Origin of the sequence: Lysinibacillus sp. NPDC093216, from assembly GCF_050280325.1 — a bacterium.
Lineage (GTDB): Bacteria > Bacillota > Bacilli > Bacillales_A > Planococcaceae > Lysinibacillus.
Genome location: NZ_JBNNVB010000005.1, coordinates 6,965 through 64,635, shown reverse-complemented (window position 1 = coordinate 64,635; position 57,671 = coordinate 6,965). Strand labels below are relative to the sequence as shown.

The following is a 57,671-nucleotide window of genomic DNA, read 5'->3' as shown; positions in this document are numbered from 1 at the left end:
AAGATGCCAGGCACATACGAAAAAACCCCTTTTAGCAAAACTGCTAAAAGGGGTTCCAACTATTTCTGCCAATTATTAAGTTCCTTTAACAACTCAGGTAGCTGCAATTTCTTAACATCAATCGGTGGTAACGCCTTGATAAATTCCTTACCATACGACTTTGTTGAAATGCGGCGGTCTAAAACGATAAAGGCTCCTTTATCCTTGGATGAACGGATTAAACGACCAAAGCCTTGTTTAAAACGCATGATGGCTTCTGGTAGTGATAGCTCATTGAAGGAGTTGCGACCTTGTGCTGTAATATGCTTTGCGCGCGCCTTAAATACAGGCTCTTCTGGTGAGGAGAACGGCAGACGTACAACGATAACCGACGCAAGTGCGTCACCCGGAACATCTACACCTTCCCAGAAGCTGTTTGTACCAAAAAGAACGGCATGGCTAAATTTTTGGAATGATTTCAGGATTCGCATACGACTACCACCCGTTACACCTTGTGCAAAGAGCATATAGTCATCAAGGAGTTCACTATCTTGAATAAGCTCCACTGTTTTTCGTAGCATGTCCTGAGCGGTAAATAGGACAAAACAACGTCCTTCTGTCATCCGCACTGTACGTGTAATGGCTTGGGCGACCGCTTCAATATATTCATCCTGTGACACATGTTGAATATCGGGCATATCTGTGACAATAAATGCCTTCGCTCCTGCATAATAGGATGGTGGCGCTTGTAGCTTTATTACTTTCACACTATCGGAAATACCGAGTTGACGCGTCACAAAGCGCTCATTGCCTGGTACAGTCAAAGTACCAGAAGTCCATACTATGCTTGCCTGCTTACGAAGTGGTGCAAGTACTTTTTCAATGATCGGCGTGACATTAACAGGCTTTTTAAAGACTTGTAAGCTCCCTGGAACACTCCGTAAATCAAATTCTAACCACACTGAATTATCATCCTGTGACGATAGGAAAATTTCCTCCCATTCAGCGATTTTTACTTTTAATTCACGGATCCAATAATGCCATTCTGATAATATATAGAGCTCATTTTTATCTAATTGCTCAATATTATTTTCAAAAGCCTGTCCTACTTCTGTCGCAAGATCAAGCCACTGCTGTGTGAGCTTACTTACTTGCAAAAGCGGTTCTTTTGCGAGCGATACATCCTCAAAAAATAAAGTGCATTTACTACTAGCTTGTTTCCCTTTTATTTGTTGCTGCATTTTTTGCACGGCTCGCTGAATAGTTTCATCGAATGTCCGTTGCAGGCGTATAAATTGTGCGTCTAGTCGTTGCAAGCTTTGCATAGAAACGCGTTGTTTTTTCTTAGCTGCCTGACTAAATTGCTGGAACAAAGCAGTTTCCTCCATCGTTCCTACTTGACCGAAAATATACTTCCACTGCGTATAGGAGAAGACTACTTCGTCCTGCTGCATGGCAGATTGTATAAATTGATGTGCTTCGTCAATGATCCAACCGTCAATTTGTGTAAAGATCGGTGTTTGACGGACTAAATCACTGAGTACCATAGAATGATTAGTTACAATACAATCCGCAAATTCACTATTTTTTAACGCTTGTTCATAGAAATCAAAGCCCTTCGAAGGTTTTTCATCAGGCATTTTGCGGATTTTCTCTAAAAATAGTTGTCCACCACCAGAAACATTGAGCTCACTTAACACACCTGTTTCTGTTTTAGTCAGCCAAACGAGAATCTGCAAAATCGTAAATGTATCATCATAAGTTTCATCAGCATAAGCCATACATTGCTCAAAGCGTGCAACGTCAATATAATGCTGCATGCCTTTAAGAACAGCAATATTTACTTTAGTGCCAAGGATTTTTTCAATCTTCGGTAGCTCTTCTTCAACAAGCTGCTCCTGCAAGTGTGACGTATATGTGCTAATCGCAATTTTTTTATCGACTGCTCGAGCATATAAAATCGCGGGAAGTAGATACCCCGCTGTTTTACCAATGCCTGTTGATGCCTCTATAACGCATTCCCTTTTGTCATTGAGCGCCTGCCAAATAGTATCCATCATTTCGAATTGTGCCGGTCGTTGCTCAAAATTTGGCATCACCTTTGTCATTAATGATGTTTTGTCAGCTGCTGTTTGTGGATATGATACAATTCCCGCATTATTTGGATGCTTTTTTCGTCCATCACAAATAGCCAAATTGCGATAGTAGGAGACATTCTCATTAGCCGTTACATGCTGTCTTTTAATTTGAAGAGCTTCAAAGAAAAGTTGGGATAAATTTGATTTCAATCTGAATGAACGTTTATGCATTTGTTCAAGAGTTAGCTGAGGGAGACAGAGTAGCTCCTTCCAGCAATGTTTAAAGAGTTCAGCAGTTGCTCGTGCATCGTCATCTGCCCGGTGTGCATTTGTTAGCTCTATATTTAAATCTGCCGCTAAATCACCTAGCTTAAAGCTCAGTGACATTGGGAACAATATTTTGGCAAGCTCAACTGTATCCATCTTTTTACCCTGCCATTTTGGTAAACCTGCACGCTTAAACTCTGCTTGTAAAAAGGATAAGTCAAAATCCGCATTATGCGCGACAAATACACAATCAGCAAGCAGTTCATATATGTAGTCGGCATGTGCCTCAAACGGCAAGGCATCCTTTACATCCTCATCCGTAATATGCGTTAAATCCTGAATGAACGTTGGGATAGCTTTACCTGGATAAATAAACTTCGTAAAGGTCTGCTCAATTTTCCAATCTTTCATAATAACAATTGCTATTTGAATCATTCGGTCCCCATTTGCTGGTGAATGACCAGTCGTCTCTAAATCAACAATTGCATATTTTTGACTTTCCATCATACATCTCAACTCACAGTTCACATTAGATAGATGAATTTTATCACATATTTGGCTCTACGGCATCCCTTCGCCTTTTAGTTTGGACACAAAAAAGAAGCATGTACAACTTGTACACGCTTCCTCTCTATTACATCACCGTTGCTTCTGGCTCATAGGTAATCATTTCTTTAATTGTATTGCCTTCGCCCATAATAGCTACTGTTGGCTTATGATCTTTTGCCTCTTCGTTATCTACGTACACATAAGAAATTATAATCACAATATCTCCACGTTGTACTAGGCGTGCTGCTGCACCGTTCACACAAATAACGCCTGATCCACGTTCCCCTGCAATAATATATGTTTCAAAGCGTGCGCCATTGTTGTTATTAACGATATGCACTTTTTCGTTTGGAAGCATCCCTACTGCATCTAAAATATCCTCATCAATCGTAATAGATCCAACATAGTTTAAATCTGCTTGTGTCACTGTAGCACGGTGGATTTTACTGTTCATCATCATTCGTAACATATTACAATCCTTCTTTCACATTAAAGATACAATTATCAATTAAACGAGTTTTACCAATATAAACGGCTACAGCTAAAAGCACTTGCTCCGTCTCAGCAGTTGCAGGTATTAAATCTGGATACGCTAATAGTTCAATATAGTCGATGTGGCCGTGTGTACGTGCTGCAATGTGTTCCTTTGCTTTAGCAAGCGCATTCGCAACATCACCATTCGCTAAAAAACTATCACGAGCAAGCTGGAGCGATTCATTAATTGCCGGTGCCTCAAGACGATCCACTTCACTTAAATAAACATTACGAGAGGATTTCGCTAAACCGTCCTCCTCCCGCACAATAGGTACTACTCGCATTTCCAAAGGGAAATTAAAATCGCGTACCATCGTAGCAATAATAGCAACCTGCTGCGCATCTTTTTGTCCAAAATAAGCTCGTGTCGGCTGTGCTAGGTGAAATAATTTTGATACGACCTGTAAAACGCCATCAAAATGTCCTGGACGGCTCGCCCCACAAAGAATGGTTGCCTGTTCACCCGCATGAATACGAATACCACCATCATGCGGATACATTTCTTCAACGCTCGGTGCGAAAATAATATCTACACCGACAGACTCTGCTAAAGCAGTATCCCGTGGCAAATCACGTGGATAGCTTTCAAAGTCTTCGGCTGGCCCAAATTGTGTTGGGTTAACAAAGATACTCATAACGACTAAATCATTTTCGGCATGAGCTGTTTTCGCTAGTGTTAAATGACCCTCATGTAAATAACCCATTGTTGGAACGAGTCCAATTGTTTTTTGAGCTTGCTTAGCTGCTTGAATTTCTACGGCTAATGCTTGGATTGTAGTGACGACTTTCATTACTTTACGCCCCCATATAGCTGATCCAATGCTTCCTCTTTCATTGTGAAGGAATGCTTCGGCGCAGGGAATGTACCTGTCTTTACCGCTTCTACGTAACTAGCAATTCCACTGCTTGCTTCTTGACCCATATTAGCAAACTGTTCCACAAATTTTGGTACATGATGTGAACCGTAGCTTAACATGTCATGATAAACCAACACTTGCCCATCAGCCTCAACACCAGCTCCAATACCGATCGTTGGAATAATAAGATTAGCAGATACCATCTCTGTTAGCTGATGCGGAATACATTCTAAGACGACTGCACATGCTCCAGCCTCTTGACATTTTTTTGCATCTTCAATGAGTTTCGTTGCCTGTTCAGCTGTTTTCCCCTGAACTTTGTAACCACCAAGCACTCCTGCTGATTGAGGTAGTAAACCTAAATGAGCTACCACCGGAATGCCAGCTGACGTTAATTTACGAATTGCTGGTAGAACATCGTCTGCACCCTCTAACTTTAGTGCATCTGCTCCTGTTTCTTGCATCATGGATACTGCCGTTTTTAACGTCTCATGTACATCACCATGGTATGAACCAAATGGCATATCCACAACAACAAACGTATCCTTTGCCCCTCGGCGCACTGCTTTTGCGTGGTGAACCATATCGGCTACTGTTACTGGCATTGTAGAATCATAGCCTAGTACGACCATACCTAGTGAATCTCCCACTAGAATCATGTCGACGCCTGCTTCCTCGGCAAATTTTGCAGCAGGATAATCATATGCAGTAAGCATAACGATTTTCTCACCTGCTGCCTTCATCTTTAAAAAATCTGAAGTTGTTTTCATCATGTAGTCCTCCTTTTTTAAGGAAAGAAAACAGAAAAACCCCTCTGTTCCTAAAATGGACAGAAGGGTAGTGTTTCGTTCGTCATCAAAAATCACCTCTCGTTGTTGTGTAGAGGCCATAACTTAATAAAGGGATACGGAAACAAATCTCTTTGAGAGAATTGCCCATTCCAATGAATCAAGTTATATTTTTGAACGCTTGTTTTCTTCCGTCCCTGTCATTAAAAGATCAAGGCAGATATTTATTGTAAATAGTTCTTACGTTTTTGAAGGTGCCGTTCACAAAAGGATACTGCCCTTCGCAAATACTATAACAGATTCCCCTAGTAATCTTCAAATATTATTTTCTAATAATTACGATCAATAAATATTACTAAATTCAAACCATTCGTTTCTGAAAGTTTGATTTTCGATAAACTTCATACACTGTAAATAGAAACAGGGCAAATAAAAATGTGAATAAACCAGATGTTACATTTGTAACTGGTACAAAGACGACATCCCAAAATGAATTAATTAAAGCGTGGAAAATAATACAGAGAAAAATACTTTTAGTGGAGAGGTAAATGATTGTCAATAAAAAGGATAGTGCTAAAGCTGTTAGAGAAAACCATAGGAAGTTCATGTTCATTTGGTTTGATCCAATGACGAACCATAATGGCAAATGCCAAACTGCCCAAATAACGCCCACAATAATTGTACTTGTGAAAGGAGACCATCTTTTTTGTAATGTAGGCTGTAAAAAACCACGCCAGCCAATTTCTTCTAGTCCTCCACCAATAATCATGATTGGCAATTCAAGTAACGCCAGATACATTGGATTCTCCATAGTCGCTCCACCCCATAGAGTTGGTAAAAAACACGCCGCAAATGCGAATCCGATTGCAAATAGGTACCATGAAACAGGAAGCTTAGGATTTTTCACATTATGGATAAATGATTTGAACTCTTCTTTAGTCGAATATTTCTTTTTCAACCAAATCTCACAAATTGCAGGAGTAATGCCGCCGAGAATAAATAATATCATTGATATTGCATTGCCAAACTCCAGTAAATTTAGCTGTGTTAACAAAGCTAAACTGCCCCATATTATCCAAGACGTAGCAAAGGTATAAAATAGAAATCTTCTTATCTCTACTCCCAACTTTAATCCTCTCCTTCTTTCGTACCCAATAGTAATAATACGGATTTGCAAAGTGTATTCATCAATCGAATCTCATCAAACTGCACTTGATCATTTGAGAACATTCCGTAACATTTTTGCAAGACAACGTCTCTCACAATGCCACCAATGGATGTCATCATAAAAGTAGATAAATCCTCTATCGATATCTCAAGCTGAAAACATCCTGAAGAAATACCCTTATGGATTGAATGAAAAATTTGTTGCATCAAATATTGCCCACTTTCATTTTCCACAATGTTCGATAAAATTTTCTTTTCTCTTTCTGGATTGTTAGCAAATAAAATCGTAAGCTCAAATTGAATTTTGCCAACTGTTGATACGTTTTCCTTCATGTACTCTCCAAGAAAACTAAATAATTTAATGATTGTTTTTGAGGGAGAGTTACTCGCACCCGTAATTCCATCGATAATATGTTTATAGTCTGCGTTAGCATTTACTTGATTAATAACATCAACAAGTATTTCATCCAAGTCTGAATAATAACGATAAATCCCACCTTGACTTACTCCTGACGCTTTAATAATATCCCTCATCGTAATGTCATAGAGCGGCTTCACTTTACATACTGCTATGGCTGCTTCTAAAATGCTGTTTTTCTTTTCCTGTACATATTCATGGCTTACCTTTGGCATTATCTTTACCTCCAAACATTTAAAATGACACCATTGTCATTTTATCGTAATTCATATACCTTTTATTGTCAATTTAAAAATGACACTACTATCATTTTTAATTTCCGTTTGAACTTTTTTAATAAAGTTTGACAATTCAATGTGATATGTAATATACTTCCACCATACTATACGACGTATAATATAAAATCTTGTATAGGTAATACATTGTGAGGTGAGAGAAGATGACATTTCAACTTGGCTCAGCTTTACTTGACGCTTGTGTACTCGCCATCGTCGATAAAGAGGATGCTTATGGTTACTCATTAACACAGCAAATACAATCCGTGATGGATATATCAGAATCTACGCTGTACCCAGTATTACGTCGTTTACAAAAAGCAAATTGCTTAACAACCTACGATCAGCCCTACCAAGGCAGAAATAGACGCTATTACCAAATTACTGATCAAGGTCGAATCCGATTACTGGAACTATTAAAAGAATGGCAACAGTATAAAGAAATGGTTGATTGTGTACTTATAGGAGGGAAATATGATGAATAGAGCAAGCTATTTGAAAAAGCTACGGGGGAAATTACAACGTCTTCCAGCGCATGAGATTGATGCTGCGCTTGCCTATTATGAGGAATATTTCGATGAAGCAGGAGAGGAAAACGAACAGCGGGTCATTCAACAACTAGGCTCCCCTTCTCATGTTGCATCACAAATAATGGCGGACTATGCATTAAAGGATTTAGAAGCAACTTCAAATTCAAATTCAACTTCAACTTCGACTTCGACTTCGACTAAGAAGAATATGTCTGCGATTTGGCTTATCATTCTAGCAATAATATCTGCCCCACTTTCTTTACCGCTACTTGTAGTTGCTATAGCACTTATTTTCTCATTTGGAGCAGTTATATTCAGCGTTATCATCGCAATTATCGCAACTGTACTTGGTATCTTTTTCGGTGGAATCGCTGCACTTATTTCAGGCTTCTTCATTTTAACTCAGGACTGGCCAACAGCATTACTCTTTATGGGTGTTGGCTTTATCGTAACAGGTTTGGGCATCCTACTTTTCCCAATCGTTACACGTTTGATCAAAACAATCGTTGTTGTTTGTGTTGAAGCATTAGGTAAACTATTCCATAAAATAACGAAGAAGCGGAAGGAGGGATACTAATGACGTCCCGACATACCCATATTGCCATTACTATGATCGCTTTAGGCGTACTGTTAGCTCTAGTTGGTTTTTTCTCCGGTGGGAAATGGAGTTTTGTCATAAATGATGAAGGTATCCAACTGCCTGAGAACAATAAACTAGTAAACAATTCCTATAAACTAGATGATTTCACTAATCTCAATATTATCAATCACTATGGAGATGTTGAAATTATTACTAGTGATCGTTATGCACTAGAAACAAATGTTATTAAAGATGATGATGTGACGTACAGTATTAAAGATAAGACATTAACTGTTGAAACAAAGAGTAAGAAGAAGAATGGTTTCGAATTCGGATTTTTCAGCTTCAGTACTCCTTCCATCAAAATCTATGTTCCTTCAGATGTAAAATTGAAAACCGTTGTCCTTGATAGTAATTTTGGAGATATAACCATTCGTGGTCTAAATTATCAAGAGTTAAATCTTATTGAAGATTTTGGAGACATACTATTGAAAGACACTACTGGTGATAAAACAGAAATTACACAATCATTTGGTGATATGAAGCTACAACAATTTTCAAGTAATGGCTTCGTTGCTGAAAGTGAACATGGTGATATTAACATAGATGGAACATTAAATGGTCAATCCACTATTACATCTGACTTCGGAGATACTACACTTCATTTACAAAATAAAAAAAGTGAACTTGGCTATGAATTAGAAACTGACTTCGGGGATCTTACAGTTGATAAGAAAGATCAAAACAGCAAGGTAACGCAATCTTATAACGGTGATAACCAGTTAAAAGTAACACTTTCTTACGGTGACTTACAATTAATGTTAAAGTAAAGGGCTTTGGCAAAACGAGGAGTTGATTTCCGTTCCGGCTAGGCGCTTTGTCGCTGACGCTTCGCTTTCGCACAGAAAACATTTGTCGCTGACGCTTCGCTTTCGCACAGAAAACATTTGTCGCTGACGCTTCGCTTTCGCACAGAGCAAAGCTTCCTGGGGCGTACGATGAGCCGCTTCTCTTTCGCTCCAAGAGCAGATAAATGATAATGATTAGAAATTTTCATCAGAGCAATCGATTCTTGTAAGTGAAGGCAATAACCGAGGTGAATCAGGTCAGTTACGCCGTCATCTTGGAGATAAAATTCGATTTATGAGGTGATCATTATGAAAATTAGAAAAGCAAACATTAAAGATGCTCAAGGTATCGGAAAAGTACATGTTGACAGTTGGCGAACGACTTATAAAGGCATTCTTCCAGATGATTTTTTGAATAACTTATCTTACGAGCAGCGAACAGAGTTATGGAAGAGGAATATTTCAGATGCTACGAATTATGTACTGGTAGCGGAAAATGAACAAGGTGAAATAATTGGCTTTGCAACTGGTGGCACACGAAAAACTAATTCAGTACCCAATGCAACTGATTTAACATCTATCTATCTTTTAGAAGAATATCAAGGAATGGGAATCGGGAAGCAACTACTCAAAGAAGTATTCGCCTATTTTAAACAAAAAGGATACGAAAAAGTATTTGTTGAAGTATTAGCAGAAAATAAAACACGTGATTTCTATGAATATTATGGTGCACAATATGTCAATAACTTAGAAATTAAAATTGGTGGAAAAATAGTAGAAGAGCTTATTTATGTATGGAATGATATTGATGGGGTTACAAATGGGGCTTTGAAATAAAGTCGTACCGTTTATGAAAATTGTACCATTTTAAGTAAATTAATACTGTTTATAAAAAAGTTGCACCGTTTAACTCCTTTGGATGTACTTTGTCTAAAGGAGATTTTCATGAAATAACGACCTCTCATAAAATTGACATTTTGCGAAAAATATAAACTCATATACAGAAATGGGAGAGGAATCATTAATGAAAAAGTTAATAAGTACAATTTTAAAAACAGTTATCTTTTTTATTGGATGGGCAATTTTAATTTCTTTTACGCCTGATATACAAACAAATAATCAGGCAGGTGGGAATTCGTACCACTTGCTTTAGTAGTTTTATTATCTATTATTTTTGTTTCAGTAATAGAAAAGGGTAAAATTAAGATCCCCATAGCTTCAAGATTCTTTAAAAATTCTCTAATAGGTGTTGTAATGGGTATCTTATGGTTGGGTAGCTTGGTAGCTGTCCTTTTACTTACAAAGACATTAAATATACATGGCAAAACAATATTGATTACATATGGATTTGGATTTTGGCATCATTATTGAATGTTGTAATGCAAGAATTGTTGATGAGAGGTTATCCATATCAATTATGGAAGCATAAATATAATGTAATTGTGGCAACCTTTTTAACTACTCTTTTATTTTCTGCGATGCACGGTGGAGCATTTGAAGCAGGTATTATCCCAGTGCTCAATGTTATTTCAATGAGTATACTTGTAACATTACTATTAGAATACACAGGCACAATTGTAGCACCTATAATTGCTCATTTCACTTGGAATACAATTGGAGCGATTATATTTGGCGGTGTTTCTTTGGCAAGTGATTATCCAAATCTCTTAAACAGTACGTTTCAAGGAAATCCATTACTATCAGGTGGCATCTATAAAATTGAAGGCAGTATTATTGTCTTAATTGTTAATTTAATTCTAATTACATACTTGTTCATATTAAATAAAAGAATGTCTAGCTAAAAATTAAATCATCAAATATATAAAAGAACGTATATTCTCTGATTGAAAATATACGTTCTTGTTTAATTAAAAACAGATAAGCAAGTACTCACGAGTATGCTAGTACTCTATGCTCTATGCTCTACAAAATTTTTATATCTCCAGAATAAATTGTTCGGACAGTGCCATCATCCTCTGTTAGCTGTAGTACACCTTCGTCCGTTATTCCACTGGCAATGCCTTCAAAGCGCCCGCGTAAAGTCGTTACTTCAATACGTTGTCCAATAGTACATGACATTTGTTCCCATAGCTTTTTAATGCTAGCAAAGCCCTCCTTCACGTATAAATCCGTGAATTGTTCTAAATATTGAAGAATAGATGCAACGAGGGCTGCACGATTAATTTCCTCACCCGCTTCTAAACGTAAAGATGTAGCTATATCAGCAATTTCTGGGGAGAAATCTGATTCGACTTGGTTTGCATTAATACCTATGCCTACTAGCAGTGCTTGTACACGGTCTGCCTCAGCCTGCATTTCTGTTAATATACCTGTACACTTTTTACCGTTAATGAGCAAATCATTTGGCCATTTAATGGCTGGTTCAATTTGTTTATATAATGTTTTAATAGCCATCGTAACCGCAACTGCTACGACAAGCGTATACGATGAAGCTTGCTGAGGCGTAACATCCGGTCTCACAATAACGGTCATCCAAATACCTGTACCTTTTGCAGATTCCCATGGACGCGCCATACGACCACGACCAGCAGTTTGCTCCTCCCCGATTATAATCGTGCCATGAGGAGCGCCTTCCTGTGCAAGCTTATGTGCGATGGTTTGTGTTGAATCTACAACATCAAAATAATGAATTTCACGTCCAAAACGCTCCGTATTTAAAAATAGTTCAATTTGTGTTGGACTTAAGCTATTTGGCACACCAGTCAGTACATAGCCCTTTTTCTTTACCGTTTCAAATGTATAGCCTTCCTCCTGTAACGATTGCATATGTTTCCATATAGCTGTACGTGATACTCCAAGGGAATCTGCTAGTTCCTGACCCGAAACCGCTTCACCATTAGCAGCTAATATTCTTTTTAAAATTTCATCCTTCATAGAAATACTCATGCTATCAATCCTTTATTAAACTCTGCTATATTTTTATGCTTACATAATTTTGATTCAATTGTATTAATCATACTGTAAATTATGACAATTGACCACAATCTATCATCAAATATCTTTTAGCTACTAGTTATTCATTATTTTTAACTCTCTTGGAATCACCGTCATAACAAATGGTTGATTTCCGTTCCGACTAAGCGCTTTCCTGGGACGTCTAAGCCGCTAATCCCTAAGGAGCTGCCCAGCCTCCACTACAATCGACTTATACTCATGGTAAGCATTTTAACAAATGCAACTTTTGGTGATAAGCTAAAAATATGATAGCACCAAAAATGGAGCCAAATTAATAAGGAGCCGTCTCATTCATTTTTTGAGACGGCTCCTCTTTTAAAAATCGATGTTGATTATTCTTTTTTGAAATAATCGTGTTCTATCCAATTCTTTATCTGTTGTCGGTCATTTTGAAGTTCGCCATTCACAACTGCTTCAAGCATTGCCTGCAACGCTTCTTTTACCCATGGTCCACCTTTTTTTCCGGACCATTTTAACAAATCTGTACCTTTTACAATAAGCTCCTGTTTATGTCTAATAGGAAGCTTTGTCTGTATTTCAAGTATACTTTGTTGTGGCATTTGAACATCAAGCTGTCTCAACTCCGCAAAATAACAAGCTGCCTCAAGTTCCTGTTGAGCATATACAAAGTAATCCATTTTCGTCCAGCCATTTTTTAAAGCTTTTAAAGCTTCTAAAACAGCTTTTACAAATGCCATCTCCTTATTCGATAAACGATAGTCACCCAGCACTTCTCGCCAATGATCACCCTGTAAAGCCGCAAAATATGCCCAGCCTAATAGCTTGTCCTGCGTGTTAAATTCAGACCAGTCATCAGTTTGAAAAGTACCATTCAAATAATTCACTAGGCTACTTTCCTCAAGCTTTTTTATACCGTTAAAAACATCTTTCCCTACCCATAGTTTATCGAGCTCCGCCTTTATACGCTCTTTCGCAATCCAAGAAATATTATCGGCCTTGTCCTGCATTGCTTTCATGGTTTCTGATTCAATTAAAAAACCGAGCTGAGCTGAAAAACGTACGGCCCGTAGCATTCGTAATGCATCTTCCGAAAAACGTTTCTGTGCATCACCAACAGCTCGAATTACACCAGCCTCAATATCTTGGCGTCCTCCGTAAAAATCAACAAAAGAACCATCACGACGCATCGCAATGGCATTCATCGTAAAGTCTCTGCGCTGTAAATCTTCTTTTAACGAACGTACAAATTGCACTTCCTCGGGTCTACGGTGATCCGTATATTCACCATCTGTACGATATGTCGTTACCTCCACCGATCCAACTGGGTCGATAACAAGTACCGTCCCATGCTGAATCCCTATATCAACCGTGCGATTAAAGACAAACTTTACTTCGTCTGGCATCGCATTTGTCGCAACATCTACATCGTGGGCAGTACGACCGAGTATAGCATCTCGTACCGCACCACCAACGATCACTGCTTCAAAGCCTGCGTTTTCTAGTTGTTCAATAACTGAATAGGCTGCTTGCCATTCTTTATTGTTTTGCATGATTTCTTTCAGCAACCTTTTCATACAAATTTTCATATTGTTCTACAATTTTAGATGAATGGAATTTTTCATCAACAGCACGGATAGCTGCTTCTCGGAAATGTTGTAATTTCTCTTCATCCTTCAATAGGTTCACTGCATACTCTGCCACTGCGTCCGTATCACCTAATTCTACTATATAGCCATCTACACCATGCTCAATGACTTCTGGAATACCGCCTACAGCTGATCCAATACAAGGTACACCACAAGCCATTGCTTCAAGTAAGACTAACCCGAATGATTCCTGCTGTGATAGTAATAATTTAAGGTCACTGATCGCATATAATTCAGCCAAATTTTCTTGTTTGCCTAAAAATAGAACGTCCTCCATATAAGAACTTTCCTTTACTTGATCCATTACACGATGCTTTTCTGGGCCATCTCCTACTAGCAACAGCTTTGCCTTCATGTTGGCACGAATCTTCATAAAAGCGTCTATAATATGGGGAAGATTCTTAATTTTACGGAAGTTAGATACGTGAATAATCACTTTTTCATCCTCTTGAATTCCAAATTGTTCCTTCAGGGTTCCTGAATTGCGCGGGAAGTATTCACGTTCATCAACAAAGTTGTAAATCGTATTAATTGGCTTTACTGTATCAATAAGCTCATAGGTTTGTTGCTTTAAGGCCTCTGACACTGTCGTAACAATATCAGATTTGTTAATGCCATACTTAATTGCCTGTGAAAGGGTGGAATCCTGCCCAAGCACTGAAATATCTGTACCATGTAGCGTTGTGACAATCCCTATGTCACGACCACTCATTTCACGTGCTAAGACAGCACAGACCGCATGTGGTATTGCATAATGCACATGAAGCACATCTAGTTCTTCATCCTTAATCACGTCCGCCATTTTACTCGCTAATGCTATATCATATGGCGAATATTGAAATACTGAATAATTATTAACTTCTACTTCATGGAAAAAGACGGTTGGATAAATTTTATTCAATCGAAATGGTACGCTTGAGGTGATGAAATGAATCTCGTGTCCTCTCTCTGCAAGCATTTTTCCTAATTCTGTTGCAATAACACCAGAGCCTCCAACAGTTGGATAACAGGTAATGCCAATTTTTAGCTTTTTCATTCGATTATCATCCTTTCTAAATCACGTCTTTTTTTAATTTCGTCTTTCTTGAATCAGTCTCCAATCCACAAAGCCTTCTTGTAGGCCTTTTAGTAATATTTCTGCAGTTCCCATATTTGTGGCCAGTGGCACTTGGTAAACATCACAAAGACGAATAAGTGCAGAAACATCTGGCTCATGTGGTTGTGCTGTTAAAGGATCACGGAAAAAAATGACCATGTCCATATCATTATTGGCAATCATTGCGCCAATTTGTTGATCGCCACCGAGTGGTCCAGAACGGAAACGTGTTACTTCTAAGCCTGTAGCTTCCATAACACGCTGTCCTGTTGTACCTGTAGCAAACAACGTATGCTCATTTAAAATATTTCGGTAAGCTATAGCAAACTGTACTAAATTATCTTTTTTACGATCATGTGCAATTAATGCGATTTTCATAATGCTTCCATCCCAATCTTTAGATGATGTTTTCTAAACCATATACAAGTTGATCCATTTTCATGACCTCTTCTACGCAGAATGCTACACCAGACATAAAAGAATTACGGTTTAACGAATCATGACGAATTGTTAATAGCTGCCCATCTCCGCCAAATAACACTTGCTGGTGTGCCACTAAACCTGGTAAACGAACAGAGTGAATACGCATACCATCAAATTCTCCACCTCTTGCACCCTCAATAGTTTCTTTTTCCTCTGGATGTCCTTGCATCTTTTGTGCTCGCACTCCTTGAATCAACTGTGCCGTTTTAACAGCTGTTCCTGATGGAGCATCCAGCTTTTGATCGTGGTGCATTTCAATAATTTCAACATCAGGTAAATATTTTGCCGCTTCCTTAGCAAATTTCATCATAAGGATTGCCCCTATAGCAAAGTTTGGAGCAATAATACAGCCTAGCTCTTTTTCTTTAGCCATTGCTGATAATTCCACTAGTTGTTCATCTGTAAAGCCTGTTGTACCAATTACAGGTCGTACATTTAAATTCAAGGCCTCTTTAGTATGTTTGTATACTGCATGCGGGCTTGTTAAATCTACTAATACGTCAGGTGCAGTCGCCTCTACAAGTTCAGACATATCTGTAAAGATTGGAGCCGTATAACTTGCCGGAAACATCTCCAAATCACCTAATGTTTTTCCAACTTCCTTATAATCTAGTACAGCTACTAATTCCATTTTGTCATGCTTCATGACCGTATGTACAGCCTCAGCTCCCATTTTTCCTCTAGGTCCTGCTATTGCTACACGAATTGACATCATTCTCCATCCTTTCTAGTCCAGCGATCTTTATCCCTTGTTTCAAATTTATGTATAACGCGTAAAAGTGCTTCATCTAATTTAATGCCCTGTGCATTTGCAAAGCACACTAAAACAAAGAAAAAGTCACCTAATTCTTCTTCAATACTGTTTGCTTCCTCTGTATTCTTTTTCTTCTTTTGCCCGTAAACGTCTTGCACTTCACGAGACAATTCACCAAGTTCCTCGGTTAGACGTGCCAGTAACTCGAATGGCGGGAAATAGCCTTCTTTAAATTGTCCTATATAATCATCTACACGCTGCTGTAAAGCTTGCATTGTCACTTGTTCAGTCATCTAAATCACACTCCTACTTACCATCGTATAAAATTTACACCATTGTTGTCAAAAACAATAAAATGTCAGATAATAGATAGCACTACTTCATTTGTTTGGAACTTCAGGAGGTCATATGCTAAAACAGATCAAAATCAGCAATATCATCGCAATAATGCTCGGAGCTGCGATTTTTAGCTTCGGCTTCGTCCACTTCAACATGCAAAATCAACTCGGTGAAGGTGGCCTAAGTGGGATTACACTCATACTTTATTTTACACTTGGCTGGGACCCTGCTTTAATGAATTTACTATTAAACATTCCTATGTTTATTATTGGGTATCGTTTACTTGGGAAAAAATCATTTATTTATACGCTTGTTGGAACTTTATCTGTTTCAGTTTTCCTTAAAGTTTTCCAAAAGTATCAATTTACTATTCATTTAGAGGACGATCTGTTACTTGTTGCTCTTTTTGCAGGGGTTTTTGTTGGACTAGGGCTCGGTATCGTCTTTCGCTTCGGTGGTACAACTGGCGGTGTAGATATTTTGGCTCGCCTTGGGCATAAATATTTTGGTTGGAGTATGGGTAAAACGATGTTCATCTTTGACGCAATTGTCATTATCCTATCATGGCTAACATTTTTAGATGCACGCTCTATGATGTATACCCTTGTTGCGGTATTTGTTGGTGCGCGCGTCATTGATTTTGTTCAAGAAGGAGCATATGCAGCACGTGGAGCACTTATTATATCTGAAAAATCTAGCGCCATTGCTGAGATGATCGCAATACGAATGGAACGCGGTATTACTATACTTGAAGGTCATGGCCATTTTACTAAGCAACAAAAAGAAGTTATTTATTGTGTCATCGGCCGCAATGAGGTTGTACGTTTAAAATCCATTGTTCATGAGGTGGATCCACACGCTTTCGTTTCTATAATAGAAGTACGTGATGTTGCAGGAGAAGGCTTCACGCTAGACGACCAAAAACAACCGCTCCATTAAAACGAACAAATTGCCTGCTCTTTCGAATAAAACATTCGTTGAGGTAGGCTTTTTTACATAGTAAAGTAACGGATTAAAAAACTTGCTATAGTGAATTACCACTACAACAAGTTTTTTATTAGTCGTCACTTCGCATATTTGTAAAGATTAATACTAAACGTAATAATTCTAATACAGCTACTGCTGCCGCGGCAACATATGTTAATGCTGCAGCACTTAACACTTTGCGTGCTGGGCGCTCTTCTTCATTTGTAATAATACCTAGAGAATTCATTTGCACTAACGCACGCTTGGATGCATCAAACTCTACTGGTAACGTTACTAATTGGAAAACCACGCCTGCTGCTAACAATACGATACCTAAAAGTAAAAATTTTGGATTCGTTGCAAAAATACCAATCATGACAAATATCCAAGACATATTTGATGAAATATTTGCAACTGGCACTAGCTTACTACGTAATGTCAGCATTGAATAAGCTTCTTTATGCTGGATGGCATGGCCAACCTCATGGGCAGCAACTGCAGCTCCAGCAATACTCGCCTCATAAAAGTTACTTTCCGATAAAGCAACTGTTTTTGTCGCCGGATTATAGTGATCAGACAACACACCTTGTGTTGGAACAACTCGTACATCATATAAGCCGTTTGCATCTAAAATCGCACGCGCTACCTCTGCACCTGTTTGTCCCTTCATTGTACGTTCTTTTGCAAACTTATTATACGTGCCCTTTACTTTCATCTGTGCGTAAAGCGGCAGTAGCATTATGATTGCAAAATAAACAATATACATACTTGTTGACAATTTTTTAACCCCTTTCTATCTCAATACTATAATTCTATAATCAATTACCTAATTCGGCAAATATTTGCGCCACCTAATTGAGAAGATGGCTAGAAAAATGCATGTAATGGATAACCAAAAAGTAAAATAACCAATATAACTTGTATAATCTGCTAAATCTCGGTACATCGGCATTTGGCCAAATACATAATCAATTACATCATTATGCAATGTCCATACGGCTGCCACGGCAATATGCCAATATGAAAAAACATATTTACCGAGATACAAAATTGCTTGAACAGCCATAGCAAAATGTGAGCCAACAAGCATCCAGCCTTGCCAGCCAATAGATCCCGTTTCAACCAACGTCCAAATATTCATCACATCGGCCCAGATTCCATATTTGACCAGCGTTATAAGTGCTAGCACTTCCATTAGCGGCCATTTTTTTTCCATAATCCATGCTAACAATACAAAGCAAAAGAATAGGCTGGCTGTCGGGCTGTCCGGCACAAAAATATAAAAGATGGGCTTCGTGATGGCAAGCTGCCCTCCATACCAATAATAACCGTAAATAGTTCCTAATAGATTGATAATAAGTAATAGTATTAAAAATGATTTATGTGTAAGGAGAAACCAGACGTTTGCACGTGTAATTTGCATAATTAAAACTCCTTTATCTTCTGTCTTTACTAAGATGCCTTTTTTATTTGTTATTATGTATAAATTAATCTTTAATTAGCCACATACTATCGATAATGAATATTGGCAGTATTTTTGTTGTCCAAAACCTTAACGTGGGGTTGATTTCCTTTCCGACTAGGCGCTTTCCCGGGGGCGTTCAGTCGGAAAGGAAATCAACTTATGTACATAGCTTACATTTTAACCAATGTCATGCCTATCTTTTATTGATGAGCTTTTTCTAACACTTCAAAATAGACCACATCAAATGTTTGGATAGCACAGGGTTAGTTCTACATAAATTCCGGGGACTGGCCTGCCACTTTCGAATATCTAAAATGTATCCTCATAAATATTATAGAACTAAAATACATTCTGGGGAACTTTTTTGAAGTTGTAACAGTCACATTATTATACTAGAAGAAAAAAAGAGCCAGTTTCCTGACTCTTTTAAACTATACTTATTTATCTTCTTTTAAGCTCGCAACAAATTCAGCTATTTGCTTCGCTTCTTCATCTGTACCCTTGAATACACCAGGTGGCATTTTGCCTCGACCGTTATGGATAATATCTTCAATTTCGTCAGCTGTTAGTGTGTTACCAAGTAATGTTGGAGCAGCTGGGCCACCTTTTAAGTCAGCCGCATGACAGCCGATACAAGATTGAGCTGCGTCACTTGTTTCACCAGTCCAAATTTTATAACCTGGTAGTGATTCATCAATAGTAACTTGAACTTCTGTTTCAATTGCGCCCATTGCTTTTTGAGCTTCCCAGTCATGGTTAGCAACTGCTTCCCATGTTAAGTAAAACATAGATGCCAGAGTCAATAACATAAACGCTGTTGGTAACGGACGTTTAGATGGACGACGTTCTGGACTTTTATCTAAAAATGGCATTAATAATAGCGCTCCAAATGCAAGACCTGGAATTACAACTGTTCCAATAACATTATATGGACCTGAAGCATATGTGTATTTTAATAATTGATATAAGAATAAGAAGTACCAGTCCGGTAATGGAATGTACGCTCTTGTCGGATCAGCTGGTCCTTCAAGTGGTGATGGATGTGCAACTGTTAATATTAAATAAGCAATTAAAAATACAGCACCAACCATCCATTCTTTTAGTAAGAAGTTCGGCCAGAAAGCTTCCGTCTTACCTGGATATTCGGAATAATCCTTTGGAACGTTCGGCATTCTGTGATTCGCTTTAATACGAGAATCACCAACAAATTTCATTCCTTTTCCGCGATGCATTATGTCCCCTCCTTTAAAAAATCATCGAACCGTCAAGAACTATTACAACGGCCCTGAAATTCCTTGACGACGAATCATGATAAAGTGTGCTGCAAGTAATGCAAACAATACTGCAGGTAAGAAGAATACATGAATCGCAAAGAATCGTGTTAACGTTTGAGCACCAAGAATAGTTGAGTCACCCGCTAATAAGATTTTAATCCATTCACCGATAAACGGTACAGATGCAGCAATTTGGATACCTACTTTTGTAGCGAATAATGCTTTCATATCCCAAGGCAATAAGTATCCTGTAAAACCAAGACCCATCATAACACCAAAAATACCTACACCAACCATCCAGTTTAATTCACGAGGTTTCTTATAAGAACCTGTAAAGAATACACGAAGTGTATGTAAGAACATCATAACGATTACTAATGAAGCTCCCCAGTGGTGCATACCGCGTACGATTTCACCAAATGCTACTTCGTTTTGTAAATAATAAACTGATTTCCAAGCATTCACTACGTCTGGTACATAGTACATTGTTAAGAACATACCTGATAGAATTTGAATTACTGTGATGAAGAAAGTTAATCCACCGAAACAGTAAACGAATGCTGAAAAATGATGTGCAGGGTTCACGTGCTCTGGCACTTCGTGGTCGGCAATATCACGCCAAATAGGTGTAATATCTAAGCGTTCATCGACCCAATCATAAATTTTATTTAGCACTGTTTTGTACCCCCTTACTTAACTAGAGTATTTGGATGAATTGGCCCAAGCGATAAATAACCATCATCTTCTTTAACTTCATATTCATCCAATGGACCTAATGGTGGTGTTCCTGCTACGTTATTACCATTCTTCTCATAGCGTCCACCATGACAAGCACAGAAGAATTGATCTGGGTGTGTTGAATCTGTTCCCCAGTCAACCATACATCCTAAATGCTTACAAACAGGAGATAATGCAACGATTTGATCGCCTTGTTTGAAAACCCATGCTACGTTTGTTACGTCTGATTTGTACCATGCATCAACTTGTTCAAATGTTAAGTCAACTTTAACAGGTTTGTCAGTAATATCAGCGATTTTATGCTCTGTTTTTACAAAGTTCCCACCAGCATGACTTTGTAGCACTGGGTCTATTGCAAAACGAAGCATTGGCATCAGCATACCTGCCGCCATAAAGCCACCTACACCAGTTAGTGTATAGCTTAGGAATTGACGACGTGAAACTCGATTATTACTCATTTTTTTCCCCCCTCTAACTTAAAGGTCAGTCCAACGGACATTCATTTACAAATAGTAATACTAGGACATATCTATGATATATCAACTCCATAGCTTGGTCAATATAGCATTCTGTGGAAAGCTGGAGAATGTGAACAATTATTGAAACTAATTGTTAAATCTGTGTCCATTTGGTCGAAAAGATCGGAATCACTTGTCGCAATTGATCTTCGAGAATGGAGCTTTTCACGCCTTTATCCATACTTTCTAACGGAATCGCTGGTAGCCAAATAACATTTACTTCATCTCCAATATTTGTCCAAAAATGGTCACAAGTAATGAAGAACACATGCTTAAAACCAGCATTATGTAATTGTGCCTCTAATTGCTTCGGCATATCTTCGTTTTTTAATGTTGCACTATACGTAAACGGTGGCATCAATAATAAACGACCTTTAAACTGTTGTTCGACAAAAGATGTAAGCGATAACAAAAAATCCACTTCTGTACCACTCTGTTTCATTTTTTCAGGAGTTAAATCGACGGTTACGAGTGGAACAATTGCTGTATCGATAAATTCCTTCTGTGCCATAAACAATGTCACATCACTTGCATTAAAATACATCTCACAAACCTCCTCTTGTTGCATAAATCAATTTCGCCTTGGCGTAATTGCGTCCGGATTTTGGGCACAATCCCGCCGGGGCTTTATCTTCATGCAGCAGGGTTTGGTACCCCCACTGCATGAAGATAAAAAAATGCCCTTCTCCACTCTTCAATAGGATAGCCAATAAAAAGTGAAAACAATCATTCACTTGTTATGTTATCATATTGAGGTAGATAAAGGACATTCCATTTTTACTTATAACTAACGTAAATTAGCCGTTTCCTTTAAAGCTTGTAACAAATTAGACAATTCATAAAAGCGATCTTCATCTCCCTGATCCAGGGCTTCATCAATTTGCGCGAGTAATTTTTCTTCTTGGAATACGAGTAAGCTGTTGGAAAGCAGCTCTTCAGCCAGTAAGCGATCTTTTTCACTAACAATCAGTGCTTCTGGCATATAAGGGTTTTCTTCAAGAACTGCTAAGTATTGTGCACTTGGTGGTACATTTGGAAAATTCAATTGTATATACATATCTTCATGCTCATGTAAACGTAAATCATGGAAGGATTTCTCAGCATCTGCTGTCATTACATTGCCTTTGTAAAAACGAAACGGCACTCCTGTTGAATCGACCGTTGACATTACCATTGCTCTAGGGCAATAGTGAGCTTCTTCAACAAATCGAATTCGTTTTAATAACTCATCGTTACTTAATAAGTAATTCAAAATCCATACACACTCACGACGTTTCAATTGATAATTTTTTAAAAACCATCTAACAAATGCTTTTTTATCGACAACTGATACAGAAGCAGTCATACCCACTCCCTCCTTTACTCAAATTCTAAGGTTTCTAACTTCTCTTGCCACTCCAGTTCACCCGGCTGAATAGTTATTAATTGACCGAGCACTTCTTTAGCTTCTGAACGTTTTCCTTCCTCTAACAAGAAATAAACATACTTTTCTAAAAATGCTGCGTCTTCCTTAAAATCATTATATGCCAAACGGTAAAATTCGTATGCACGGTCGTACAATTCTAAATTTTCATATGCAACCGCAGCAAATGGGTATAAGGTGCTCCATTCAAAATCATTTTTTTGCAACGTTTCAAATAATTCTATTACATCCTCATGACGCTCTTGCTGTGCCAACACGGAGATTAATGCTAATACTGCCTCCATGTATTCAGGATCTAAGGCAATGGCTTCACGTAGATGCTGCTCACCCTCAGCTGGCAAACCAGTTTTTAAAGCCATTTTACCGGCGAATAAAAATAAGGACTTATCGTATTCGTCACGCTTTAACCCTTCTAGAATGGCAGCGTATGCTTTTTTATTATCCTCCGTCATGGTATAGCTTTCAGCAAGCAATAAATAGGCAGAAAAATAATCAGGGTCTAATTCTTTTAATTCCTCTAATTGTTTAATGGCCATTTCATATTTTTGTGATTGAAAGGCTGAATACGCTGCACCAAATAAAACATCTGGCTTTACTTCAGCTTCCAGAGCTTTTAAATAGTAATCTAAGGCCGTTTCATAGGCAGCTCCTGCACGATACACCTCAGCAAGTCGTTCTGTAAGACTTACCCCAGCAAATTCAACTTGTTGTTCATACAATTCTTCATATAGTCTCGCAGCCTCTAAGAAGCGACCCGTTTCAAATAAAAGCTCCGCTTTAGCAAATTGTAGTAATGGCTCATCAGGTAATATAGATAGTGCCTCATTGATGCGCATTTCTGCTACTTCAAACAATCCTTGCATTTGATAATAATCCGCTAATACTAATAATGCTTGAGGATATTCTGGAGCTGTCTCCTCTACTTCTAATAAAAAATCTAACGCTTCATCTTCATCGCCAAGTTCCATTAAGACGTTTGCACGATCAATTTTCAACTGTGCTTCTTCTGGGAATAAAAATTGTAAATGCTCCAGTACACGGTCAGCTTCCTTCATATATCCATACTGCATAAAAACTTCAGCTAGCGCATAAATGTCCTCAGGTAGCTCTTTCGTTAAAAATGTTTCAAGTAGCTGTTCAATTAATGCTAAGTCCCCTTGTTCAAGTGCTTGCATCATTTCAGTCATCGCATTGTTCACAGTCATTCACCTATTCTTTCATTAATACCTTTATGCTACAAAACATTTTCTCTCGAAACAAGAAAAAACTCCCCAAAAGACTTGGAGAGTCAAGCATAGATTTATATTACTTCCTCTATATGCTCGAAAAACGATGGATAAGAAACCGCAATACATTCTGCGTCATCTAAAGTTACAGCCCCATCTGTTATTAGTGCTGCAACAGCACCCATCATCCCTATACGATGATCACCATAGGTTTTAAGGCTAGCACCACGTAATGGAGTTGGTCCTTCAATAATCATGCCATCCTCAGTAGCTTCAATATTAGCACCTAGTTTTTTCAATTCATCCACAACAGCCGTTATCCGGTCTGTTTCCTTCACTTTTAACTCCTCGGCATCCTTAATAATAGTTTTACCGTTTGCCTGCGTTGCTAATAAAGCAAGGATCGGGATTTCATCGATAAGACGAGGAATAATATCTCCCTCAATGGTAGTGCCTTTTAATGTTGACGTTTCAATTGTAACTGTTGCTGTCGGCTCTGACTGGCTATCTTCATCCGGTATAAGTGTTATAGATGCTCCCATATTATGAAGCACTTTGATAATACCATCTCGTGTTGGATTAATTCCGACATTTTCTAGCGTTATTTTACTATCCTCACAGATGGCCCCTGCTACTAAGAAAAAGGCCGCAGATGAAATATCACCTGGCACAGACACATGTGTCCCTGTTAAAGTTTGTCCTCCTTTTAACGAAATAACACCATCCACCTCATCAACCTGTGCACCAAATTGACGTAGCATTCTCTCAGTATGATCTCGAGATACTTCAATTTCTCGCACAATTGTAGTACCTTCAGCGCGTAAACCAGCAAGTAAAACAGCTGACTTCACCTGCGCACTTGCAACAGGCATGTGGTAATCAATAGCTTGTAATGCTGTACCTTGAATGGCTAATGGCGTATATTGTCCATCTGCCCTTCCAGTAATGTGTGCGCCCATTTGACGTAACGGATCAATAACACGGCGCATCGGTCGCTTTCCAATGGACGCATCCCCTGTCATTACTGAATGTACAGTAGATCCAGCTAAAATACCTAGCATTAAGCGTGTCGTTGTACCAGAATTTCCTGTGTATAGTACCTCTGTAGGCTCTTGCCACCCCTCTATACCTGGGCTGTCGATGGATACATTTGTTCCTTCTACGTCAATTTTCACACCGAGCTTACGGAAGCAATCAATTGTACTTAAACAATCCTCACCTAATAAAAAGCCGTCAACTGTTGTTTTTCCCGTTGCAATAGCTCCAAACATAACGGAACGGTGAGAGATAGATTTATCGCCAGGAATCGTTAAAGTTCCTTGTAAGGAAGGTTTATCATATTGTAATACTTTTTCACTCATCGTTTTCTTCCCTCCAATATGAAGATAGAAAGCGCCGTAATTTCGACGCTTTCTTTTAAATAGGCATTTCCTAGGATCCTATGAAATATATGTTTCATAATTAGCGCGCTTTTGTATACACGCTGCTGCACGTTCACGGTCACTTTCACTTTGTAAGCTAATAACAAGAATCCCGAAAACGTCTTCTCTTGACTCTACGATACGTAAATTTGTAATACTAATCGCTTCGTCTGCAAGTAAGCCTGTCACCTCAGAAATAACCCCCGGATAGTCAGGAACATCAACATATAAGTCAAATGATGTGAACATTGCTCCTGCACTAATCGGTAATTCATCTCTTAGCTCTTTAGCAACTGCAAAGTATGTTTCTATGTCATCCGAGCTACCATTGAAAAGCAGCTCCTTTACACGACTCATTTCCTTTTCCCAGCCTTCTAGCTGCGCAATAAGCTCTTCTCGATTTTGTAATGTAATATCTCGCCATAAAATCGGATTGGACGAGGCAATACGCGTTACATCACGGAAGCCACCTGCAGCAAGTGAACGTGTCATTGGATATTCCCCGTTTTCTCCGCCCAATTGATGCACAAGAGAAGCAGCTACGACATGCGGAAAATGACTAACTACAGCTGTCATATGATCATGCTCACGAGCAGATACACTAACAACTTTTGCATGTGTAAATTTTAATAAACTTTCAAGCTGTGCCATATTGACAATTTCTTCACCGGCGAGCGGTGTTAGCATATAATACGCATTTTCAAAAAGGTGAGCCTTAGCAGCTAAAACACCGCTTTTATGTGAGCCTGCCATTGGATGTCCTCCAATAAAGGTAATGCCTAACTCACGTAGTTCCCCAGCCTTTTGCATAATTTTCTTTTTTGTACTTCCTGTATCTGTTACGATTACTTTATTTTTTAACGGCCATGTTTTTAATTGTTCCATCCATTCAAGCGTTGCGTTGACGGGAGTTCCAAAAATGATTACATCCACGTCGGCCACCACTTCTTTTGGATCTGTCACAATATCATGAACAATATTTAATGTTTTCGCATGGTCACGAGTTTTCGCATCCATATCATAGCCAATAATTTTTGTTTCTGGTGCCTTTTGCAATGCCAAGGCAATCGAGCCTCCAATTAGGCCTAGCCCAATAACGAGCACATTGCGTATCATGCAAAAACTCCTAGCTCTTTTAGGACGTTTTCAAGGTGACCTAACAACGCTGTATTTTGAGCTTCTGTTCCGATTGTCACGCGGACAAACCCAGGTAATCCTAACGCATTTCCACTACGGATTATAAAGCCTCGTTTCATTAGCTCATTGAAGACAACATCACTATCAGCATTCGTATTAAAGAAAATAAAGTTCGTATCAGAAGGGAAGTATTTCAAATTATGTTTCTCACAAAATTCAATATATTGTTTTTTACCTTTTTCATTTGCTTCACGGCAAGCATTTATATATTCTTGATCACTTAAAGCGATTGTCGCAACTGCTTGACTTAAAATTGTATTATTAAATGGCGCTCTTACTGGATCAAGCTTTGCAATTACTTCTGGTTGCCCAATTGCATAACCAACTCGGAAAGAAGCAAGACCATATGCTTTGGAGAATGTACGCATTAATAGTACATTGGGAAACTCGTCTATTAAAGGTAGAGTATCTTTGTGACCAGGATGCGTTACGTATTCGATATATGCTTCATCTAATACTACTAGTACATCACTTGGAACTTTAGCTAAAAATGCACGCAATTCAACATCAGGTATCACCACACCTGTTGGGTTATTTGGGCTACAAACCCAAATGATCGATGTATTACCATCAATTGCTGCTGCCATTGCATCAAGATCATGTGCACCTTCGATACAAGGAACTTTGCGTACCTCTGCGCCTTCTATTTCAGCATTGTGCCAGTATTGGGAGAAGGATGGGTCTGCCATCACTGTGTTTACACCTGGATACAACAATGCACGCGTAATAATTGCAATGATATCGTCGGAGCCGTTACCAAAAAGAAGCTGTGTTTCTTTGACACCTAGATGATTTGCAACAGCTGTACGTAAATTTTGCGCATAGCCGTCTGGATAGATCGCATGATTTACTGAATTATTTTGTAAATAAGCAGTTACCTTAGGTGAGCACCCAAATGGGTTTTCATTAGATGCTAATTTTACGACTTCTTGTAAGCCATATTCACGTTGTACTTCTTCAATTGGTTTACCAGGCTTATATGCTTGCATACCGTCCAATTGTTGTTTCCATTTCATCTCAAACATCTCCTCTTTTTATTTAGCTTGGGCTAAATCTGGTCTTAATTTCACTGCATCATTGAGATACAAGTGTTTTACATCCTTTTGTGCTACTTCCACATTTGCATGGATTAACACACGAATACAAAGTGGCAATGCGTTTGGCACGTCCATTTCATGCGTACACATGACAGGTACATATTGCCACCCGTCCATTAACCGTACAGCACGTGCTGGAAATGCTGACGTAATATCAGGTGTTGTGGATATTAGTATAGAAGCAATATCATCTATTTCCACATTATTGGCTGCTACTACTTCACGCACTAATCTTGCTGTCTCTTCCCATACAAGCTCTGGCTTGTCAGATTCAATTGTAATTGCTCCTCTAAGTCCACGAATCATACAAGCACCTCCGCTAATAGCTGTCGGAATTCGGCATCTACTTCTCTGCACTCCGCTAAATCAATTGGTTGCATGAATGGTTTACCAATTTTATCCAGTATCACGAATTGTAAAATACCATACTCCGCTTTTTTATCTTTCATTAAATACTCTGTTAACTGTTCAAAGGAATATTCTTTTACAGCTTCAAATGGATAACCATTCTTCACTGCAAACTGCAAAAATGCTGTAGTGAAGGTACGATCTAATTCACCGTATCGTTCACTTAATAATAAACAATATACGAGTCCAATCATGACAGCCTCGCCATGCGCTACTTTTCCATAACCAGCGGCCGCTTCAATGGCATGCCCATAAGTATGACCTAAGTTTAAAAATTTCCGAACGGATTGCTCGGTTTCGTCTTCTGCAACGATTTGGGCCTTCACTTCAATACCTTTTCTTAGCTGCTTCGCTAATTCTTCAGTGGTGAAATGAATAACTGTCTCTGCAGCCATTAATTCCTCTAACCACGATGCATTAGAAATCATCGCGTGCTTGATCACTTCTGCTGTTCCTGAACGTACCTCGCGCTCAGGTAAGCTTTCGATAAAAACAGTATCATAAATAACTCCCTCAGGTTGATAAAATGCACCAATCATATTCTTACCTAGTGGATGGTTAATAGCTGTTTTACCGCCTACAGCTGAGTCATGTGCCAAAATCGTAGTTGGGATTTGAATAAACGGCACCCCACGCATATAAGTGGCTGCAACAAAACCTGTTAAATCACCTACAGCTCCCCCACCAAATGCAAAAATAAATGATTTACGCGAGCATTTTTGTTCAAGTAAAAATGTTTGCGCTGCATTGTATTGTTCAAATGTTTTACATGCCTCACCACCTGGTAAGATAAAAACCTCAAAATGATAAGGGAAATGAGCCTTGAAATAATCTCCTTGCGCTGCCCACACATTAGCATCCGTAAAAACAATGAGCTTATCCGCTTTTTGAAGCTTATCATCAAATGCTTTTACTGCTTCTGCTAAAAATTTATGACCAAGGACAACTTCATATTGATGGGATTTCGTCGCTACTGGTACTCGCATATTAGAACCCCTTTGTATAACGACGGTGTTCGTCGATTTGAGCTTTTAGTTGGGGTAATTGATCGCTATGGAATTGTTCCAATATTGCATTCGCTATTTCCCAGGCAATAACGTGCTCAGCAACAACTGACGCAGCTGGTACTGCACAGCTATCCGAGCGCTCTACACTTGCTTTAAATGGTTCTTTCGTTTCAATATCAACACTTTGCAACGGTTTATATAATGTAGGAATTGGTTTCATTACACCACGTACGACAATTGGCATTCCAGTAGACATTCCACCTTCTAAACCACCAAGTCGATTTGTTGCACGTGTATAGCCTTCTTCCTCTGACCAAATGATTTCATCATGTACTTCAGAGCCTTTACGGCGTGCCATTTCAAAGCCAATTCCAAATTCAACACCTTTAAATGCATTGATAGATAACATGGCAGCTGCTAATTTAGCATCTAGCTTACGGTCATAATGAACGTATGAACCTACACCAGCTGGCATTCCTTCAACAATGACTTCTACAACACCACCAATTGAGTCACCAGTTTTTTTCGCTTCATCAATTGCCTCCACCATTTTTGCCGAAGCCTCTGGGTCAACGCAATAGCAAGGATCTGCTTCAACAATGGCACGAATTTCATCTGCAGATTTTCCTTCGATTACGGAAGTGTCTGCCTTAATACCAACGATTTCTGTTACATGTGCCACTATAGAAATGCCTAATTCATTTAATAGCGCTTTGGCAACCGAACCTACTGCTACACGAACAGTTGTCTCACGCGCAGAGGAACGCTCTAACACATTGCGTAAATCACGGTGTCCGTATTTCATGCCGCCTACTAAATCTGCATGCCCTGGACGAGGGCGTGAAATTTGACGTTTGATATCGTCAGGATTCACATCTTCTGCTAACGGTTCTGCTCCCATAATTTTTGTCCAGTGCTTCCAGTCATCATTTGTGACTACGAGCGCTACGGGAGAACCAAGTGTTTGTCCGTGACGAACACCAGCGACTATTTCCACTGTATCTGTTTCGATTTGCATACGGCGGCCGCGTCCATGCCCTCCTTGACGACGTTTTAAATCATGGTTAATTTTTTCTGCTGTAATTGGTAAGAGCGACGGTAGGCCCTCAATAATTGTTGTTAATTGGGGTCCATGTGACTCTCCCGCTGTTAAGTAACGCATAAACACTTTCTCCCTTCAACTCGCTAAAGTATGTATTTTTCACTATAACATATATTCTCTAAAAAAACAGTCCTTTTGCAAATGTCTTTTAAGACTCGTTTTAATTATTCGTAAATTCCGAATTGTCCAAGTAACTCCTGTCGCTTTCGAAGTTACTTTAGGCATATCGTTAAATTAGAATATTCTGAACGATTCGCCCGAAAAAAATTTCTGCATATCCACTAATTGTTAGTCTTCAACAATCAGTTATCCCCTACCTAAGCTTTCATTAAAGTCTGAGGTTGGAGCCTTACTGCCCGAGATTCGAGATACGAGATAGCTAATAAAAAATACGCTTTTTGCTTACATCAAGCGAAAAGCGTACGATTCATCTATGTCTAAAGCTTTGAAAATATGTACATGACATTCATATTATCTATTGTACAAATGCTTTTCTCATATTATTAACTATTTTCGTTTATAGAAGAACGTATCCTCGACTTCAAACTCATAACGAGATGGATTAAAGATTTGCTCTGTTGATCCAACAAATAAAACCCCATCTTTACGCAATGCTTTACTAAAATTAGTATAAATCTGATCTTTCGCTTCTTCCGTAAAATAAATCATCACATTGCGGCAAACAATTAAATCATGATTAGAATCGTAATGATCATTAAGTAAATTATGCTTCTTAAACGTCACACAACGTTTAATCTCATCCTTGACCCTATAAAAGGAACCTTCTTGCTCAAAATACTTGGCTTTAATATCACTCGGCACTTCTGCTAATGAGCGCTCTGGATAAACACCTAATTTCGCCTTTTGAATGACATTCTCATCTAGATCAGTAGCAATGATTTGAATTTGAGATAATGGCAGTAATTGAGATAATACCATGACTAAAGAATAGGGTTCTTCACCCGTTGAACAAGCAGCACTCCAAATTTTTAAACGCTTATTAGATTGCAGTAATTTCGGAAATATTTTCTTCTGCAACACTTCCCAGCGCTTCCCATTGCGATAAAATTCGGAAACATTGATCGTCATGCGATCTAAAAACTCATTCATTAAATCACGATCTTGTTCAAGTGCCTTTAGAAAGTCCACAAAATTACGATATCCCTTTTTCTCATATAGAGATGTTAATCGTCTTTTCATTTGCGCTTCTTTATATAGCGCTAAATCTATTCCTGTTTTGCGCTTTATACCTTCTATAAATTGTTCATAATCAGACATGCGGTCTTCTTCCCCTCTAGCGTCGTATTTCCATTATAGCGGAAAAATGCCATTCCTGAAATAGTCTTTCACATGTAATCCAAGTTACTTGGTTGAATTTTGTTTTTCCTCTAATAATAACACTTTGGATTGCTCTAATTCTAGACGTAATTTTTCTGTTTCCATCGTATACGTTTCTAATCTCAGCTTCTCTAGCTCCAATTCCTTTTCGATAGACTTTAATTTAATCTTTTGCTTTCTTGTGTTTGCATCAGTAAGTATCCCTACTAGTGCGATTAATACGCCTCCGAGAATTGCAACCATTGGAATTGACAATACGTCCACTTCCTTTCATTAATAATGATTATACGGCAAAATGGAAAAAATAGTTTCATTTTTCTTTTCATTCTTTCATTAATTTAGCAAAAATATTCATTTTGATATTTGTTACGACGTAGCCATTTAGTAAATTGCATCACGTCGTCCTATGATAACTCCTTCGAGACAAAACATCCTTTTGGCCAATACTACTACGTCCAGTCAGAACGGAGATCAATCTCACGTTATTGTATTGATCCAGTATTGCATTGATCCAGCCTTTCACATAAAAAATGAAGGTAGTTTGACACCACCTTCAAGATTTTTAGTCCTTTAAACTTCTACTCGATAACCCTTTAAATCTTCTCGTAATTTTACCTTCATGAATTTTCCTACAGAAGTTTTCGGTATCTCATTTAAAAATACAACGTCATCAGGAATCCATGTTTTATGGAATTGCGATCGTAAATCTTCTAGTAGCTCGGATTTCGTAATAGCATCTTTAAATTCAGGCTTTGGTACAACACATGCTAGAGGTCGTTCAAGCCATTTTTCGTGGGGAATGGCTATAACAGCAGCCTCAAACACTTTAGGATGCGACATTAAAGCATTTTCAAGGTCTACCGAGGAAATCCATTCTCCACCACTTTTTATTAAATCTTTTGTTCGATCTGAAATTTTAATATAACCATCTACTGTCACTACAGCAATATCACCAGTGTAGAGCCAGCCATCTTTAAAGGCTTCCGTTGTTCGTTCATCATTATAATACTCGGCAGCAATCCACGGGCCCCTAATTGTCAATTCGCCCATTGTTTTGCCATCCCAAGGGACTTCACCGTTTTCATTGACTACGCGTGTTTCAATGAGCGGCACTGTTATTCCCTGTGTAATACGAACGTCCATTTTTTCATCCATCGTATAATCTTGCATATGTGTTAAATACGACGATATGCTAACAAGCGGCGATGTTTCGGTCATACCGTAGCCCGTCATGTAAGGAATTTTAAGCTCCTCCTCAAAGCCACGAGTTAGACCGAGCGGAGATGCTGAACCACCACATATAATTAATCGTATCGAAGACAAATCACGAGGATTTTTGCGTTGCTCCTGTAATACCCCAAGCCAAATTGTCGGTACTCCTGCAGTCAACGTGACCTTATATGTTTCAATTAAATCAAGTAATAGTTGTGGTGTAAACATTGGCCCTGGTAGCACCTGGGTAGCACCAAATAATACACCAGCAAACGGAAATCCCCACGCATTCGCATGAAACATTGGTACGACAGGTAGTAAAACATCAGCCTCGCCTATCGCAATACTATCGGAGAGTCCTGCTGCCATCGTATGGAGGACAATACTTCGATGAGTATACACCACACCCTTTGGCATTCCTGTAGTGGCACTTGTGTAGCACATGCCAGCAGGTGTATTTTCATCTAAATCATCTGGGAATCTAAAATTCTCATTCGCTTCTTCGAGTAATGCCTCATAAGATAGAGCATTCGGTAATGGGATGTTTTCTAGCTCGACAGCATCTCCCATTACGATAAAATGCTTTACCGTTTTAAGCTGTGAGACAATCGGTGCAATAAGCGGAACTAAGTTATCATCAATTAGTAATATTTCATCTTCTGCATGATTAATAACGTAAGCAATATGCTCAGGTGCTAATCGAATATTAATCATATGCAAGACAGCTCCCGCGCATGGTACTGCAAAATATGCTTCTAAATGACGGTGGTGATTCCAAGCAAAGGTACCTACCTTCATACCTCGCTCCATTCCCAACTTTGTAAGAGCATCAGCTAGTTTACGAGTTCTTTTTACATATTCTTTATAGGTAAATTCGTGAATTGTTGTAGGGCTTGTCCGCGAATATATTTTTTTCGCATGAAAAAATCGTTCTGCTCGATCCAAAAAACTAGTTAATAATAAAGGTGTATCCATCATATGCATAATAACGCTCCCCTTTGTTCATAAAATTTTTGAATCGTCCAAGGCTTACTGCTACTACCAATAAGTACATACGAAACAAGCTAACTTATTCAGCTTTTTATCCGCAGACAAGCCCCTTTTCACTTCAGAGCTTCACGAAGGCGCAATCACAAAAAAGGTGATATTAGCCTTCACTCAATCTTTCTAGCTTATTTTGCAGGAGTCGAGCACCTTCAAGTTTCCCCTATTTTGGCTGCATACGAATCGCGCCGTCCAAGCGAATTACTTCACCATTTAATAAACCATTTTTGATAATACTTTCGACTAGTAGCGCGTATTCCGATGGCTTCCCAAGTCGTTTAGGGAACGGTGTCATTTGGGCAAGTGCTGTTCTTGCTGGTTCTGGTAACGATGCAAACATTGGTGTCTCTACTAATCCTGGAGCAATCGTCATAACACGTACCCCAATTTCTGCAAGCTCCCTGGCAATCGGCAAGGTCATCGCTGCCACACCACCTTTTGACGCGCTATATGCCGCTTGTCCTATTTGTCCATCAAATGCTGCCACAGATGCAGTATTAATAATAACGCCACGTTGACCATCCTCGTTTGGTTCATTATGTTGCATCTGCTCAGCTGCTAGGCGAATAACATTGAAAGTACCAATTAAATTTACAGAAATCACTTTTTCGAATAAATCAAGGGCATGTACACCACGCTTTGAAAGTACTTTACTTGCATCAGCAATTCCAGCACAATTCACTGTGACATTAATGGACCCAAATCTCGCTACTGCTTGCTCAAGACCTGCCGCTACATCAGCTTCTTTTGTGACATTTACACGTGCATATTGGACATTCTCCCCTAACTCCTCTACTAGTGCATGTCCTCGCTCGTCATTAAGATCAAAAATTACTGCTTTGCCACCCTCTGCAACAATTTTACGAACAGTCGCCTCTCCTAAACCAGATGCTCCCCCTGTTACAACTGCTATTACTTCATTCATCAAACACAACCCCTTTTACATTTTCTCAATAATAGTGGCATTCGCCATTCCCATACCTTCACAAATTGCAAGTAAGCCATAACGTAAATTTTCTCGTTCCATTCTGTATAGCATCGTTGTTAACAGCTTTGTACCTGACGCTCCTAATGGATGCCCTAAGGCAATTGCTCCCCCGTCTGGATTTAGTTTATTTGGTTCCGCTCCAATTTCATGTAACCAAACAAGTGGTACTGGCGCAAAAGCCTCATTCACTTCATACGTATCAATTTCCTCTATCGTAAGACCTGAACGTTCTAGTGCTTGTCTAGTTGCTTCAATTGGACCAGTTAGCATTAACGTCGGATCTGAGCCAACAACAACTCTTGTAACAATTTTAGCAAGCGGTTGGATGCCAAGCTCCTGTGCTTTTTCTAAAGACATTATAACTACCGCTGAGGCACCATCACTCATTTGACTTGCATTACCGGCTGTAATCACACCATCTTCCTGGAATACAGTTTTAAGCCCATTTAATTTATCAACTGTCGTTTCTGCCCGAGGTCCCTCATCAACAGAAAACGTTGTAACTGCGCCGTCTTCTTGCGTAACTTGGACAGGCAGTATTTCCTTTTTAAAATGGCCTGCCTCAATTGCAGCTAAAGCTCGTCTATGACTATTGTAAGCATAGTTATTTAGCTGTTCTTTTGATAAGTTCCATTTTTCCGCTATTTTCTCGGCTGATAACCCTTGATGTATAATCGTATAGTTTTCTTGTAATCGTTTACCTGCATAGGCACCCTTCATGTTAGAACCCATTGACACCCTCGTCATGCTTTCAACCCCACCAGCAATAACAATGTCCATATCCCCCGCTAAAATAGCCTGTGCTGCGAAATGTACAGCTTGCTGACTTGAGCCGCATTGACGATCGATTGTCACACCTGGGACACTTTCCGGAAAGCCTGCCATTAATAATGCTGTACGAGCTATATTTGCTCCCTGTTCAGCAGTTTGCGTTACACAGCCAAAAATTACATCCTCCACCTGACCCTTATTGATACCTGCTCGTTGCACTACTTCTTGCAGAACATCTGCCGCTAAGTCATCTGCTCGAACATTGCTTAATGTCCCTTTACTCCTGCCAACCGCTGTACGAACAGCTGATACAATCACTACTTCTCTCATAAAAAAATCCCCTTTGTACTGTCATCTCTCTCATTTCCTATCACCCAATGTATTTAGATGTTATGAAATATATTCTTGATAATAAGCTATATCAATTATGCCTCGGCATAATTGCGTCCGGAATCGGCTTTGTGCTTAGGCCTACGTGAGGGCCGACACGATGTCGGTCATTTCGGTTGCCACAGGACGTGGCGTTTTTACCGATGCAGGTCAGTTAGCCGTTATCGCATGGATGCGATGATCTTAGGCTAACATCCTATGTGACGATTCCGTGACATCCGCCGGAGGCTTTAACTTCTTTCAGCGGATGTTTTTTGTACCGAAAGCGTAGCGACAGCTACAGATGTTTGGACACCCGCTGAAAAGTGACTTAAAACCGCATTCATCTGACCGCCTATATAGGTGGTAGACTTCTGCTGAAAGAAGTTAAAAACCTTAATTATCAGAATATTATATCTATTATTTTACATGACTAAGAAGTATTTAACAATTCTATATGTATCTAGAAAATTCTATTCAACTGTTTTAGTAGATATACTTTTAATTCTTGGGTTCTACCTGTTACTTTAACAAAACTATCCTTCACTCCATTTAGAGCACAAAAAAAGCAATCTCAAATTAAATTGAGATTGCTTAATCTATTTGCAAATTAAACTTTGCTAATTAAACTAAATCTTCACCGAAGAATAAGCCGATTTCACGCTCAGCAGAAGCTAGTGAATCAGAACCGTGAATGATGTTGTGAGAAACAGTTGTTGCATAGTCACCACGGATTGTACCTGGGTTAGATTCTTCAGGTTTAGTTGCTCCCATCATTGTACGAGCAAGCTTAATTACGTTTTCGCCTTCCCATACCATAGCGAATACTGGACCAGAAGTGATGAAATCAACTAATTCACCAAAGAATGGACGCTCAGCATGCTCTGCATAGTGCTTTTCTGCTAATTCTGTAGGAATTACCATTAATTTAGCACCTTTCAATACAAAACCGCGACGTTCAAAACGATCTACGATATCTCCTACTACTTGTCGTTCTACGCCATCAGGCTTAACCATTAAAAAAGTTTGTTCGATTGCCATGTTTAAAACACTCCTTAAATTCGTATAACAGGTTTTACACCTACCGATAAATATTAACAAAAAATGAGCCTTTGTACAACAAAAAGCTAGAATTTACGCTTACCCATAAATAAAGCGACATCACGAAGTTTTTTCTTGACGGGATGTTTTGGTAATGCATCTATTTCCTGTAATGCCTTTTTCAAATATTTATCACTCATTTTATTAGCTTGCTCAATCGCGTCGGATTTACGCACATACCGTAGCATATTTTGACGTTCTGTTTCCGTCAATGTGCCTGCAAACACTTTTTCCAGATAAGGTTGCATTACGGGATCATCTTTTAACATTAGAATCGGTAGCGTAATATTACCTTGCAGTAAATCACTACCTGCTGGCTTCCCTAATTCTTTATCTGTTGCCATAATATCTAAAACATCATCGATAATTTGGAAGCTCATGCCCACAAAATAGCCAAATCGTTTCAAATGTCTCACCGTTTTAGGATCGACACCTGCTGCCACTGCACCAAGTTCACAACTAGAAGAAATCAGTAAGGCCGTTTTTCGTTTGATTCGTCTAAAATAATCTTTTAATCCTTGATCTAATCTAAATTTATCTTCGATTTGAATGACTTCACCGTTACAAATTTCAACCATTGTACGCGCTAAAATTTGATGAACTAATGGGTCTTCAAGCTTTGTAATATATTCAAGTGCACGCGCAAAAATAAAATCGCCCGTGTACATTGCAACTCTATTATTCCATTGTGATTTGACCGTCGGGCGTCCTCTTCGCATATTGGAATCATCAATTACATCATCGTGCACAAGTGATGCCATATGAATAAGCTCTACTGGTACGGCTACATCTTTCATCTTTTCGATATCATATTCGCCAAATTTTGCGCCAAGCAACACAAAAATTGGTCGTATCCGTTTGCCACCAGCTTGCAATAAATGGAGAGAAGCATCATTGATCAAACATGAAGAAGAGTTCACTGCTTTTTCTAATTCTTGTTCAATGATATCGATATCTGATTTCAAATCGGAATAGAGTAGTTTTAACTTCATCTTTTCCACGTGTGAAAACCTTCCCCCATTAACGTACTTTTTTTAAGCCCATATGCATTGCCGCAGCACCGCCACTGTATGCTTTGTACGTTACTTTTTCTAAACCTGCCTGCTCAAACAATGCCGCTAATTTCTTCATACCTGGGAAATCATTTGCTGATTCCTGTAGCCAAGAATATTCTTTATAGCTTTTCGCAAATATTTTACCAAATATCGGCATTATATATTTAAAATAAAAACGGAATAGTTGTCGATAGCCTGGAATTTCAGATTGAGATGTTTCTAAACAAACAACCATTCCCCCTGGTTTTACAACACGATTCATTTCCTTTAAAACTTGTAAATAATCTGGTACATTGCGAAGCCCAAAACCAATTGTTGCATAATCAAAAGTATCGTCTGGGAAAGGTAACTCCATAGCATTTCCATGTATTAGCTCGATTTGTGGGTATGGCTTTACCTTTTCCTCGCCAACCTTCAGCATGTTTTTACTGAAGTCTACCCCTTTTACTTCTCCGCCTTCACCAACTGCATTGGCTAATGCAATTGTCCAATCTGCCGTACCACAGCAAACATCTAGAGCCTTCGCTCCAGGTTTTACTGCCATGTGCTTCATCGTATCATTGCGCCAGCCAACATGCATCTGGAAACTAATAACGCCATTCATTTTGTCATAGTTATCCGAAATACTTTCAAATACTTCGTGCACGTGCTCTTCTTTCGTTTTAGCCATTTTGAAAAACCTCTCTTATCCATTAGTAGAAGCAATGGATGCCTCTACACGTGCTTGTAGAGCTTGTTTCACATCACCTTGTAAAAACGATGCATTTTCTATCACCTGTAACAGCTCTGTTTTTAATTGCACAATTTTGTCCTTTATGGCGTTGCCATAGGTCGCTCCAGTATATCTCGCGCTTTCTTCAAGAACTTTACTCATTAAAGATACTTGCCCACGTTGATATGTCGCCAATTCTCTTTCTAAACGCAAGATTAATAAGCTCTTCTCCACAATTGGAATATAATCACCAAATGAATAGAGCTCAAAAAATTTTGAGATTAATCCTGATTCAATGTTAGTTATTGAGGCAAACCATTGTTCGATTGATCGTTTTTCTGCCTCATATACTTTAATTTGGTGTTCACAACGTGCCACAATTCCTTGTGACAAATTTCGAATCAATGCGACATTTCCCGACATCGCTAAAATCTCATAATACCGGCCACTATAAAAGTCTCCAGCTAAAACGGTTAGCTGCTGTTCTTTTGATGTGGCATCTAGTTCTTTAATATGATCGTGCGCTGCTAAGGCTGCGTACACAATTCCAACAGTGATTGCAGCTTCTCGTTCATTTTGTTGCCACTCTTCCCCATTAAAAAAGGGAACTAACAAGTAAAATAATTGATTTTCATCGAGCACAGGCATTCCTGTGTATTTTTGCAAAGTTCTATGACGAACATCCATGAAAATCTCTGTTTTTAATTGTGCAATTGAATTTTGAATGTATGTTGCATTCATAGACCTTACTCCATTTCACTTTCAAATACGTTAGTCTTTTCATGACCTAACGCTTGCTTACTGAGTCATTATAGCATACGCGACGATTCGTAATAAAAACTTTTTGCTTTATTCAACATGATAGGCAGAAGAGCTTCCCCGTTAAAAAACAGAAGAAATCCAACTGCCTATCAATTATGCCTCGGCATAATTGCGTCCGGAACCGGCTTTATGTTTAGGCCTGCACGACGCAGGTCAGTTAGCCGTTATCGCATGGATGCGATGATTTTAGGCTAACATCCTATATTGAACTCCTTTCCGATTCAGAACATCCGCCGGAGGCTTTGGGCCAACACGTTGACCACTCAGTCGTGTGTTGCTGCAGTCGCTGCGCTTTCGCACAGCTAAATTGCCACAGAACGTGGTGTTCTTAGACTGAGTTCCTCTATTTCAGCGATGTTCGACACGCTCTATAAGAATCGAATCGAAAACATCATTACTTAGTTTTACACATCTGGTCGATTTATATGTGCCATTACTAATTTGAATAAACATGAAACCATTCATAAGCACTTCTGAATGTAATTTCGTTCTATTACTTTTTAGCTTCGCTATTTATAACACCGTGTGCTGTATGAATCTGTGCTTTCCCACGAATTTTCATGGCAGATGTATGTTCGGTAAATTGAGCAATCATAACTTCGCCTGCATCTAATTTTTCAGAATGATGGAACTTTGTATCTGTACCTCGTGTTAAACCGATTACATGTACGCCATCTTCCTCTGCTTGAATAACAATATAATCTTGTGCCATTGTTTGTACACTCCTTAAATCCGACAAATTCTTAGTCCATCATAACATAATTAGACACTCAATTTAAGACATTTGAATAAATGATAAAACTTCTCTACGTTTTACTTCATCTTCTTCGTAAATACCACGAGCAACCGATGTCACAGTTTTAGATCCTGGCTTCTTAAGTCCTCGCATAGTCATGCACATATGCTCCGCCTCTATCACTACATAAACACCTTTTGGAGAGAGCATTTCCATAATTGTCTCTGCCACGGTGGAAGTAATTCGTTCCTGTAATTGCGGACGACGAGCAATAGTTTCTACTGCACGTCCTAATTTACTTAGTCCAGCAACAATGCCATCGTTTGGTATGTATGCGACATGAGCCTTTCCATAAAAAGGAACTAAATGATGCTCGCACATCGAATAAAACGGAATGTCCTTTACAAGTACTAATTCCTCATGGTCTTCATGGAACACTGTTCTAAAATAATCTTTTGCATCTTCATGTAAGCCACTAAACATTTCCGCATACATTTTTGCTACACGTTTCGGTGTATCGAGTAAACCTTCACGATTTACATCTTCGCCTACCGCCTCTAAAATCATTTTTACTGCTTCTTCTATTTTCAATAAATCAATATTCGACATCCGTGAAACCCTCCTGCGTATCAATACATTACACATTTCCTTATGCATCGTAGCATATCCAAAAGGTAAGCGCAAAACGACTTACTTGATTCAAAAGAAATTCATCGCTATATGAGCAAAATAGCCAATTAATGCTTTCTAATTTGGAGCATATTTTATAACTCACCGTCATAACGTGTGGTTGATTTCCGTTCCGACTAGGCTTTTTCCTGGGGATCAACTTTTAGTGTTGGACCTCAAATAATATTCTATCTACGTTACTTACACTCATGTTTATTGCATCTTTCTATGTATCATTAACTTATTTAGCTATGTACGCAACTCTTCGTAGTGAAGATCAATTATACCTCGGTATAATTGTTGCTGTCGCTTCGCTTTCGCACAGATAAACAATGCGTCGGGAATCGCTGAAAGAAGTTAAAAAGAGCAGCCTCCATGTCATTTACATGAAGACCGCTCTATGTAACTACTAGACGTGTATTATTTTACAGCATCTTTAAGCGCTTTACCTGGTTTGAAAGCAGGTACCTTGCTAGCAGCGATTTCGATTTCTTTACCAGTTTGTGGGTTACGACCTTTACGAGCCGCACGTTCACGTACTTCAAAGTTACCAAAACCAATTAATTGTACTTTGTCACCCTTTGCAAGAGCATCTTGAATTGTATCAAATACAGCTTCAACTGCTTTAGAAGCGTCTTTTTTAGAAAGACCTGCAGCTTCAGCAACAGAGTTTACTAATTCTGTTTTATTCACACCATTCACCTCCTCTCAAAGGGTCATGAACCAATTCTGTAAAAAGATTAACACATTGAAAACCGCTACGCAACTGTATTCATACATGATTATAACCAAAAAATGCGTTTTTCACCCAAAAAACAAAAATAACAGGACTTTTCGCATAAAAACGAAGAGCCCTGTAGTAATTTTTTGTGCTTTATTTTTCATTTTTTCACTACAAAATAAATGTAACTAATCCTCTATCCCCTTCATTCACCATACGTTCAATTGTTTGTCGCATCCGTTTTTTGGCTGTCGCTGGAACGGCATCCATTTTATAGCGTATTCCTTCTTTTAACACTTCATGTAGCGGAGTTCCAAAAAGTTGTGTACTCCATAAAGCTTCACGATCATGTAAATAGGCATGATTTAAATCCTTAAGTAATTGTTGACTATGGAATTCAGAGCCAATTAGTGGCGCGAATTCTGATTCCATATCTACACGAATGATATGGTATGATGGCGCTTTTGCCTTCATACGCACACCATAGAAATTATTTTGTTTAATGAGCTCTGGTGCTGTTGGCTCAAACTCCTGCATCATCGGCAATGTTACGCCATAACCTTTCGAATCTGCTTCACTAATAGCAGTTTTAAAGCGTTTTTGCGCCTCTTTTGCTTCTGCTGCCTCTTTAATAAATAGTAGCCAATCTCGCTTCGTCTCAATCGGCTCATCTAGCCATTCATTGCAAACCGACTTATATAGCTCACCTTGCAATGACACCCGAATAACTGCGGTCCCAACACCAGCATCCACATGCACCACTTCACTCTGGTCAATAAAATCAATGGCTTTAAAGGCATCTGATGCCTGCTGTACATCTCTAATTTTCATAATAGATGACAACACTTCTTCCATCGAATCAATTAATGCAACATTCAATGGGTGTGTTGCATCTAAAACATCTAACCAATCTGGTTTTTCCACTTCAATTGTTCGAATTGGAAATTCAAATAATGCTTCTTGCAAAATATACTGAATATCAGATGCACGCATTTGATCAATTGAAGTAGCAATTACTGGAACATTATAGCGCTCAAATAACTCATTTCGAAGCTGTACCGTTTCCTCTCGTGCTGGCATTTGGCAATTTAATACAATAACGAAAGGTTTTCCAATATCCATTAATTGTTCTACAATTTCCTCTTCAGCCTTTTCTGCCGCACGACGACTTATACCATTTACCGTGCCATCTGTTGTTACAACAATTCCAATATTGGCATGGTCACGAATAACTTTATCTGTGCCTATTTTCGCGGCTTCTTGGAAGGGGATAGGCTCTGTATGCCAAGGTGTATGCACATATTTCGGCCCATTTTCATCCTCATAGCCCTTTGTACCTTCAATGATATACCCAACGCAATCTGCTAAACGAATTTGAAATGACATTTCATCATCACCGACCGCGATACGTGTTGCTTGGGCAGGCACAAACTTCGGCTCAGCAGTCATAATGACTGGCCCCGGCGAACTTTGTGGCAACTCGTCTTGTGCACGCATTCTTTCTGTATCATCCACAATATTTGGTAACACGACCGCTTCCATAACCTTTTTTACAAATGTTGATTTACCTACACGTACTGGACCGACAACACCAATATAAACATCGCCATTTGTGCGCTCTGCAATTTCTCTAAATACTGCTTCACTCAAGGTTTCTGCCTCCTTTATCTACGCTTTTTCACTATATGCGAGCTGATAGATAAATATGAAAAGCTCCTCACAAATGTAAGGAGCTTAGTAACTAATCTTTTTTATTTTTGGATTCAGACTCTTGAATTGCTTTTTCTCTAGCTTTTTCTCTAGCTTTTTTTGCGTCACTATTATAGGCGTCCATAAAATAAATTGGCTCACCTTTTTCATCTACTGTATATGGTAAAGAATAAGCTGGTACTACTGGATATTTATCTACAAGTAGCTGACGAATATCATCTCCAGGCTTCACATTAGGCTTGTCTTCCTTTAGTAGTTGACCCAAATCGATTGAATAGTCCACATGCATTTCACCATCGCCTGTCATAAATATTGGTAATTCGGCACCAGAATAGGGGCTTTTCACAGTTACATCTGTTTTATAGCCCAATTCTTCAAAGTTAATTTGATATACATTATCAGAAGTCGCACCCTTTATCGGTAAATATTGGGTAGCAAGTTTTTGAATATTAATTTCACGAATTCGCTCTGCCGCATTTAAATCTACCAATTTTACTTTAGCTTCATTCTCAGGATCCCAAATAATATACTGGAAAATCCCACCCTTTTCATAGGCGTTCCCTGGAATTTGTGCAAGATATTTAGGCATTAGTCTTTCAAAATCAATTAAATATTTTATATATATATCTGTATCTAGCTCGCTATTTTTAATTGGAACTAGGCCTCCAGTTGCTTCACGGTATTCATCAACCGCACGCTGAACAGCAGCTAACTGGTCAGCATCAGGTACTAATTTCGCCCTTTTTTCATCCTCTGGATATGCACAACCTACTAGAAGCACTGCGGTTACGATTACCAAAAGAAAAGCACTTAGTTTTTTCATGTCACTTCCACCTCATCATTTTTTATCATGGCCATGTTGCTACAATTAGTACCATTAAAAATGTGCCAAGTCCAAACAGTATGTATGCAATTAAATTTACGATTGTACGTAAAAAAACGTTCGAAACCTTATTACGAGCTAAATAAATTAACCCGACAGATATAATCATAAAGCCGATACAATAAAATGATACCCACATTACATCAAGCGCAGGCAAATGTTTTAACGGACCCATTTAAGACAACCACCTTTCTTTAACGTCTCGAAACAATCAAAGTATATTATACTATGTGCTTTCGCTAAAAAGAAATAGTTGTCCTATAACTATCAATCAATTATGCCTCGGCATAATTGCGTCCGGAATCGCCTTTGTGCTTGCACAAAGAACTCCTTTTCGATTCCGTGACATCCGCCGGAGGCTTTAACTTCTTTCAGCGGGTGTTTGGACACTCTCTGAAAAGTAGCTTAAATCCGCATCATACCACCACCTACTGAGGTAGGAGACATCTGCTGAAAGAAGTTAAATGGACAACCTTTATAATTTTATAGATTATTCCATTAGAAGCACACAATAAGGTGTCTCAGTTATTTACTGAGACACCTTATTTATGTCCATTTTATGACAAACCTTATAGATCAGGTATAATGATTACCTATTTTACTCTACAAATATATATTATCAATATATCATGTCATCGATTTCTCGCTTTTTCATACGCATCATTAATGCATCAACCGCTACTTTCGGTTCTATATCACTAAATAGAACACTATATAGCTCAGTAGTTATTGGCATAGCAACATCATATTTCTCTGCTAGTTGATAGGCAGCTTTTGTTGTGCGAACCCCTTCAACAACCATGCCCATTTGGTCTAGTACCTCTGGCAGTTTCATTCCTTGCCCCAGTAAATTACCCGCGCGCCAATTACGAGAGTGCACACTTGTACATGTTACAATTAAGTCTCCCATGCCTGTAAGTCCTGAGAATGTAAATGGATTCCCCCCCATTTTAACACCAAGACGTGAAATCTCAGCTAATCCTCGAGTAATTAGTGCTGCTTTGGCATTATCACCATAATTTAAGCCGTCTGAAATACCCGCAGCTAATGCGATTACGTTTTTTAAGGCGCCACCTATTTCTACGCCAATCACATCTTTGTTTGTGTAGACGCGGAAAAATTGATTCATAAATAAATCCTGTACTTTTTCTGCGGCTTCAATGCTTGCACAAGCGGCTGTAACAGTTGTCGGGTGGTGTAAGACAACTTCCTCTGCATGACTTGGACCTGAAAGTACAACAATCTCTTCTACACATTCAGCTGGTAGACTTTCTGCCAGAATTTCTGAAATTCGTTTTAATGTATCAGGCTCGATCCCCTTCGAAACATGAACAAACAGTACTTTTTTATCGAGTTCTGCTATCATTTTTTCACATACTTCTCGAATAGCCTTAGTAGGCACGGCTACGACAATTGTCTCCGAATGAGCAACTGCCTTAGCAATATCGCTTGTCGCATACAAATTTGTCGGTAGTACCGTTTCAGGTAAATACTTCCTATTTGTATGCAGGTTGTTAATTTCTTCAGCTTGATCTGTTCGATGAGTCCATAGAAGTGTATCATGCCCATTTTCTGCAAGCACCATCGCAAGCGCTGAACCCCATGAGCCTGCCCCTAACACACAAACTTTTTCCATTCAAAAACCTCCCTTGTTTTGAAAAGACAATTCACTCCTATTAGTTACAAAAAATGCTAGAGAAAGGCTTATAACAGTAAAGCTTTCAAAGCAATCTTATTAGTAGACATTAGAAAAATTATTCTTTCCTCTCTTGTAAAAAGACGCCACCCAACAATAATTGTCGGGTTGGCGTATTGTATGTGTATATTTTTCCTAAGCACGAGCACGGGTAATTAAACGAATTGGCGTTCCTTCAAAATCAAATGTTTCTCGAATACGATTTTCTAAAAATCGTTCATAAGAGAAATGCATTAGCTCTGGCTCATTAACAAACACCACAAAAGTAGGTGGCTGTATCGCAACTTGGGTAGCATAGTAGATGCGAAGACGGCGGCCTTTATCAGTTGGTGCTGGGTTGCGTGCCACTGCATCCTCAATCACTTCATTAAGGATAGATGATTGAATACGCATTGCATGGTTCTCACTTACACGTTGTATAATCGGTAAAATTTGATGTACACGTTGCTTTGTATTGGCCGAAACAAAAATAATTGGTGCGTAGTCTAAGAATAAGAAATGCTCGCGAATTTGTTGTGTAAAGACGTTCATTGTTTTTTCGTCTTTTTCAACAGCATCCCATTTATTAACAACAATAACAATAGCTTTTCCTGCTTCGTGCGCATAGCCTGCAATTTTTTTATCTTGCTCTTGGATGCCTTCTTCTGCATTAAGAACAACTAAAACAACATCAGAGCGTTCAATTGCACGTAACGCACGCAATACAGAGTATTTCTCTGTCGTTTCGTATACTTTTCCTTTTTTACGCATACCGGCAGTATCAATAATGACATATTCCTGTCCATCATACTCATAAGGCGTGTCAATAGCATCTCGAGTAGTACCCGCTATATTACTAACAATTACGCGGTCTTGGCCTAAAAATGCATTTACTAACGAAGATTTCCCCACATTTGGACGACCAATTAACGAGAATTTAATAACTTCGTCCCCATATTGATCTTCATCTTCCTTAGGGAAATGTTTTGCACATTCATCCAATAAATCCCCTAAGCCTAAGCCGTGAGAACCAGAAATTGGCCAAGGTTCACCAAAGCCAAGCGCATAGAAATCATAAATCATCTCACGCATGTCCGGGTTATCAATTTTATTCACTGCTAAAACGACCGGTTTTTTTGTTTTGTATAAAATTTTTGCTACTTGCTCATCAGCAGCTGTTACACCTTCACGGCCATTTGTCATAAAGACAATAACGTCCGCCTCATCAATGGCAATCTCTGCTTGTTGACGAATTTGTTCTAAAAACGGTTCGTCCCCAATCTCAATACCACCTGTATCAATAATATTAAAATCATGTGCTAACCACTCTGCCGAACTATAAATACGGTCGCGTGTAACTCCTGGAATGTCTTCCACAATCGATACACGTTCTCCAACGATACGATTAAAAATCGTCGACTTACCTACGTTCGGACGACCTACGATGGCTACTACTGGTTTCGTCATCTGTACTTCATCCTTCCAACTTCTTGTCTTTCGCTATTATACACGAAAAATGCCATTATATCATATCATATCCATAAACGAGCGCGCTATGTACCGTTCTATTCATCTCTCTGGTATTTTTTTCATCATTTCCTCTTAAATTTGGTGGTTCGATGTGGCTCTTTGGCTCTTTGACTCTTCTATCTATTTTCCTCCATAAAAAAGCGAGGACACAAACTGCATCCTCGCATGTCTAGTTTATTTAAAATTTTTCAGTTTATCGCCAATGACATCACCGAAAGAGAAGCCTGTGTTTTCTTCTGGTAATTCATAGTCGACTACTTCCTCTGCCTCAGGGTTTTCAAGTAAATCCTTAATACTTAATGCTAAGCGACCTTCTTCAGCATTAACGTCAAGCACTTTTACTTGTACATCTTGTCCCTCTTTTAGCGCTTCGTGTGGCGTGTTAATATGCTTATGCGCGATTTGTGAAATATGCACTAAACCTTCTACACCTGGGAAAACTTCAACAAATGCTCCAAATGAAGTAAGACGTTTTACTTTTCCATCTAGCACTGTTCCTTTAGCTGCACGCTCTTCGATGTTCGACCAAGGACCAGGAATCGTTTCTTTAATGGATAGCGAAATACGCTCATTTTCTGGGTCTACAGAAAGAACTTTTACCTTCACCTCTTGTCCTTCCGATAAAACCTCGCTCACATCACTCACATGCTCATGAGACACTTGTGAAATATGCACAAGGCCATCAATACCACCAAGGTCAATAAATGCACCAAATGATGCGATACGCTGTACTTTACCATCTAAAACATCGCCAGTTTTAATTTGATTAATAACATCTTTCTTTTGAGAAGCTTTTTCAGCTTCCACTACAGCACGATGTGATAAAATCAAGCGATTTTTTTCTTTATCTAGCTCAACAATTTTAAAGCTAAGAGATTTACCTTTATAGTCTTCAAAATCATCAACAAAGTGGTCTTCTACTAGGGATGCTGGAACGAAGCCACGTACTCCTAAATCAACGACAAGACCGCCTTTAACAATATCTTTTACTTCCGCTTCGAAAATTTCCTCAGCGTTGAATTGTTGTTCAAGTGTATCCCATGCTTTTACAGCATCTACTTTGCGTTTTGATAATACATAGTTTTCTTCTTCAACTTTTGTAATCATCAACTCTAACTCATCTCCAACAGAAATTACGTCAGACGCTTTTTCAATGTGTAAGCTTGATAATTCACTTATTGGTACAATACCGTCAAATGGTGCACCTGGAATTGAAACAGTTACCGCTTTTTCATCAACTTGCTCTGCAATACCTTTGACGATATCACCTTCGTTAAACGTTTGTTCTGCATAGTTCATTTCTTCAGACATATGTAACCCTCCTTCGCATCTTCCCTTACTATTTTATTCGAAATTGAAGATAAAGACAAAAATAAATCCTTTAAATTCAAAAAATGTCTGAAATTTTAGGATTTACACCATTTTTTCTTGCGCTAATTTTAAAATGGCCTGTGCTGCTTCATCAATTGACAATGCTGTCGTATCTAAAAATACGGCATTTTCCGCTTGAATTAGTGGCGATGCTTCACGCTCGCTATCCATTTTATCGCGCAGGGCAATTTCTTCTTGAAGCTTTTCAATAGAAGATTCGATTCCTCGTTTTTGATTGTCCATAAAACGACGTCTTGCTCTCTCTTCTACAGTTGCGGACATAAAAATTTTTAGTTCTGCAGTCTTTAATACATGCGTAGCAATATCGCGCCCATCCATAACAACACCACCATTAGCCGCAAGCTTTTGTTGCTGTGCTACTAATAGTTCACGTACTTTAGCATGTGCCGCTACTTGTGAAACAGATGAAGTTACCTCATTAGATCGAATTTCTGCCGACACGTTCTTCCCGTCTAAAAAGACAAGTTGTCCTTCAGCAGAAGGCTTTAATTCAATTGTGCTGGATGCTAGCATTTCTGCTAATTTTGTTTCATCATCTAAATGTATGTTTTGTTGCATTGCTTTATACGTCACAGCACGATACATAGCACCTGTGTCGATATAAGTAAATCCAAGTGCCTCTGCAACAATTTTCGCGATTGTGCTTTTCCCAGCACCAGCCGGTCCATCAATCGCAATTTGAATGTTTTTCTTCATATTTTCCCCTACTTTCTAACACACCATATTGTATCATAAAAAAGCCCTCTTTAAGCAGAGGGCTTTCTGAAATCAAAATACTACTTGATTTGAAGGTAATGTAAACTCCCTACAGAAATTTCATGGAATTTCCTACTCACCAATAGAGGTTGGGAAGACCAATCAATTATGCCACGGCATAATTGCGTCCAGAATCGGCTTTGTAAAAATCAAGCATCAAAAGGATTTATTTCTTTACGACGATTCACTAATTGACGTTCAAAACAGAAACGAACAATATGCTGTTGGTCTACATCATCGGTATCTGTTAGTTGAATAGTTGCAATTTTTTTATCATCTTTTTCGTATATACGAACAACCATCGCGTCTGTGACCACGTATTTTACATCCCCATTGGCATATGGTAAAACGATTGTTAGCTGAACCTCATCACCATCTTGGAAAGCAATTGTCCCTTTCAAGATCACTGCCAAACCACCTGCGCTAATGTCCGATGTTACTAGCTGATATTTGTAATCCTTAAACTTTATCGCTACATCCACAGGCGTTTCCACACGTACATATTCACGACGTTGAATTTTGATAAAGTCATCTGCCTGTGGACAATGCAACATAATCATAGGTATATTACCAGCTTTACGTCCAATCACTTCAGTATTGAAAGCAAATGATTGTTTATCCTCCGTGCGAAAAGTTGCTCTAAATTCAGAACCATCTATTAAAAAAGCTGTTTTCTTTGTGGCAACATTTATTGGATAATCGATATAAACAATATTTTCTTTTTGTTCTACAACTTTACAGCGGAATTTTTCAACACTCTCTGTATAAGTTGGTTCTAGTTCTAATTGTGTACCAATTTTTATTTCCATGAGCATCTCCCCGAACACAAATATACATTTATTATCGCACGAGATGCCCAATTTGGCTATATAGACTGGTAGTTTTTTCTTATATTAAGTTAAATATTCCACTTTTAAAACATTGTGATTTTCAGCGTCAATAACAATTCGGAATGTTTCTTGCGCGTTTTTATCACGGACCGCAATTACCTCATAACAAAGACGTTGTTCAAATGAGCCGTTATCTGTATAAATATTTTTCACTTCTTGTACTTTCACATCATCATCGAAGAAAGTTCTCCAATCAATTGGTTTTGGAGTTTGTGGTTTAATCGTCTCTGCCTGAATATATTCCATCGCATTTGCACCAAGTAACTCGCCTGTATCCTTAGCAAGTTTCAATTGCACCCCATCTGCATAAATCAATGCATTATCGCCAGGGTGAACACGTGCAAATGTCACATGCCACGCTTGATGGTTTTCACGAGATTCCACAAATGCAACATCATTCATCCCAAGTCGTTTTACATATTCTTCAGCTTTGTTCATGATTTCATCTTGTGATAGCCTTGCTTCATCTACTGGACGTTCCACTAAATAGGATATTAAATGTCCACCCTTTTCTGTTAGATCGACATATCCTAAACGAATATCTTGGTGGAATTGGATATGATAAAACGGATATGGTGCAGTATCGCTACTTTTCGTCACAGTAAATGTTGCATCTTTTATGATAGGGAATAATTGTTTTACTTTTTCCAATGCTTCTTTTTCAGTAATGACTGAATCTTGTAATGCTTTAAGATCTATTTTTTTCTGCCAATCTGATTCGCTTAATGTAAGCGGGAAGTCTTTTTCACTGTAACCCTTTAATGTCTTTTGTACATTATCAAAAGTCGTATTTGGGTTTTTCGTATCTACTTGTCTTAACCAAACATCCATTTTACCGTTATTTTTATAAAAATCTACTGTTGCAGCTGACCATTCATCTGAAAGTGATTGTAAATTCGTTGAGACTTGTGGCATTTTTTCTCGCCAAGCTTTATAATCACCAGTTTTAGATGTTTTCTTTGCCTCATCTCCTAGACGTCCTAAGTAACTTAGCCAGTCGTTCGACATTTCCTGCCCGATAGGAATATTCGACATGGAAGATCGAACGTCAGAGCTTAGTCGCCAAACGGAATCTAACTCATTGTGAATGGCATTGTCATCCCGAAACAATAGAGATTGTGAAACTGCTTGTTGTAGATGAGATAATTTCTCGGATGCATCCGTTAAATTATCTGTGTACTGAGCTAGCACAGTACGTTGTAAACTTGCATTTTTTCCGTGCATATTAATGCTATATGCCCCTAATCCAATAACTGCCGCAGTGAGTATAACGAGCATAGTTCTCATTTTTTTCCTCCTTTCTTATGAACAGAAAATATGTTCTCCAATTCGTTTAATTTGAGGTCGTGACCAAATCCACTTACTTGTTGCTGTTTTCGGATTAAAATAATACAGTGCATTTTCCGAAGGATCCCATCCATTCATAGCATCAAGAACTGCTTCTTTTGCACGTTCATTTGGTTCAAGCCAAATTTGCCCATCTGCCACTGCAGTAAATGCTAGTGGTTGGAAAATAATACCTGAAATAGTATTTGGGAATTCAGGACTTTCCAAACGATTTAAAATAACAGCCGCTACAGCCACTTGACCTTCATAAGGCTCTCCCCTAGCTTCACCATAAACCGCATTCGCTATTAACTGTACATCTCTGTCAGTATACTTTGGAGGTACTTGAGTTTTAGTCCCATTATTATTAGTACTGCCACTACTTTTACCTCCTCCTCCACCGCCACCAGTGTTTGTTTTCACTTGCTGTTCAAGTGGCGTTCCACCATAATAAGTAAATTGATTTCCTGCATTTAATTGCTCTTTTACCCATCCTTCATCGTAATCTGAATAACCCGATAAAGTTTTTTTAGTTTTAGCACCGGCTATTCCATCTACTGGTAAACCATATTTCTCTTGGAAAATTCGTAAAGCCCAATATGTGTTATAGCCAAATTTTCCATCAATTTTACTTTTATAAAATCCTAAGTATTGTAGCCTTGCCTGTAGCTCAATTACATCATCTCCATAAGCACCACGAGAAATCTGTTGCTCGGTAAATGCAATGGCGTCATTTTGCGGAATAGCAAATATACTAATCCCCAACATCAAAGCAAAAACTATGCTTACTAAACGCATTATCATCACTCCTTTTTTTCATAGCTTGAAACAAACGACTCATTTTATACATATCAATTTTGCCTCGGCAAAATTGCGTCTGGAATCGGCTTTGTGCTTAGGCCTGCAGATGTTTTTTGCGCGAAAGCGAAGCGGCAGCGGCACCGATGCAGGTCAGTTAGCCGTTATCGCATGGATGCGATGGTTTTAGGCTAACATCCCCTAAGAACTCCTTTCCGATTCCGTGACATCCGCCGGAGGCTTTAGGCCGACACGAAGTTGGTCACTCAGTCGTTGCCACAGGACGTGGCGTTCTTAGACTGAGTTCCTTTATTTCAGCAATTTTTTTGTAGCGAAAGCGAAGCGTCAGCTACAGGTGTTTGGACACCCGCTGAAAAATAACTTAAATCCGTATTCATCTCACCACCTATAGAGGAAGAAGATTCCTATACCTGTCGCTACGCTTTCGGTACAAAGGAACATTTGCTGAAAGAAGTTAAAAATAGAAAAGCGCAGAAATCTTTTTTAGATTTCTACGCTTTATATTTTTTTATGCATATGCAAATGTTGTACTAGGTGATAGTGAGCGAGCTTGACTTTCCGTAGCCCAAACCACCACAAAAATAGCATAAAAGGGATCATTAAATATACCCAATACCCTTTGAATGATAAAATTGTATTATATAAAATGTGTAATACTACCGGTGCACATAGCGCCATAGCAATCATTTCTTTCGTCTTTGCAAGCTTAGAAAACTTGGCACGTCCATAATAATAGCCCATTACAACACCGAACAAAGCATGACTCGATACAGGTAATAATGCACGCATAAATGCAGTATTCAAACCGAAAGAAAATAAATAAAGCACATTTTCTATCGTAGCAAAACCAAGAGATATACTTGCACCATACAGTATGCCATCATAAGGATCATCGAATTCTACATGATTGTAGATTGCGATCAAAAGAACAAACCATTTAAAAAACTCTTCAACTACACTAGAAAAAACTACATCTTGTAGATAAAGATAACGAAAGACCCCTTCCTCTGTTAGTACATATTGTAAGAACAAGATTGGGAACGTTAAAAATGCGCCATACAAAAACGTTTGAAGTAAGGTTTTTCTTGGCTCCGTTGCCATCTGATTGCGCAAATAAAAGTAACTAAAAAGCGCTAGACCGGGAGCAATGGCAGCTGATAATAAAATGATCATGATGCCGGCTCCTTTCAAAAAATCAATTTCGCCTTGACATATTTATGTTAAGATTTTAAAATTCGTGACATCCTTCTAAAGTATTAACAAATATTTTCTGCGCAAAAGCGAAGCGACAGCGCATAATGTTGGTTAACTTTGGCGTTTTCAAAGGATGTAAAATTCCATATCCTAAGTTTATCTTTATCTACCGAATATTGGACACCTGCATAAAAAATATATCCGTATAGCTCAGGTGGAAAACTTATTAGACTTAAGCTTCCGTTTTCGACAATAAATATCTATTACATGAAGATAAACTGCTATTATTATACCATGATATGACATAAAACTTTTTAAAAGGAGATAAATATTTTTTATGAAAAAAACAATTTTATTAATTCATACAGGTGGAACAATTTCTATGGCGATGAGTGATGAAGGTGCCGTTATGCCAAACAAGGAAAATCCTCTAATGAAGGAGAGCAGTAAACTTGATGCACTTGCCACAATTATTGAAATGGAGGCTTTTAACCTCCCATCACCACATATTACACAAAAAGAAATGCTTAAATTACGTAATCTTATAATCAAAAAAGTTGCAGAGGAGAAAATTGATGGCGTTGTTATCACTCATGGTACTGATACATTAGAAGAAACAGCTTATTTTTTAGAGTTAACGACTGATTTATCAATTCCTATTGTCTTAACAGGTGCAATGCGCTCCTCAAACGAACTCGGTGCAGACGGTATTTATAATTTAGTAGAAGCCGTTCGTGTGGCCGTTGATGAAGAAGCTCGAGAGAAAGGTGTGCTTGTTGTCATGAATGACGAGGTCCACCTTGCTGTTAACACTACAAAAACAAGCACTAGTTCGGTAAATACCTTTCAGTCACCTCAATATGGCCCGATTGGACTTATTACAAAATCAAGAATATTATTTCATCATGCCCCTCTCCGCCGTCAATATGTAGAAATTGATGGATTATCAAAACGAGTAGCCATGCTGAAAGTGTATGCTGGTATGGAGGATGACTTACTTAATGTAGTACTCGCATGTAAATACGATGGCGTTGTGTTAGAAGGCCTTGGACAAGGCAACGTCCCTCCAACAGTTGTTAAAGGTATTGAAAGTCTTTTAGAGCGCGGTATTCCTGTTATACTCGTATCCCGTTGTTTTAATGGTATCGCAGAAGGAGTTTATGGCTATGTTGGCGGTGGCAAAATGCTCGAAGACTTAGGAGCTATATTTGCAACTGGTATCAATGGTCAAAAGGCGCGACTAAAATTATTAATTGGGCTCAACAAAGTAGAAACTCCTCTTGATTTAAAGGAATTTTTCATGTAAGACTATTGTATTCAATTAGGCTTATGCCTCTACAATTTGCTTATAATAATTCAAGATTTTATGTAAATGATGGATTGCTATCTCAAAGTCCGGTTGAATAACAGAGAGCTGTATGAAATCTCTTTGACGTAAGTATTGACTATCTGCATGAACATAATAACCATTTAAATTTAAATCACTCTGTAGATTTGCCAAAGTCTTAGGAAGTTGTAAAGTGACCAACATCGGATACGGTCTAGTTGAAACTTGGTAGTGCATAAATGGTAGTTGCAGTAATGTTTTAAAACGTTGCTGTAACTGTCCATATCTTTCTGGATATGCTTGTAATGCTGCAGTAACATTTGCAACAAGTACTGCTGGTAATGTAAATGGAATCTCACCTTGCTGGTAAATAGCTAAATCGAGATAAGCAGGTAATGTTGAAGAAGATTTCACAATGTTTTGCGAAAAAACAAAAGCCAAACCACTGAGCGCACCAATTGCTTTTCCACTCACCGCAGTCGCTAAATAACAATCTTTTAAAGAAAATGGCATTGCTCCGAAAGAACTAATGCTATCAATGCAAAGCTTAATATTATATCGCTTTGTAAGCTGTAAAATTTCCTTAATATCATTACAAGTACCAGTCGACGTTTCTCCATGCACTGCAAGAAGCCATTGATAAGATCTTTTTTGCAAATAAGCGTCCAAAATATTTGTATCAAAGGAACTTCCCCAATCTTGCTCCATTACATCAAAATCCAATGACCATCTCTCTGCTTGCTTCCGAAGACGTTCTCCAAACTCTCCATTTGTTAAAATTAGTCCACGCCCTAATTGTTGAGCCTTCAATTGCCCGAGCATAACTTCATTTGCCAATGTCCCAGTCCCTACAATTGTAGCTACATGCTCCGCTCCTGATAATTGAAGCAACTTATTTCTCATTTGCTCAAATAATGATTGAAAGCCTAATGAACGATGAGAAAGCTCTGAATACATAAATGGTTCTCTTTGTTTCACTGGACCTGGATAAAAAGTATGGCACTCCTTCGCAAGTCTTTGCTGTAAAGATTTTTCAAACTGCTGTCTAGTTAATACCATTGGTAAAAATAAAGCACCCTCTGTCCCTGTAGCAGGTGCAAATTGGGTAAAGCCCATTTGCTTATACAGCTTCTCTTCACGAGTAGTACCTGAGATAACCGCTGCCGAATAACCTTTTTCATACGCAAAAGCAGTCAATGCCTGCGTCAATTTCAGCAGTACTCTTCCTGTTCGGTAAGCCTTCTTAACGGCAAGCAATCTAATTTCACATAGCTTAGTACTAATCTCTTTTGATAAATACTGCTCAACCTTTCCTATCTTTTCATCAATTGAGAACGGCCTCTGATCTCTAAATGCAAGCATGCCTATAAGTTCTATTCCTTTATAAACAACAATATACGTATTTTCATGATGAAAACGGTCAACTTTTTTCCTTTCAGAGTTTGGTTTATGCTGTGGAATTTCTTCGACAAAGGTTTCATAATTTAATCGTGCAATTTCCTCAAACTCCACTTCTGTATGCGCAATTTTACACCAATACATATAATCACTTCCTTCTCTCTAAAGACTCTTTAATATTCGACATATGTTTAATAAGCATAAAACTTATTGCTACTAGTATCGGTATGTATAACAGTATTTTATCTGTATAAACAATCGCTCCAACATATAAAACAAAGCCACCTAACATACTAAGTGTTAAACTTCTAGTTACACCAAGCGTAATAGCTGTCCCTACAACCATCATGAAAAATAAGCTCGGAGATAATGTCAGACCTACACCTATAAAAGTTACTACTCCTTTTCCCCCATTAAACTTAAGCCAAAACGGAAACATATGACCAAGCATGCCCAAACTAGCGCCTAACACAATTACCCATTCTTCGAAATGCAATAAACGCCCTACACCAACAATGAGCGCACCTTTTAAAGAGTCCCCTAAAAAAGTCCATAGAAAAGCACCTTTCCCAATCACACTACCAGCATTTCTAGCCCCTAAGTTTCTACTTCTTTCTTCCTGTAAATTAACACCATATGCTTTTCCAACGACATACGCCGTCATAAAGTTCCCTGTAATATAACTAAGAATCCAATATAATCCAAGCATTCTTTCACACCTTTTTTTCTCAACTTCCATTAGAGAAATTATGTATTAACACCTTAACGCGGGGGTGATTTCCTTACGACTGGGCGCTTTCCTGGAGGCATTCGATGAGCGATTCGTTCTCTTTCCGTCGCTCTGGCCCTTCTATCCGTCGCTGTGACCCTTCTATCCGTCGATTCAATCTCTTTCCGTCGTTCTTGCCCTTCTATCCGTCGATTCAGCTCTTTCATCCGTCGCTTTGGCCCTTCTATCCGCCGATTCGTTCTCTTTCCGTCGCTTCGTTCTCTTTCCGTCGCTCTGGCCCTTCTATCCGTCGCTTCGGCTCTTTCATCCGTCGCTCTGGCTCTTCTATCCGTCGCTTCGTTCTCTTTCCGTCGCTCTTGCCCTTCTATCCGTCGCTTCGACTCTTTCATCCGTCGCTTTGGCCCTTCTATCCGCCGATTCGTTCTCTTTCCGTCGTTTTGGCCCTTCTATCCGTCGCTTCGGCTCTTTCATCCGTCGCTCTGGCTCTTCTATCCGTCGCTTCGTTCTCTTTCCGTCGCTCTTGCCCTTCTATCCGT

General features: G+C 38.7%; 58 protein-coding genes. 7 read left to right on the top strand and 51 right to left on the bottom strand.

What is annotated here, in order from left to right:
* Positions 1–59: 59 nt before the first annotated feature.
* The 6 genes from dinG to ACQKOG_RS07930 form a co-directional block, all read right to left on the bottom strand.
* Positions 60–2,831 carry an ATP-dependent DNA helicase DinG gene (gene dinG, locus ACQKOG_RS07955; RefSeq protein WP_402868822.1) on the bottom strand — a complete coding sequence of 924 codons (2,772 nt, stop codon included), beginning with the start codon at positions 2,829–2,831 and terminating at the stop codon, positions 60–62.
* Between the two features lie 127 nt (positions 2,832–2,958).
* On the bottom strand, positions 2,959–3,342 hold the full coding sequence (panD, locus tag ACQKOG_RS07950; RefSeq protein WP_370075839.1) for an aspartate 1-decarboxylase: 384 nt from the start codon (positions 3,340–3,342) through the stop codon (positions 2,959–2,961).
* Position 3,343: 1 nt separating this feature from the next.
* Positions 3,344–4,198, bottom strand: a complete 855-nt coding sequence (panC, locus tag ACQKOG_RS07945; RefSeq protein WP_370075841.1) for a pantoate--beta-alanine ligase — start codon at positions 4,196–4,198, stop codon at positions 3,344–3,346.
* Complete coding sequence (panB, locus tag ACQKOG_RS07940) at positions 4,198–5,034, bottom strand: 3-methyl-2-oxobutanoate hydroxymethyltransferase (RefSeq protein WP_370075843.1); 837 nt, start codon at positions 5,032–5,034, stop codon at positions 4,198–4,200. The genes panC and panB overlap by 1 nt, the downstream gene beginning before the upstream one ends.
* A 379-nt stretch (positions 5,035–5,413) precedes the next feature.
* The gene (locus ACQKOG_RS07935; RefSeq protein ID WP_402868819.1) at positions 5,414–6,178 is read right to left on the bottom strand and encodes a CPBP family intramembrane glutamic endopeptidase; all 765 of its coding nucleotides are present in this window, start codon (positions 6,176–6,178) and stop codon (positions 5,414–5,416) included.
* A gap of 2 nt (positions 6,179–6,180) precedes the next feature.
* Positions 6,181–6,852, bottom strand: coding sequence for a TetR/AcrR family transcriptional regulator (locus ACQKOG_RS07930; RefSeq protein WP_370075847.1), 672 nt, complete (start codon positions 6,850–6,852; stop codon positions 6,181–6,183).
* A gap of 224 nt (positions 6,853–7,076) precedes the next feature.
* Here ACQKOG_RS07930 and ACQKOG_RS07925 point away from each other — a divergent pair, with 224 nt between their 5' ends.
* The 5 genes from ACQKOG_RS07925 to ACQKOG_RS07905 all read left to right on the top strand — a co-directional run bounded on the left by ACQKOG_RS07925 (position 7,077) and on the right by ACQKOG_RS07905 (position 10,672).
* Entirely contained in the window at positions 7,077–7,397 is a 321-nt protein-coding gene (locus ACQKOG_RS07925) for a PadR family transcriptional regulator (RefSeq protein WP_370075849.1), read from the top strand.
* A complete protein-coding gene (locus ACQKOG_RS07920) occupies positions 7,387–8,019 on the top strand; it encodes a DUF1700 domain-containing protein (RefSeq protein WP_427445889.1) in 633 nt (210 codons plus the stop codon). The genes ACQKOG_RS07925 and ACQKOG_RS07920 overlap by 11 nt, the downstream gene beginning before the upstream one ends.
* Positions 8,019–8,852, top strand: a complete 834-nt coding sequence (locus tag ACQKOG_RS07915; protein ID WP_427445887.1) for a DUF4097 family beta strand repeat-containing protein — start codon at positions 8,019–8,021, stop codon at positions 8,850–8,852. The genes ACQKOG_RS07920 and ACQKOG_RS07915 overlap by 1 nt, the downstream gene beginning before the upstream one ends.
* Positions 8,853–9,179: 327 nt before the next feature.
* Complete coding sequence (locus ACQKOG_RS07910) at positions 9,180–9,707, top strand: N-acetyltransferase family protein (protein ID WP_427445885.1); 528 nt, start codon at positions 9,180–9,182, stop codon at positions 9,705–9,707.
* A gap of 518 nt (positions 9,708–10,225) precedes the next feature.
* Entirely contained in the window at positions 10,226–10,672 is a 447-nt protein-coding gene (locus ACQKOG_RS07905; protein ID WP_370075859.1) for a CPBP family intramembrane glutamic endopeptidase, read from the top strand.
* Between the two features lie 121 nt (positions 10,673–10,793).
* On the opposite strand, the gene ACQKOG_RS07900 is transcribed toward ACQKOG_RS07905, so the two are convergent.
* The 6 genes from ACQKOG_RS07900 to ACQKOG_RS07875 form a co-directional block, all read right to left on the bottom strand.
* Entirely contained in the window at positions 10,794–11,777 is a 984-nt protein-coding gene (locus ACQKOG_RS07900) for a biotin--[acetyl-CoA-carboxylase] ligase (protein ID WP_370075861.1), read from the bottom strand.
* Positions 11,778–12,178: 401 nt separating this feature from the next.
* Entirely contained in the window at positions 12,179–13,357 is a 1,179-nt protein-coding gene (locus ACQKOG_RS07895; protein WP_427445882.1) for a CCA tRNA nucleotidyltransferase, read from the bottom strand.
* Positions 13,344–14,489: an N-acetyl-alpha-D-glucosaminyl L-malate synthase BshA gene (bshA, locus tag ACQKOG_RS07890; RefSeq protein WP_370075865.1), complete on the bottom strand. Its 1,146-nt coding sequence runs from the start codon at positions 14,487–14,489 to the stop codon at positions 13,344–13,346. The genes ACQKOG_RS07895 and bshA overlap by 14 nt, the downstream gene beginning before the upstream one ends.
* A gap of 33 nt (positions 14,490–14,522) precedes the next feature.
* Complete coding sequence (mgsA, locus tag ACQKOG_RS07885; RefSeq protein ID WP_370075867.1) at positions 14,523–14,927, bottom strand: methylglyoxal synthase; 405 nt, start codon at positions 14,925–14,927, stop codon at positions 14,523–14,525.
* 19 nt (positions 14,928–14,946) lie between these two features.
* The gene (gene dapB / locus ACQKOG_RS07880) at positions 14,947–15,744 is read right to left on the bottom strand and encodes a 4-hydroxy-tetrahydrodipicolinate reductase (RefSeq protein ID WP_370075869.1); all 798 of its coding nucleotides are present in this window, start codon (positions 15,742–15,744) and stop codon (positions 14,947–14,949) included.
* Positions 15,744–16,079 carry a nucleotide pyrophosphohydrolase gene (locus ACQKOG_RS07875; RefSeq protein WP_370075871.1) on the bottom strand — a complete coding sequence of 112 codons (336 nt, stop codon included), beginning with the start codon at positions 16,077–16,079 and terminating at the stop codon, positions 15,744–15,746. Before ACQKOG_RS07875 ends, dapB begins: the two co-directional genes overlap by 1 nt.
* A gap of 115 nt (positions 16,080–16,194) precedes the next feature.
* On the opposite strand from ACQKOG_RS07875, the gene ACQKOG_RS07870 reads away from it, so the two are divergent.
* Positions 16,195–17,064 (top strand): YitT family protein, encoded by an 870-nt coding sequence (locus ACQKOG_RS07870; protein ID WP_370075873.1) that lies wholly within the window; start codon positions 16,195–16,197, stop codon positions 17,062–17,064.
* 118 nt (positions 17,065–17,182) lie between these two features.
* Here the strand turns inward: ACQKOG_RS07870 and ACQKOG_RS07865 are convergent, their stop codons facing one another.
* The 37 genes from ACQKOG_RS07865 to prsW form a co-directional block, all read right to left on the bottom strand.
* A complete protein-coding gene (locus tag ACQKOG_RS07865) occupies positions 17,183–17,857 on the bottom strand; it encodes a zinc metallopeptidase (RefSeq protein WP_053593597.1) in 675 nt (224 codons plus the stop codon).
* 60 nt (positions 17,858–17,917) lie between these two features.
* The gene (locus tag ACQKOG_RS07860; RefSeq protein ID WP_370075877.1) at positions 17,918–18,514 is read right to left on the bottom strand and encodes a DUF1405 domain-containing protein; all 597 of its coding nucleotides are present in this window, start codon (positions 18,512–18,514) and stop codon (positions 17,918–17,920) included.
* A 479-nt stretch (positions 18,515–18,993) separates the two neighbouring features.
* Positions 18,994–19,788, bottom strand: coding sequence for a menaquinol-cytochrome c reductase cytochrome b/c subunit (locus ACQKOG_RS07855; protein ID WP_370075879.1), 795 nt, complete (start codon positions 19,786–19,788; stop codon positions 18,994–18,996).
* A 42-nt stretch (positions 19,789–19,830) separates the two neighbouring features.
* Positions 19,831–20,505, bottom strand: a complete 675-nt coding sequence (qcrB, locus tag ACQKOG_RS07850) for a menaquinol-cytochrome c reductase cytochrome b subunit (protein ID WP_053482547.1) — start codon at positions 20,503–20,505, stop codon at positions 19,831–19,833.
* A 14-nt stretch (positions 20,506–20,519) separates the two neighbouring features.
* A complete protein-coding gene (locus ACQKOG_RS07845) occupies positions 20,520–21,026 on the bottom strand; it encodes a ubiquinol-cytochrome c reductase iron-sulfur subunit (RefSeq protein WP_142508359.1) in 507 nt (168 codons plus the stop codon).
* A 154-nt stretch (positions 21,027–21,180) separates the two neighbouring features.
* Positions 21,181–21,630, bottom strand: coding sequence for a DUF2487 family protein (locus ACQKOG_RS07840; protein ID WP_370075881.1), 450 nt, complete (start codon positions 21,628–21,630; stop codon positions 21,181–21,183).
* Positions 21,631–21,873: 243 nt separating this feature from the next.
* Positions 21,874–22,431 carry a ReoY family proteolytic degradation factor gene (locus tag ACQKOG_RS07835; RefSeq protein WP_370075883.1) on the bottom strand — a complete coding sequence of 186 codons (558 nt, stop codon included), beginning with the start codon at positions 22,429–22,431 and terminating at the stop codon, positions 21,874–21,876.
* A gap of 14 nt (positions 22,432–22,445) precedes the next feature.
* Positions 22,446–23,714 carry a tetratricopeptide repeat protein gene (locus ACQKOG_RS07830; protein ID WP_427445876.1) on the bottom strand — a complete coding sequence of 423 codons (1,269 nt, stop codon included), beginning with the start codon at positions 23,712–23,714 and terminating at the stop codon, positions 22,446–22,448.
* A 95-nt stretch (positions 23,715–23,809) separates the two neighbouring features.
* Entirely contained in the window at positions 23,810–25,096 is a 1,287-nt protein-coding gene (aroA, locus tag ACQKOG_RS07825; protein ID WP_370075887.1) for a 3-phosphoshikimate 1-carboxyvinyltransferase, read from the bottom strand.
* Between the two features lie 78 nt (positions 25,097–25,174).
* Positions 25,175–26,272 carry a prephenate dehydrogenase gene (locus tag ACQKOG_RS07820; protein ID WP_370075889.1) on the bottom strand — a complete coding sequence of 366 codons (1,098 nt, stop codon included), beginning with the start codon at positions 26,270–26,272 and terminating at the stop codon, positions 25,175–25,177.
* On the bottom strand, positions 26,269–27,369 hold the full coding sequence (hisC, locus tag ACQKOG_RS07815; protein WP_370075891.1) for a histidinol-phosphate transaminase: 1,101 nt from the start codon (positions 27,367–27,369) through the stop codon (positions 26,269–26,271). Before hisC ends, ACQKOG_RS07820 begins: the two co-directional genes overlap by 4 nt.
* Positions 27,370–27,387: 18 nt before the next feature.
* Positions 27,388–27,756 (bottom strand): chorismate mutase, encoded by a 369-nt coding sequence (gene aroH / locus ACQKOG_RS07810; protein WP_370075893.1) that lies wholly within the window; start codon positions 27,754–27,756, stop codon positions 27,388–27,390.
* The gene (gene aroB / locus ACQKOG_RS07805; RefSeq protein WP_427445873.1) at positions 27,753–28,844 is read right to left on the bottom strand and encodes a 3-dehydroquinate synthase; all 1,092 of its coding nucleotides are present in this window, start codon (positions 28,842–28,844) and stop codon (positions 27,753–27,755) included. Before aroB ends, aroH begins: the two co-directional genes overlap by 4 nt.
* Before the next feature lies 1 nt (position 28,845).
* Entirely contained in the window at positions 28,846–30,027 is a 1,182-nt protein-coding gene (gene aroC, locus ACQKOG_RS07800; protein ID WP_427445871.1) for a chorismate synthase, read from the bottom strand.
* Positions 30,028–30,474: 447 nt separating this feature from the next.
* Positions 30,475–31,245 (bottom strand): CheR family methyltransferase, encoded by a 771-nt coding sequence (locus ACQKOG_RS07795; RefSeq protein ID WP_415730378.1) that lies wholly within the window; start codon positions 31,243–31,245, stop codon positions 30,475–30,477.
* 84 nt (positions 31,246–31,329) lie between these two features.
* Positions 31,330–31,569, bottom strand: coding sequence for a hypothetical protein (locus ACQKOG_RS07790; protein ID WP_427445869.1), 240 nt, complete (start codon positions 31,567–31,569; stop codon positions 31,330–31,332).
* Positions 31,570–31,875: 306 nt separating this feature from the next.
* A complete protein-coding gene (locus ACQKOG_RS07785; RefSeq protein WP_415730380.1) occupies positions 31,876–33,501 on the bottom strand; it encodes a long-chain fatty acid--CoA ligase in 1,626 nt (541 codons plus the stop codon).
* Between the two features lie 223 nt (positions 33,502–33,724).
* Positions 33,725–34,486 carry a 3-hydroxyacyl-CoA dehydrogenase gene (locus ACQKOG_RS07780; RefSeq protein WP_370075905.1) on the bottom strand — a complete coding sequence of 254 codons (762 nt, stop codon included), beginning with the start codon at positions 34,484–34,486 and terminating at the stop codon, positions 33,725–33,727.
* A gap of 15 nt (positions 34,487–34,501) precedes the next feature.
* Positions 34,502–35,650, bottom strand: a complete 1,149-nt coding sequence (locus tag ACQKOG_RS07775; protein ID WP_427445866.1) for a thiolase family protein — start codon at positions 35,648–35,650, stop codon at positions 34,502–34,504.
* Positions 35,651–36,313: 663 nt separating this feature from the next.
* Positions 36,314–36,730 carry a nucleoside-diphosphate kinase gene (gene ndk / locus ACQKOG_RS07770; RefSeq protein WP_053482577.1) on the bottom strand — a complete coding sequence of 139 codons (417 nt, stop codon included), beginning with the start codon at positions 36,728–36,730 and terminating at the stop codon, positions 36,314–36,316.
* A gap of 86 nt (positions 36,731–36,816) precedes the next feature.
* Positions 36,817–37,791: a heptaprenyl diphosphate synthase component II gene (gene hepT / locus ACQKOG_RS07765; RefSeq protein WP_370075909.1), complete on the bottom strand. Its 975-nt coding sequence runs from the start codon at positions 37,789–37,791 to the stop codon at positions 36,817–36,819.
* A 19-nt stretch (positions 37,792–37,810) separates the two neighbouring features.
* The gene (locus ACQKOG_RS07760; protein ID WP_370075911.1) at positions 37,811–38,515 is read right to left on the bottom strand and encodes a demethylmenaquinone methyltransferase; all 705 of its coding nucleotides are present in this window, start codon (positions 38,513–38,515) and stop codon (positions 37,811–37,813) included.
* A gap of 15 nt (positions 38,516–38,530) precedes the next feature.
* The gene (locus tag ACQKOG_RS07755) at positions 38,531–39,298 is read right to left on the bottom strand and encodes a heptaprenyl diphosphate synthase component 1 (protein WP_402868795.1); all 768 of its coding nucleotides are present in this window, start codon (positions 39,296–39,298) and stop codon (positions 38,531–38,533) included.
* A gap of 574 nt (positions 39,299–39,872) precedes the next feature.
* Positions 39,873–40,091, bottom strand: a complete 219-nt coding sequence (gene mtrB / locus ACQKOG_RS07750; RefSeq protein WP_049666799.1) for a trp RNA-binding attenuation protein MtrB — start codon at positions 40,089–40,091, stop codon at positions 39,873–39,875.
* 63 nt (positions 40,092–40,154) lie between these two features.
* Positions 40,155–40,724 carry a GTP cyclohydrolase I FolE gene (gene folE, locus ACQKOG_RS07745; protein ID WP_370075915.1) on the bottom strand — a complete coding sequence of 190 codons (570 nt, stop codon included), beginning with the start codon at positions 40,722–40,724 and terminating at the stop codon, positions 40,155–40,157.
* Between the two features lie 480 nt (positions 40,725–41,204).
* The gene (locus tag ACQKOG_RS07740; RefSeq protein ID WP_004232618.1) at positions 41,205–41,477 is read right to left on the bottom strand and encodes an HU family DNA-binding protein; all 273 of its coding nucleotides are present in this window, start codon (positions 41,475–41,477) and stop codon (positions 41,205–41,207) included.
* 199 nt (positions 41,478–41,676) lie between these two features.
* Positions 41,677–43,155 carry a stage IV sporulation protein A gene (spoIVA, locus tag ACQKOG_RS07735; protein WP_370075917.1) on the bottom strand — a complete coding sequence of 493 codons (1,479 nt, stop codon included), beginning with the start codon at positions 43,153–43,155 and terminating at the stop codon, positions 41,677–41,679.
* Between the two features lie 91 nt (positions 43,156–43,246).
* Positions 43,247–44,038, bottom strand: a complete 792-nt coding sequence (locus tag ACQKOG_RS07730; RefSeq protein ID WP_370075919.1) for a hypothetical protein — start codon at positions 44,036–44,038, stop codon at positions 43,247–43,249.
* Positions 44,039–44,063: 25 nt separating this feature from the next.
* A complete protein-coding gene (locus tag ACQKOG_RS07725; protein ID WP_370075921.1) occupies positions 44,064–44,273 on the bottom strand; it encodes a DUF2768 domain-containing protein in 210 nt (69 codons plus the stop codon).
* Between the two features lie 444 nt (positions 44,274–44,717).
* Entirely contained in the window at positions 44,718–45,734 is a 1,017-nt protein-coding gene (locus ACQKOG_RS07720; protein WP_370075923.1) for an NAD(P)H-dependent glycerol-3-phosphate dehydrogenase, read from the bottom strand.
* Between the two features lie 195 nt (positions 45,735–45,929).
* Entirely contained in the window at positions 45,930–47,240 is a 1,311-nt protein-coding gene (gene der, locus ACQKOG_RS07715; RefSeq protein WP_370075925.1) for a ribosome biogenesis GTPase Der, read from the bottom strand.
* A gap of 237 nt (positions 47,241–47,477) precedes the next feature.
* A complete protein-coding gene (gene rpsA, locus ACQKOG_RS07710; protein WP_370075927.1) occupies positions 47,478–48,614 on the bottom strand; it encodes a 30S ribosomal protein S1 in 1,137 nt (378 codons plus the stop codon).
* Positions 48,615–48,716: 102 nt separating this feature from the next.
* On the bottom strand, positions 48,717–49,391 hold the full coding sequence (gene cmk, locus ACQKOG_RS07705; RefSeq protein ID WP_415730383.1) for a (d)CMP kinase: 675 nt from the start codon (positions 49,389–49,391) through the stop codon (positions 48,717–48,719).
* A gap of 209 nt (positions 49,392–49,600) precedes the next feature.
* Positions 49,601–50,260 carry a flagellar brake protein gene (locus tag ACQKOG_RS07700; protein ID WP_427445859.1) on the bottom strand — a complete coding sequence of 220 codons (660 nt, stop codon included), beginning with the start codon at positions 50,258–50,260 and terminating at the stop codon, positions 49,601–49,603.
* Between the two features lie 84 nt (positions 50,261–50,344).
* Complete coding sequence (locus tag ACQKOG_RS07695; RefSeq protein ID WP_370075933.1) at positions 50,345–51,628, bottom strand: PepSY1/2 domain-containing protein; 1,284 nt, start codon at positions 51,626–51,628, stop codon at positions 50,345–50,347.
* Between the two features lie 15 nt (positions 51,629–51,643).
* The gene (gene sleB, locus ACQKOG_RS07690) at positions 51,644–52,465 is read right to left on the bottom strand and encodes a spore cortex-lytic enzyme (RefSeq protein WP_427445857.1); all 822 of its coding nucleotides are present in this window, start codon (positions 52,463–52,465) and stop codon (positions 51,644–51,646) included.
* A 519-nt stretch (positions 52,466–52,984) separates the two neighbouring features.
* Positions 52,985–53,659, bottom strand: a complete 675-nt coding sequence (prsW, locus tag ACQKOG_RS07685) for a glutamic-type intramembrane protease PrsW (RefSeq protein WP_370075937.1) — start codon at positions 53,657–53,659, stop codon at positions 52,985–52,987.
* Between the two features lie 358 nt (positions 53,660–54,017).
* Here prsW and ACQKOG_RS07680 point away from each other — a divergent pair, with 358 nt between their 5' ends.
* Complete coding sequence (locus ACQKOG_RS07680) at positions 54,018–54,986, top strand: asparaginase (RefSeq protein WP_370075939.1); 969 nt, start codon at positions 54,018–54,020, stop codon at positions 54,984–54,986.
* A gap of 21 nt (positions 54,987–55,007) precedes the next feature.
* On the opposite strand, the gene ACQKOG_RS07675 is transcribed toward ACQKOG_RS07680, so the two are convergent.
* Both ACQKOG_RS07675 and ACQKOG_RS07670 read right to left on the bottom strand, forming a co-directional pair.
* Positions 55,008–56,549 (bottom strand): aminotransferase class V-fold PLP-dependent enzyme, encoded by a 1,542-nt coding sequence (locus ACQKOG_RS07675; RefSeq protein ID WP_402868788.1) that lies wholly within the window; start codon positions 56,547–56,549, stop codon positions 55,008–55,010.
* Positions 56,550–56,553: 4 nt separating this feature from the next.
* Positions 56,554–57,114: a glycerol-3-phosphate acyltransferase gene (locus tag ACQKOG_RS07670; protein ID WP_427445854.1), complete on the bottom strand. Its 561-nt coding sequence runs from the start codon at positions 57,112–57,114 to the stop codon at positions 56,554–56,556.
* Between the last annotated feature and the right edge of the window lie 557 nt (positions 57,115–57,671).

What these genes read in the sequence shown, in the direction of transcription:
- dinG (WP_402868822.1), bottom strand. Translation starts at nt 2,831, where the DNA reads ATGATGGAAAGTCAAAAATATGCAATTGTTGATTTAGAGACGACTGGT.
- panD (WP_370075839.1), bottom strand. Translation starts at nt 3,342, where the DNA reads ATGTTACGAATGATGATGAACAGTAAAATCCACCGTGCTACAGTGACA.
- panC (WP_370075841.1), bottom strand. Translation starts at nt 4,198, where the DNA reads ATGAAAGTCGTCACTACAATCCAAGCATTAGCCGTAGAAATTCAAGCA.
- panB (WP_370075843.1), bottom strand. Translation starts at nt 5,034, where the DNA reads ATGAAAACAACTTCAGATTTTTTAAAGATGAAGGCAGCAGGTGAGAAA.
- ACQKOG_RS07930 (WP_370075847.1), bottom strand. Translation starts at nt 6,852, where the DNA reads ATGCCAAAGGTAAGCCATGAATATGTACAGGAAAAGAAAAACAGCATT.
- ACQKOG_RS07925 (WP_370075849.1), top strand. Translation starts at nt 7,077, where the DNA reads ATGACATTTCAACTTGGCTCAGCTTTACTTGACGCTTGTGTACTCGCC.
- ACQKOG_RS07920 (WP_427445889.1), top strand. Translation starts at nt 7,387, where the DNA reads ATGATGAATAGAGCAAGCTATTTGAAAAAGCTACGGGGGAAATTACAA.
- ACQKOG_RS07915 (WP_427445887.1), top strand. Translation starts at nt 8,019, where the DNA reads ATGACGTCCCGACATACCCATATTGCCATTACTATGATCGCTTTAGGC.
- ACQKOG_RS07910 (WP_427445885.1), top strand. Translation starts at nt 9,180, where the DNA reads ATGAAAATTAGAAAAGCAAACATTAAAGATGCTCAAGGTATCGGAAAA.
- ACQKOG_RS07900 (WP_370075861.1), bottom strand. Translation starts at nt 11,777, where the DNA reads ATGAGTATTTCTATGAAGGATGAAATTTTAAAAAGAATATTAGCTGCT.
- ACQKOG_RS07895 (WP_427445882.1), bottom strand. Translation starts at nt 13,357, where the DNA reads ATGCAAAACAATAAAGAATGGCAAGCAGCCTATTCAGTTATTGAACAA.
- bshA (WP_370075865.1), bottom strand. Translation starts at nt 14,489, where the DNA reads ATGAAAAAGCTAAAAATTGGCATTACCTGTTATCCAACTGTTGGAGGC.
- mgsA (WP_370075867.1), bottom strand. Translation starts at nt 14,927, where the DNA reads ATGAAAATCGCATTAATTGCACATGATCGTAAAAAAGATAATTTAGTA.
- dapB (WP_370075869.1), bottom strand. Translation starts at nt 15,744, where the DNA reads ATGTCAATTCGTGTAGCAATAGCAGGACCTAGAGGAAAAATGGGAGCT.
- ACQKOG_RS07875 (WP_370075871.1), bottom strand. Translation starts at nt 16,079, where the DNA reads ATGACTGAACAAGTGACAATGCAAGCTTTACAGCAGCGTGTAGATGAT.
- ACQKOG_RS07870 (WP_370075873.1), top strand. Translation starts at nt 16,195, where the DNA reads ATGCTAAAACAGATCAAAATCAGCAATATCATCGCAATAATGCTCGGA.
- ACQKOG_RS07865 (WP_053593597.1), bottom strand. Translation starts at nt 17,857, where the DNA reads ATGTATATTGTTTATTTTGCAATCATAATGCTACTGCCGCTTTACGCA.
- ACQKOG_RS07860 (WP_370075877.1), bottom strand. Translation starts at nt 18,514, where the DNA reads ATGCAAATTACACGTGCAAACGTCTGGTTTCTCCTTACACATAAATCA.
- ACQKOG_RS07855 (WP_370075879.1), bottom strand. Translation starts at nt 19,788, where the DNA reads ATGCATCGCGGAAAAGGAATGAAATTTGTTGGTGATTCTCGTATTAAA.
- ACQKOG_RS07845 (WP_142508359.1), bottom strand. Translation starts at nt 21,026, where the DNA reads ATGAGTAATAATCGAGTTTCACGTCGTCAATTCCTAAGCTATACACTA.
- ACQKOG_RS07840 (WP_370075881.1), bottom strand. Translation starts at nt 21,630, where the DNA reads ATGTATTTTAATGCAAGTGATGTGACATTGTTTATGGCACAGAAGGAA.
- ACQKOG_RS07835 (WP_370075883.1), bottom strand. Translation starts at nt 22,431, where the DNA reads ATGACTGCTTCTGTATCAGTTGTCGATAAAAAAGCATTTGTTAGATGG.
- ACQKOG_RS07830 (WP_427445876.1), bottom strand. Translation starts at nt 23,714, where the DNA reads ATGACTGTGAACAATGCGATGACTGAAATGATGCAAGCACTTGAACAA.
- aroA (WP_370075887.1), bottom strand. Translation starts at nt 25,096, where the DNA reads ATGAGTGAAAAAGTATTACAATATGATAAACCTTCCTTACAAGGAACT.
- ACQKOG_RS07820 (WP_370075889.1), bottom strand. Translation starts at nt 26,272, where the DNA reads ATGATACGCAATGTGCTCGTTATTGGGCTAGGCCTAATTGGAGGCTCG.
- hisC (WP_370075891.1), bottom strand. Translation starts at nt 27,369, where the DNA reads ATGAAATGGAAACAACAATTGGACGGTATGCAAGCATATAAGCCTGGT.
- aroH (WP_370075893.1), bottom strand. Translation starts at nt 27,756, where the DNA reads ATGATTCGTGGACTTAGAGGAGCAATTACAATTGAATCTGACAAGCCA.
- aroB (WP_427445873.1), bottom strand. Translation starts at nt 28,844, where the DNA reads ATGCGAGTACCAGTAGCGACGAAATCCCATCAATATGAAGTTGTCCTT.
- aroC (WP_427445871.1), bottom strand. Translation starts at nt 30,027, where the DNA reads ATGCGTTACTTAACAGCGGGAGAGTCACATGGACCCCAATTAACAACA.
- ACQKOG_RS07795 (WP_415730378.1), bottom strand. Translation starts at nt 31,245, where the DNA reads ATGTCTGATTATGAACAATTTATAGAAGGTATAAAGCGCAAAACAGGA.
- ACQKOG_RS07785 (WP_415730380.1), bottom strand. Translation starts at nt 33,501, where the DNA reads ATGCATATGATGGATACACCTTTATTATTAACTAGTTTTTTGGATCGA.
- ACQKOG_RS07780 (WP_370075905.1), bottom strand. Translation starts at nt 34,486, where the DNA reads ATGAATGAAGTAATAGCAGTTGTAACAGGGGGAGCATCTGGTTTAGGA.
- ACQKOG_RS07775 (WP_427445866.1), bottom strand. Translation starts at nt 35,650, where the DNA reads ATGAGAGAAGTAGTGATTGTATCAGCTGTTCGTACAGCGGTTGGCAGG.
- ndk (WP_053482577.1), bottom strand. Translation starts at nt 36,730, where the DNA reads ATGGCAATCGAACAAACTTTTTTAATGGTTAAGCCTGATGGCGTAGAA.
- ACQKOG_RS07760 (WP_370075911.1), bottom strand. Translation starts at nt 38,515, where the DNA reads ATGGCTAAAACGAAAGAAGAGCACGTGCACGAAGTATTTGAAAGTATT.
- ACQKOG_RS07755 (WP_402868795.1), bottom strand. Translation starts at nt 39,298, where the DNA reads ATGAATGCAACATACATTCAAAATTCAATTGCACAATTAAAAACAGAG.
- mtrB (WP_049666799.1), bottom strand. Translation starts at nt 40,091, where the DNA reads ATGGCACAAGATTATATTGTTATTCAAGCAGAGGAAGATGGCGTACAT.
- folE (WP_370075915.1), bottom strand. Translation starts at nt 40,724, where the DNA reads ATGTCGAATATTGATTTATTGAAAATAGAAGAAGCAGTAAAAATGATT.
- ACQKOG_RS07730 (WP_370075919.1), bottom strand. Translation starts at nt 44,038, where the DNA reads ATGAAAAAACTAAGTGCTTTTCTTTTGGTAATCGTAACCGCAGTGCTT.
- ACQKOG_RS07725 (WP_370075921.1), bottom strand. Translation starts at nt 44,273, where the DNA reads ATGGGTCCGTTAAAACATTTGCCTGCGCTTGATGTAATGTGGGTATCA.
- ACQKOG_RS07720 (WP_370075923.1), bottom strand. Translation starts at nt 45,734, where the DNA reads ATGGAAAAAGTTTGTGTGTTAGGGGCAGGCTCATGGGGTTCAGCGCTT.
- der (WP_370075925.1), bottom strand. Translation starts at nt 47,240, where the DNA reads ATGACGAAACCAGTAGTAGCCATCGTAGGTCGTCCGAACGTAGGTAAG.
- rpsA (WP_370075927.1), bottom strand. Translation starts at nt 48,614, where the DNA reads ATGTCTGAAGAAATGAACTATGCAGAACAAACGTTTAACGAAGGTGAT.
- cmk (WP_415730383.1), bottom strand. Translation starts at nt 49,391, where the DNA reads ATGAAGAAAAACATTCAAATTGCGATTGATGGACCGGCTGGTGCTGGG.
- ACQKOG_RS07700 (WP_427445859.1), bottom strand. Translation starts at nt 50,260, where the DNA reads ATGGAAATAAAAATTGGTACACAATTAGAACTAGAACCAACTTATACA.
- ACQKOG_RS07695 (WP_370075933.1), bottom strand. Translation starts at nt 51,628, where the DNA reads ATGAGAACTATGCTCGTTATACTCACTGCGGCAGTTATTGGATTAGGG.
- sleB (WP_427445857.1), bottom strand. Translation starts at nt 52,465, where the DNA reads ATGCGTTTAGTAAGCATAGTTTTTGCTTTGATGTTGGGGATTAGTATA.
- prsW (WP_370075937.1), bottom strand. Translation starts at nt 53,659, where the DNA reads ATGATCATTTTATTATCAGCTGCCATTGCTCCCGGTCTAGCGCTTTTT.
- ACQKOG_RS07680 (WP_370075939.1), top strand. Translation starts at nt 54,018, where the DNA reads ATGAAAAAAACAATTTTATTAATTCATACAGGTGGAACAATTTCTATG.
- ACQKOG_RS07675 (WP_402868788.1), bottom strand. Translation starts at nt 56,549, where the DNA reads ATGTATTGGTGTAAAATTGCGCATACAGAAGTGGAGTTTGAGGAAATT.
- ACQKOG_RS07670 (WP_427445854.1), bottom strand. Translation starts at nt 57,114, where the DNA reads ATGCTTGGATTATATTGGATTCTTAGTTATATTACAGGGAACTTTATG.